This is a genomic window from Methylobacterium sp. 174MFSha1.1, assembly GCF_900116815.1.
GTDB lineage: Bacteria > Pseudomonadota > Alphaproteobacteria > Rhizobiales > Beijerinckiaceae > Methylobacterium.
The window spans coordinates 287,273-343,821 of record NZ_FPCB01000006.1; the positions used below are offsets into that span (position 1 = coordinate 287,273).

At 71.3% G+C, this 56,549-nt stretch carries 52 protein-coding genes (2 of these 52 running past the window's edge); 26 read left to right on the plus strand and 26 right to left on the minus strand.

From position 1 onward, the window contains the following. From BM430_RS04705 to BM430_RS04715, 3 genes are all read left to right on the plus strand, one after another. On the plus strand, positions 1-650 hold the 3' portion of the coding sequence (locus BM430_RS04705; protein WP_093565876.1) for an amino acid ABC transporter ATP-binding protein. Its footprint begins 115 nt before the window's first position; the window shows 650 of its 765 coding nt (coding positions 116-765); its start codon lies off the left edge, out of view; the stop codon is at positions 648-650. Positions 651-688: 38 nt separating this feature from the next. Next, positions 689-1,141, plus strand: coding sequence for a type II 3-dehydroquinate dehydratase (locus tag BM430_RS04710; protein ID WP_093565878.1), 453 nt, complete (start codon positions 689-691; stop codon positions 1,139-1,141). A 430-nt stretch (positions 1,142-1,571) separates the two neighbouring features. Next, a complete protein-coding gene (locus tag BM430_RS04715; protein ID WP_093565880.1) occupies positions 1,572-1,946 on the plus strand; it encodes a VOC family protein in 375 nt (124 codons plus the stop codon). Between the two features lie 30 nt (positions 1,947-1,976). Here BM430_RS04715 and BM430_RS04720 read toward each other — a convergent pair whose 3' ends face one another. Further along, positions 1,977-3,209 carry an ABC transporter substrate-binding protein gene (locus BM430_RS04720; RefSeq protein ID WP_093565882.1) on the minus strand — a complete coding sequence of 411 codons (1,233 nt, stop codon included), beginning with the start codon at positions 3,207-3,209 and terminating at the stop codon, positions 1,977-1,979. Between the two features lie 69 nt (positions 3,210-3,278). Continuing rightward, positions 3,279-4,178, minus strand: coding sequence for an NAD(P)-dependent oxidoreductase (locus BM430_RS04725; RefSeq protein WP_093565884.1), 900 nt, complete (start codon positions 4,176-4,178; stop codon positions 3,279-3,281). 227 nt (positions 4,179-4,405) lie between these two features. Here BM430_RS04725 and BM430_RS04730 point away from each other — a divergent pair, with 227 nt between their 5' ends. Beyond that, complete coding sequence (locus BM430_RS04730) at positions 4,406-4,954, plus strand: thiamine pyrophosphate-binding protein (protein WP_093565886.1); 549 nt, start codon at positions 4,406-4,408, stop codon at positions 4,952-4,954. 17 nt (positions 4,955-4,971) lie between these two features. Next, positions 4,972-5,580 (plus strand): thiamine pyrophosphate-dependent enzyme, encoded by a 609-nt coding sequence (locus BM430_RS04735; protein WP_093565887.1) that lies wholly within the window; start codon positions 4,972-4,974, stop codon positions 5,578-5,580. Here BM430_RS04735 and BM430_RS04740 read toward each other — a convergent pair. Further along, entirely contained in the window at positions 5,567-6,526 is a 960-nt protein-coding gene (locus tag BM430_RS04740) for a LysR family transcriptional regulator (RefSeq protein WP_093565889.1), read from the minus strand. The genes BM430_RS04735 and BM430_RS04740 overlap by 14 nt on opposite strands. 219 nt (positions 6,527-6,745) lie before the next feature. Then, positions 6,746-7,630 carry a LysR family transcriptional regulator gene (locus BM430_RS04745; protein WP_093566012.1) on the minus strand — a complete coding sequence of 295 codons (885 nt, stop codon included), beginning with the start codon at positions 7,628-7,630 and terminating at the stop codon, positions 6,746-6,748. A gap of 145 nt (positions 7,631-7,775) precedes the next feature. On the opposite strand from BM430_RS04745, the gene BM430_RS04750 reads away from it, so the two are divergent. The 7 genes from BM430_RS04750 to BM430_RS04780 all read left to right on the plus strand — a co-directional run bounded on the left by BM430_RS04750 (position 7,776) and on the right by BM430_RS04780 (position 14,759). Then, positions 7,776-8,732: an N-carbamoyl-D-amino-acid hydrolase gene (locus BM430_RS04750; RefSeq protein ID WP_093566013.1), complete on the plus strand. Its 957-nt coding sequence runs from the start codon at positions 7,776-7,778 to the stop codon at positions 8,730-8,732. A 101-nt stretch (positions 8,733-8,833) separates the two neighbouring features. Continuing rightward, positions 8,834-9,661, plus strand: coding sequence for an ABC transporter substrate-binding protein (locus tag BM430_RS04755; RefSeq protein WP_280142263.1), 828 nt, complete (start codon positions 8,834-8,836; stop codon positions 9,659-9,661). Next, the gene (locus BM430_RS04760; protein WP_093565893.1) at positions 9,658-10,515 is read left to right on the plus strand and encodes an amino acid ABC transporter permease; all 858 of its coding nucleotides are present in this window, start codon (positions 9,658-9,660) and stop codon (positions 10,513-10,515) included. Before BM430_RS04755 ends, BM430_RS04760 begins: the two co-directional genes overlap by 4 nt. Continuing rightward, positions 10,512-11,282, plus strand: a complete 771-nt coding sequence (locus BM430_RS04765) for an amino acid ABC transporter ATP-binding protein (RefSeq protein ID WP_093565895.1) — start codon at positions 10,512-10,514, stop codon at positions 11,280-11,282. The genes BM430_RS04760 and BM430_RS04765 overlap by 4 nt, the downstream gene beginning before the upstream one ends. 33 nt (positions 11,283-11,315) lie before the next feature. Next, positions 11,316-12,143 carry an ABC transporter substrate-binding protein gene (locus BM430_RS04770; protein WP_244539321.1) on the plus strand — a complete coding sequence of 276 codons (828 nt, stop codon included), beginning with the start codon at positions 11,316-11,318 and terminating at the stop codon, positions 12,141-12,143. A gap of 364 nt (positions 12,144-12,507) precedes the next feature. Further along, positions 12,508-13,386 (plus strand): polysaccharide deacetylase family protein, encoded by an 879-nt coding sequence (locus BM430_RS04775; RefSeq protein WP_093565897.1) that lies wholly within the window; start codon positions 12,508-12,510, stop codon positions 13,384-13,386. Further along, the gene (locus BM430_RS04780; protein WP_093565899.1) at positions 13,383-14,759 is read left to right on the plus strand and encodes an amidohydrolase family protein; all 1,377 of its coding nucleotides are present in this window, start codon (positions 13,383-13,385) and stop codon (positions 14,757-14,759) included. The genes BM430_RS04775 and BM430_RS04780 overlap by 4 nt, the downstream gene beginning before the upstream one ends. 394 nt (positions 14,760-15,153) lie before the next feature. On the opposite strand, the gene BM430_RS04785 is transcribed toward BM430_RS04780, so the two are convergent. The 6 genes from BM430_RS04785 to BM430_RS04810 all read right to left on the minus strand — a co-directional run bounded on the left by BM430_RS04785 (position 15,154) and on the right by BM430_RS04810 (position 21,200). After that, positions 15,154-15,870 (minus strand): TetR/AcrR family transcriptional regulator, encoded by a 717-nt coding sequence (locus BM430_RS04785; protein WP_093565900.1) that lies wholly within the window; start codon positions 15,868-15,870, stop codon positions 15,154-15,156. A gap of 55 nt (positions 15,871-15,925) precedes the next feature. Continuing rightward, the gene (locus BM430_RS04790; protein WP_093565905.1) at positions 15,926-17,173 is read right to left on the minus strand and encodes a four-carbon acid sugar kinase family protein; all 1,248 of its coding nucleotides are present in this window, start codon (positions 17,171-17,173) and stop codon (positions 15,926-15,928) included. 40 nt (positions 17,174-17,213) lie between these two features. Then, positions 17,214-18,302 (minus strand): extracellular solute-binding protein, encoded by a 1,089-nt coding sequence (locus tag BM430_RS04795; RefSeq protein ID WP_093565907.1) that lies wholly within the window; start codon positions 18,300-18,302, stop codon positions 17,214-17,216. A gap of 98 nt (positions 18,303-18,400) precedes the next feature. Then, positions 18,401-19,183 (minus strand): ABC transporter permease, encoded by a 783-nt coding sequence (locus BM430_RS04800; protein ID WP_244539322.1) that lies wholly within the window; start codon positions 19,181-19,183, stop codon positions 18,401-18,403. After that, positions 19,180-20,010 (minus strand): ABC transporter permease, encoded by an 831-nt coding sequence (locus BM430_RS04805; RefSeq protein ID WP_244539332.1) that lies wholly within the window; start codon positions 20,008-20,010, stop codon positions 19,180-19,182. The genes BM430_RS04800 and BM430_RS04805 overlap by 4 nt, the downstream gene beginning before the upstream one ends. Positions 20,011-20,069: 59 nt before the next feature. Then, on the minus strand, positions 20,070-21,200 hold the full coding sequence (locus tag BM430_RS04810; RefSeq protein WP_093565913.1) for an ABC transporter ATP-binding protein: 1,131 nt from the start codon (positions 21,198-21,200) through the stop codon (positions 20,070-20,072). 430 nt (positions 21,201-21,630) lie between these two features. Between BM430_RS04810 and BM430_RS04815 the strand changes: the two genes are divergently transcribed. The 12 genes from BM430_RS04815 to BM430_RS04870 all read left to right on the plus strand — a co-directional run bounded on the left by BM430_RS04815 (position 21,631) and on the right by BM430_RS04870 (position 37,766). Further along, positions 21,631-22,872: an aminotransferase class III-fold pyridoxal phosphate-dependent enzyme gene (locus BM430_RS04815; protein ID WP_093565915.1), complete on the plus strand. Its 1,242-nt coding sequence runs from the start codon at positions 21,631-21,633 to the stop codon at positions 22,870-22,872. Continuing rightward, a complete protein-coding gene (locus BM430_RS04820; protein ID WP_093565917.1) occupies positions 22,869-23,570 on the plus strand; it encodes a GntR family transcriptional regulator in 702 nt (233 codons plus the stop codon). The genes BM430_RS04815 and BM430_RS04820 overlap by 4 nt, the downstream gene beginning before the upstream one ends. After that, positions 23,567-25,252, plus strand: a complete 1,686-nt coding sequence (locus BM430_RS04825; RefSeq protein ID WP_093565919.1) for a N,N-dimethylformamidase beta subunit family domain-containing protein — start codon at positions 23,567-23,569, stop codon at positions 25,250-25,252. The genes BM430_RS04820 and BM430_RS04825 overlap by 4 nt, the downstream gene beginning before the upstream one ends. A 5-nt stretch (positions 25,253-25,257) precedes the next feature. Continuing rightward, positions 25,258-27,066 (plus strand): flavin-containing monooxygenase, encoded by a 1,809-nt coding sequence (locus BM430_RS04830; RefSeq protein WP_093566017.1) that lies wholly within the window; start codon positions 25,258-25,260, stop codon positions 27,064-27,066. 541 nt (positions 27,067-27,607) lie between these two features. Then, positions 27,608-28,552 carry an ABC transporter permease gene (locus tag BM430_RS04835; RefSeq protein ID WP_093565921.1) on the plus strand — a complete coding sequence of 315 codons (945 nt, stop codon included), beginning with the start codon at positions 27,608-27,610 and terminating at the stop codon, positions 28,550-28,552. Continuing rightward, on the plus strand, positions 28,549-29,439 hold the full coding sequence (locus tag BM430_RS04840; protein WP_093565922.1) for an ABC transporter permease: 891 nt from the start codon (positions 28,549-28,551) through the stop codon (positions 29,437-29,439). The genes BM430_RS04835 and BM430_RS04840 overlap by 4 nt, the downstream gene beginning before the upstream one ends. A gap of 23 nt (positions 29,440-29,462) precedes the next feature. Beyond that, positions 29,463-31,049 carry an ABC transporter substrate-binding protein gene (locus BM430_RS04845; RefSeq protein ID WP_210188408.1) on the plus strand — a complete coding sequence of 529 codons (1,587 nt, stop codon included), beginning with the start codon at positions 29,463-29,465 and terminating at the stop codon, positions 31,047-31,049. A gap of 99 nt (positions 31,050-31,148) precedes the next feature. Continuing rightward, a complete protein-coding gene (locus BM430_RS04850; protein ID WP_244539333.1) occupies positions 31,149-32,117 on the plus strand; it encodes an ABC transporter ATP-binding protein in 969 nt (322 codons plus the stop codon). Next, positions 32,114-33,199 carry an ABC transporter ATP-binding protein gene (locus tag BM430_RS04855; protein WP_093565925.1) on the plus strand — a complete coding sequence of 362 codons (1,086 nt, stop codon included), beginning with the start codon at positions 32,114-32,116 and terminating at the stop codon, positions 33,197-33,199. The genes BM430_RS04850 and BM430_RS04855 overlap by 4 nt, the downstream gene beginning before the upstream one ends. A gap of 246 nt (positions 33,200-33,445) precedes the next feature. Then, complete coding sequence (locus BM430_RS04860) at positions 33,446-35,080, plus strand: amidohydrolase (RefSeq protein WP_093565927.1); 1,635 nt, start codon at positions 33,446-33,448, stop codon at positions 35,078-35,080. A gap of 31 nt (positions 35,081-35,111) precedes the next feature. After that, on the plus strand, positions 35,112-36,581 hold the full coding sequence (locus BM430_RS04865; protein WP_093565929.1) for an amidohydrolase family protein: 1,470 nt from the start codon (positions 35,112-35,114) through the stop codon (positions 36,579-36,581). A gap of 393 nt (positions 36,582-36,974) precedes the next feature. After that, positions 36,975-37,766, plus strand: coding sequence for an IclR family transcriptional regulator (locus tag BM430_RS04870; protein WP_093566022.1), 792 nt, complete (start codon positions 36,975-36,977; stop codon positions 37,764-37,766). A 258-nt stretch (positions 37,767-38,024) separates the two neighbouring features. Here the strand turns inward: BM430_RS04870 and BM430_RS04875 are convergent, their stop codons facing one another. The 5 genes from BM430_RS04875 to BM430_RS04895 all read right to left on the minus strand — a co-directional run bounded on the left by BM430_RS04875 (position 38,025) and on the right by BM430_RS04895 (position 43,937). Further along, positions 38,025-38,447 carry an RbsD/FucU family protein gene (locus BM430_RS04875; protein WP_093565930.1) on the minus strand — a complete coding sequence of 141 codons (423 nt, stop codon included), beginning with the start codon at positions 38,445-38,447 and terminating at the stop codon, positions 38,025-38,027. A 125-nt stretch (positions 38,448-38,572) separates the two neighbouring features. Further along, complete coding sequence (locus tag BM430_RS04880) at positions 38,573-40,930, minus strand: penicillin acylase family protein (protein WP_093565932.1); 2,358 nt, start codon at positions 40,928-40,930, stop codon at positions 38,573-38,575. Between the two features lie 166 nt (positions 40,931-41,096). Beyond that, entirely contained in the window at positions 41,097-41,420 is a 324-nt protein-coding gene (locus BM430_RS04885; RefSeq protein ID WP_093565934.1) for a putative quinol monooxygenase, read from the minus strand. A gap of 63 nt (positions 41,421-41,483) precedes the next feature. Continuing rightward, positions 41,484-42,845 (minus strand): NAD(P)H-dependent oxidoreductase, encoded by a 1,362-nt coding sequence (locus BM430_RS04890; protein WP_093565936.1) that lies wholly within the window; start codon positions 42,843-42,845, stop codon positions 41,484-41,486. Between the two features lie 186 nt (positions 42,846-43,031). Next, a complete protein-coding gene (locus tag BM430_RS04895) occupies positions 43,032-43,937 on the minus strand; it encodes a LysR substrate-binding domain-containing protein (RefSeq protein ID WP_093565938.1) in 906 nt (301 codons plus the stop codon). Between the two features lie 441 nt (positions 43,938-44,378). Between BM430_RS04895 and BM430_RS04900 the strand changes: the two genes are divergently transcribed. Together BM430_RS04900 and BM430_RS04905 are read left to right on the plus strand one after the other, a co-directional pair. After that, positions 44,379-45,404 (plus strand): TRAP transporter substrate-binding protein, encoded by a 1,026-nt coding sequence (locus tag BM430_RS04900; protein WP_093565940.1) that lies wholly within the window; start codon positions 44,379-44,381, stop codon positions 45,402-45,404. Next, positions 45,401-47,269 carry a TRAP transporter large permease gene (locus BM430_RS04905; protein WP_093565942.1) on the plus strand — a complete coding sequence of 623 codons (1,869 nt, stop codon included), beginning with the start codon at positions 45,401-45,403 and terminating at the stop codon, positions 47,267-47,269. Before BM430_RS04900 ends, BM430_RS04905 begins: the two co-directional genes overlap by 4 nt. A gap of 478 nt (positions 47,270-47,747) precedes the next feature. Here the strand turns inward: BM430_RS04905 and BM430_RS04910 are convergent, their stop codons facing one another. The 11 genes from BM430_RS04910 to BM430_RS04960 form a co-directional block, all read right to left on the minus strand. Further along, the gene (locus tag BM430_RS04910; protein ID WP_093565944.1) at positions 47,748-48,086 is read right to left on the minus strand and encodes a hypothetical protein; all 339 of its coding nucleotides are present in this window, start codon (positions 48,084-48,086) and stop codon (positions 47,748-47,750) included. A 66-nt stretch (positions 48,087-48,152) separates the two neighbouring features. After that, complete coding sequence (locus BM430_RS04915) at positions 48,153-50,018, minus strand: CHASE2 domain-containing protein (RefSeq protein ID WP_093565946.1); 1,866 nt, start codon at positions 50,016-50,018, stop codon at positions 48,153-48,155. Then, positions 50,019-50,540, minus strand: a complete 522-nt coding sequence (locus BM430_RS04920) for a FecR domain-containing protein (protein ID WP_093565951.1) — start codon at positions 50,538-50,540, stop codon at positions 50,019-50,021. It abuts the gene before it with no gap. Between the two features lie 26 nt (positions 50,541-50,566). Further along, a complete protein-coding gene (locus BM430_RS04925; RefSeq protein ID WP_093565952.1) occupies positions 50,567-51,247 on the minus strand; it encodes a Crp/Fnr family transcriptional regulator in 681 nt (226 codons plus the stop codon). Positions 51,248-51,380: 133 nt separating this feature from the next. After that, the gene (locus tag BM430_RS04930; RefSeq protein ID WP_244539323.1) at positions 51,381-51,848 is read right to left on the minus strand and encodes a c-type cytochrome; all 468 of its coding nucleotides are present in this window, start codon (positions 51,846-51,848) and stop codon (positions 51,381-51,383) included. A gap of 204 nt (positions 51,849-52,052) precedes the next feature. Continuing rightward, positions 52,053-53,468 (minus strand): hypothetical protein, encoded by a 1,416-nt coding sequence (locus BM430_RS04935; RefSeq protein ID WP_244539324.1) that lies wholly within the window; start codon positions 53,466-53,468, stop codon positions 52,053-52,055. Between the two features lie 32 nt (positions 53,469-53,500). Continuing rightward, the gene (locus tag BM430_RS04940; RefSeq protein WP_244539325.1) at positions 53,501-54,097 is read right to left on the minus strand and encodes a hypothetical protein; all 597 of its coding nucleotides are present in this window, start codon (positions 54,095-54,097) and stop codon (positions 53,501-53,503) included. After that, positions 54,094-54,357 carry a hypothetical protein gene (locus tag BM430_RS04945; protein WP_093565955.1) on the minus strand — a complete coding sequence of 88 codons (264 nt, stop codon included), beginning with the start codon at positions 54,355-54,357 and terminating at the stop codon, positions 54,094-54,096. Before BM430_RS04945 ends, BM430_RS04940 begins: the two co-directional genes overlap by 4 nt. Positions 54,358-54,419: 62 nt before the next feature. Then, positions 54,420-54,689 carry a hypothetical protein gene (locus BM430_RS04950; RefSeq protein WP_093565956.1) on the minus strand — a complete coding sequence of 90 codons (270 nt, stop codon included), beginning with the start codon at positions 54,687-54,689 and terminating at the stop codon, positions 54,420-54,422. Between the two features lie 8 nt (positions 54,690-54,697). After that, a complete protein-coding gene (locus tag BM430_RS04955; protein ID WP_177302944.1) occupies positions 54,698-55,663 on the minus strand; it encodes a hypothetical protein in 966 nt (321 codons plus the stop codon). A 17-nt stretch (positions 55,664-55,680) separates the two neighbouring features. Next, positions 55,681-56,549: the 3' portion of a hypothetical protein gene (locus BM430_RS04960; RefSeq protein WP_093565958.1), read on the minus strand. 76 nt of this gene lie beyond the right edge of the window; 869 of the gene's 945 nt are visible here — the last part of the coding sequence; its start codon lies off the right edge, out of view; its stop codon occupies positions 55,681-55,683.

Below are 56,549 nucleotides of genomic sequence, written 5' to 3' on the forward strand. Positions count from 1 at the left end.
AGAAGATCGTCCTGTGCGGACCCTCCGGCTCGGGCAAGTCGACGCTCATCCGCTGCATCAACCACCTCGAGACGATCCAGAAGGGGCGGATCGTGGTCGACGGCATCGCCCTCGACGATTCGGCCCGGGCCGTCGACGCGGTGCGCCGCGAGGTCGGCATGGTGTTCCAGAGCTTCAATCTCTTCCCGCACATGACGGTGCTGGAGAACTGCACGCTGGCGCCGATGCGGGTGCGCGGCACGAAGAAGGCGGAGGCCGAGGCGATCGCGCGCCGCTACCTGGAGCGGGTCCGCATCGGCGAGCAGGCGCTGAAATACCCGGCCCAGCTCTCGGGCGGCCAGCAGCAGCGCGTCGCCATCGCCCGGGCCCTGTGCATGGAGCCCAAGGTCATGCTGTTCGACGAGCCGACCTCGGCCCTCGACCCGGAGATGGTCAAGGAGGTGCTCGACACCATGATCGGGCTCGCCCGCGACGGCATGACGATGGTGTGCGTCACCCACGAGATGGGGTTCGCCCGGCAGGTCGCCGACCGGGTGATCTTCATGGCCGACGGCGCGATCCTCGAAGAGGCCGATCCCGAGACCTTCTTCCGCACCCCGCAACATCCGCGGGCCCGCACGTTCCTCGGCGAGATCCTGGCGCATCACTGACCCGCATGCGGGCCGGTGCGAGACGAAAAAGGTGTGTCATGAGCGAGCCGATCATCTTCGTCCTGAACGGGCCGAACCTCAACCTTCTGGGCGAGCGCGAGCCCGCGATCTACGGCAGCACCACGCTCGCAGAGATCGAGACCGCTTGCCGCGCGCGTGCCGGGACGCACGGCCTCGGTATCGACTTCCGCCAGACCAACCTCGAGGGCACGCTCATCGAGAGCGTGCACGAGGCCCGCAGGCAGGCGGCGGGCATCATCATCAACCCGGCCGGCTACAGCTTCACCTCGATCGCGCTCCTCGACTCGCTCAAGATGTTCGATGGCCCGAAGATCGAGCTGCACATCTCCAACATCCACCGGCGCGAGGAGATCTACCACCGCTCGCTGGTCTCACGGACCGCCACCGCCGTCATCGCCGGCCTCGGCCCGAGCGGCTACGGGCTGGCGCTCGACGCGATGCGCCTGCTCCTCGACGAGCGCAGGGTCTGATAGACTGTCCGACTGATCGGTTGGTTCTATCCCACCCGCGACCTCATCCTGAGAGCCTGTTTGAGCGGTTTCGCCGAACGATCTGCATACAGGCCGACATCTCTCTCCGTCATCCCGGGGCTCGCCGAAGGCGAGAACCCGGGATCCATAGCCGCTGACGGTGCAGGGTGCAGCGGAACGCGTTCCGACGTCTTCTGCATCGTCGGCGGTTATGGATCCCGGGTTCCGCTCCGCGGCCCCGGGATGACATTGAGGGGTTCAATGCGGTCGGCCAACTCAAACAGGCTCTCAGGATGAGGTCGTGGGTGGGATAGAGAAGAGCCTGGCAGCGCCGTCCGCACACATCAAAAAGGCCTGAGATCGCGGGCGCCTTGCGGCGACGGAAGCGTGCCGTAGGCTCTCCCCCGCGGTCCACGCCCGGAGAGACAGCATGTTCACGCACGTCATGATCGGCAGCAACGATCTCGCGCGGTCCCGGCGCTTCTACGACGCGACCTTCGCCGCGCTCGGGGGCGGCCCCGGCAAGACGGATGAGAGGGGCCGGCTGATCTACGCCCACGATGGCGGCCGCCTGATGATCACGACGCCGATCGACGGCAAGCCGGCGACCGCGGCCAATGGCGGGACCATCGGGATCGCGGCGGCGAGCCCCGATCAGGTTCGCGCCTGGCACGCGGCCGGCACCGCCCATGGTGGGACCGCGATCGAGAGCCCGCCCACCGAGCGCCCGAACGGATCCGTCGTCGCCTACCTGCGCGATCCGGACGGCAACAAGCTCACCGCCCGGACCCGGGCGACGCGGTAGAGCAAGGACGCGCCATCGCCGGCGCGGCCCTCACGTCCGCACGAGCGGGCATCCGCCCTGCGCCAGGGGCTTGGCCGCATCGGGGCCGGGGATCTCGGTCACCACCTTGCAGTAGTCCCAGCGCGCCCGGCTCTCCGCGGGCGTCTTCACCTGCAGCAGGAAGGCCGGCACCAGGGCGCGGCCGTCCTGGCGGACCACCGTCCGGCCGAAGGCGTCGTCGTCGGCCGGCATCGCCTTCATCCGGGCGATGGTCGCGGCGCCGCTCGCCTTGGCGGCACTGGCCCCGAGGGCGGCGACCGCCTTCAGGTAGTGGAGCGCCCCGGCGTAGCAGCCGGCATGGACCATGCCCGGATAGGCGCCCTGCATCCGCGGCAGCACGCGCTGCGTGAAGGCGCGCGTGCGGTCATTGGCGTCCCAGTAGAAGCTGTTGGTGTGCAGGAGCCCCTGCGTCAGGGCTAAGCCCAGCGCGTTGATGTCGTTGAGGAACATCACCGGTGCGGCGACCCGCATGCGGTCGCGCAGGCCGAACTCGCTCGCCTGCTTGAGGCAGTTGACCATGTCGGTGCCGCCGAGCGCGAGACCCAGCACGTCGGCGCCGCTGCCCTGCGCGGCGACCAGGAAGGACGAGTAGTCGGTCGCGCCGATCGGGTAGCGGGAATTGCCGAGAACCGTGCCGCCGGCCTGCTGCACGAAGCTCGCGGTCTCGCCCTGGATCGCGTTGCCGAAGGCGTTGTCGGTGGTGATGAAGTACCACTTGCGCCCGCCGGCCTTCACGGTCTCGGTGCCGAGCGCCTTCGCCAGCATGTAGGCGTCGTAGGTCCAGTTGATGGTGTTCGGCGTGCATTGGGCGCCGGTGAAGTCCATCGAGGTGACCGCGGTGCCGATGCAGGCCTTGTTGCGCTCGGCCGTCACGAAGGCGGTCGCCAGGGCGACCGAGGAATTGGGCAGGCCGATCACCATGTCGACGCCCTCGGAATCGTACCAGCGCCGGGCGATCCCTGAGCCGACATCCGGCTTGTTCTGGTGGTCGGCGAACACGACCTCGACGGAGAAGCCGTGTCGCTCGGGGCCGAAATCCGCCACCGCCTGCTGCACGCAGGCGACGCCGCCGGGCCCGAGGAGATCGGTGTAGATGCCGGAGAAATCCGACAGGACGCCGATCTTGATCCTCGGGATGCCCGTCGCTTGGGCGCGGGCGCCGCCGCTCCAGGCGGCCGCGAGCGCGGTGGCGCCGCCCATCAGGGCTCGCCGCGAGATTGCCATGGCGTCGTCCTCCCGGATCGACCGTGCGGCGTCGAGGCCGCCGGCGTCCCTTGCTCGTGTGTCGTCCACTCAGCGCCGCAGGCGCGGCTTCTCGATCCCGGCGAGGTCGCACAGGGCATCGACCATCGCGGAGAAATCCTTGGAGCCGAAGCCGCGGGCGCGGGCGGTCGAGAATGCCTCGCGGGCGGCGGCCAGGATCGGCATCGGCACCCGCGCGGCGTGGGCAGCCTCGCTGACGAGCGTCAGGTCCTTGTGGGCGAGGTCGATGGTGAAGCCCGGCTCGATGTCGCCGGCGAGCACCTTGCTCGGCCAGGCGATCTTCAGCTGCCCGTTGACCGCCGTGGTGCCGTACAGGACCTCCAGCGTGCGCTCCAGGTCGAGGCCGAGGCGCTGCGACAGTCCCAGCGCCTCGGCGTTGAGCTGGCAGGAGGTCACCGCGAGGTAGTTGTTGACGAGCTTCGTGCGCGTGCCCGTGCCGACCGGGCCGCAATGATAGATCGTCGAGCCCATGCCTTCGAGGAGCGGCTTGACCCGGGCGAAATCGGCGTCCGACGCCCCGACCATGAACAGCGATTCGCCGCGATCGGCGTGGCTGGCGAGGCGCCCGACCGGCGCGTCGACGAAGCCGATGCCGCGGCTCTTCGCGAGCGCGGCGAGTTCGTCCGTGGTCTCGGGCGAGACCGTGCTCATGTCCATGACGAGGGAGCCGGGCGCGGCATGCGCCAGCACGCCGCCGGGCCCGGCCACCACCTCGCGCACCACCGCCGAGTTCGGCAGCATCGTGACGATGATCCCGGCCTGTCCCGCCACCTCGGCGGCGCTCGCCGCGGCGCGGGCCTGCAGGCTCTCGAGCTCCTGCACGGCCGCCGGGTTCACGTCGTTGACGACGAGCCGGACGCCCTTGCGGCAGAGGTTGGACGCCATGGGCCGGCCCATGCGGCCGAGCCCGATGAACCCCACCATCTCCATGCCTGTCCTCCCGTATTGCCGGCCCGTTCGTCGCGGGCGTCTTGGGGAGGATCTTAGGCCGCCGCGTTCTCAAGCGAATTCGAATTCCGTGAGACCGGATATGCCGAGAATGAAAGTGCGCCGACGACGCTGCCGCGCGCACATCTCGCCCGGTGAACACGAAGCCGCCCGTCGCCCGGGACAGGGCGAAGCGCCCCGCCGGACGTCCGGCGAGGGGCCGGCCGGAGATGACGATGACCGTTTCCTCACACGATGCCGCGGCGGAGTGGCCGCTCGCGATCTACCGCGCCTTGCGTGAGGCCGGGGTGACGCAGGCCTCCTACGTGCCGGATGCCGGGCATGCCCGGTTGATCCGCGCGCTGCACGACGACGCCGCGGTGCGCACCACCGTCCTGACCACCGAGGAGGAGGGGATCGCGCTCGCGGCCGGCGCCTGGCTCGGCGGGGACCGCGCGGTGCTGCTGATGCAGTCGAGCGGGGTCGGCAACTGCATCAACATGCTGTCGCTGCCCGCGACCTGCCGGTTCCCGTTCCTGACCCTGGTGACGATGCGCGGCGAGTGGGCCGAGTTCAACCCGTGGCAGATCCCGATGGGGCTCGGCACGCCCGCCGCCCTCGAGACGATGGGCGTCACGCTCCTGCGCCTCGACCGGCCGGAGGAGGCGGGCGAGGTGGTGGAGGCCGCGGCGAACCTCGCCTTCGACGGCGACCGGCAGGTCGCCGTGCTGATCTCCCAGCGCATGCTGGGGCGCAAGAAGTGGGTCGAGGGCAAATGAGCCGGGGAGATCACCGCATGTCGGACACGAGCAAGTCGGACGATTCCGGGACGCTCGATCGCCGCCGGGCCGTCAAGGTCCTCCTCGCCGAGCGCCGCGACCTCCTGGTCGTGACCGGCCTCGGCTCGCCGTCCTACGACGTCTTCGACGCCGGCGACCACGACGGCAACTTCTACCTCTGGGGTGCGATGGGCGGCGCGGCCCTGGTCGGTCTCGGACTCGCGCTCGCGCAGCCGGCGCGGCCGGTCGCGGTCGTGACCGGCGACGGCGAGCAGATCATGGGGGCGGGCGGCCTGATGACGGTCGCGGTGGCGGCTCCCGGCAACCTCACGATCGTCGTCCTCGACAACGGCCACTACGGCGAGACCGGCATGCAGCGGAGCCACGCGGGTCTCGGCGTCCGGCTCGACCGGGTCGCGCAGGCGAGCGGGATCGAGGACGCGGTCGAGATCGCCGACGAGGCCGGGCTCGCGGCCTACCGGCCGAAGCTTCTCGCCACCTCCGGCGGACCCCGCTTCCTGCGGGTGCGGATCGCCTCCGGGCACGTGGAGCGGGCCCTGCCGCCGCGGGACGGCGTCTACCTCAAGCACCGGATGCGCGGGCATCTCGGCTTCACGGTCTCGTAGACCCCGGTCGGGGCCCGGCCTGGAACTCGGTCGCGAGGCGCCAGCGGCCCTCGCGCACGAGCGCGGCGATCTCCGTCCGCACGAGGCCGGCCACGGCGGCGCTGGCGATCGAGGCCGGCTTCCCGGTGGCCGAGGCCAGCACGACCTCGCGGGCGATGCCCGGCGCCGCGAAGGCCGCGCTCTCGAGGCGGCCCTGCTGCAATTCCGCGTGGATCGCCGAGGGCGGCAGGATGGTGTAGCCGATCCCTTCCTCGACGATGTTGGTCAGGACCCGGAAGGAATCGGCCTCGACCACCACGTCGACCGCGAGCTTCCGGCGCGCCGCCGCCTTCTCGACGAGGCGGCGCAAGCCATGCGAGTGGCTCGGCAGCGCGAGCTTCTGGCCGATGAGCCAGGCGAGGTCGACGGGCGCACGCTCGGCCAGCCCCGATCCTTTCGGGCCGACCGCCACCAGCTCGTCGCGCCCGAGCGTCTCGACGTCGAGATGCAGGTCGACCGCCGGGCCGTAGAGGATCGACAAATCGACCCGGCCGCGATGCAGCCACTCGACGAGGTGCCCGCCATAGCTCTCGACGATCCGGAGCGCGACGTTCGGCAGTTCCGCGACGGCGCGGCGCGCGACCCGTGCCGACAGGACCGCGCTCACCGTCGGCACCACCCCGAGCACGACGCTGCCCGAGGGCATCCGGTCGAGCGACTGCAGGTCGTCGCGCACCTGCTCGATCTGGCGCACCAGGCTCAGGCTGCGCTCCAGGAGCAGTTGCCCCGCGCTCGTCAGCACCATGCCGCGCCCGTTGCGCACGAACAGCTCGGCCTTCAGCTCGTGCTCCAGCAGCTTCATCTGCCGGCTGAGCGCCGGCTGCCCGATGCGCAAGAGGTCCGCCGCCTTGCTCAGGCTGCCGAGCTCGGCGATGGCGTGGAACGTCCTGAGGGTGCGAAGGTCCATGGGCCGGGTTCCGTCGACCGGACGCGCCGTCGAGCCTCCGAACGATCCTTGCCGAGACCGATAGCATACGATGCCTGTCAGTGCCTCGCTCCGGCGACATCGGCGGCGGAGAGCCCCGTTTGCCGGATCGGCATCCTGCCTACACCTTCATCCCAAGATGTCGTACGAAATCCGACGGATTGCTTCGCAAGAGCCATAGCGAAGACGCGAGAGCCACCATCACGGCGAAGCCCGCGCGGCCCGCACCTCCGCCAGGAAGGCCTGCGCCAGGCGCGAGAGCGGCTCGGCCTCCGACCACAGCATGAAGGCCTCGACCGGCGTGCGCGGCTCGAACGGGCGCACCACCACCGGATGCGCGCCGCCCTGCGCGGGCGAGAACGGGTCGACCACCGCGACGCCGACGCCGGCGCCGGCCAGCACGCAGGCGGTGTTGCAGTAGCGAACCTCCACGGTCGCGTCGAACGGCACGCCGGCCCGTGCGAAGGCATCGCGCAGGGCCTCGCCGAGGCGGGTGCCGCGCTCCAGCCCGATGAAGGGGTGGCGGGCGAGGTCTGCCGGCGTGACGCTCGCCTTCAGGCTCAAGGGATGGTCGGGGGCCATGACGCAGACCATCTCGCCGCGGTGCACCACCTCGTGGGCGAGGCCGACATGGTTCGACAGACCGAGCGCGAAGCCGAGTTCCGCCACCCGGCCCGACACGCCCTCGATCACGCCCTCGTAGCGGCGCACGTCGAAGAACAGCCGCGTCTGCGGCCGCTGGCGCACGAAGGCGGCGAGCGCCCGGGGCAGCAGGCCGTAGGCGAGCGGCGGGGTCGCCATGATGGCGAGGTGGCCGTGCCGGTTCTCGCGCAGGTCGCGCAGGCGGTTCTCGAGCTTGGCGTGGAGCGCGAAGATCGCCTCGCTCTCCCGGTAGAGCGTCATCGCCTCGGCGGTCGGAAACAGCCGGTTGTTGATGCGGTCGAACAGCGGGAAGCCGGCTCGCGCCTCCATCGCCTTGAGGGCGTTGCTGACTGCCGGCTGCGACACCGCCAGCTCCTCGGCCGCCGCCAGGGTGGTGCGGTGCCGGACCACCGCCCGCAGGATCTCCAGCTGCCGCAGGTTCATCATCACTCCATATTATAGTCCGGCGGAATTTATCATAAGTAGCTGGATTGTGGGGGCGTAAGGAATATGCATGATCGGGGCATGGAAGTGGGCCGATACAGCGGAATGCTTACAATTCAAGCATGATGCCCACTCAGAGGTCATGATGTCCCGTATCGTCACCGTCGCGGCGGCCCAGATGGGTCCGACCCAGCGCGCCGATTCCCGCGCCCATACCCTCGACCGGCTGATCCGCCTGCTCGAAGAGGCGGCGGGACGCGGCGCGACGCTGGTGGTCTTCCCCGAGCTCGCCTTCACGACGTTCTTCCCGCGCTGGCTCCTCGAAGGCGACGAGCTCGACAATTACTTCGAGCGCGCGATGCCGAACCCGGCGGTCCAGCCGCTCTTCGACCGCGCAAGGGAACTCGGCGTCGGCTTCAACATAGGCTACGCCGAGCTGACGCCGTCGGGCGAGCGCTTCAACAGCACGATCCTGGTGCAGCCGGACGGTTCGATCCTCGGGCGCTACCGCAAGGTCCATCTGCCGGGCTCGGTCGAGCCGCGGCCGGGCGCCCGGTTCCAGCAGCTCGAGAAGCGCTACTTCTCCTACGGCAATACCGGCTTCCCGGCCTTCCGGGCGGGCGCGGAGTGGCAAGGCGCGATCGTCGGCATGATGATCTGCAACGACCGGCGCTGGCCCGAGGCCTGGCGGGTGCTGGGCCTGCAGGGCGTCGAGCTGGTCTGCGTCGGCTACAACTCGGCGGCCTACGACCCCAACGGCGGCACGAGCGAGGATGCCTCGCTGCGCACCTTCCACTCGACGCTGGTCGCCCAGGCCAACGCCTACATGAACGCCACCTGGGCGGTGGCGGTGGCGAAGGCCGGGGACGAGGACGGCTCGGGCCTGATCGGCGGCTCCTGCATCGTCGATCCCGACGGGCGCATCGTCGCCCAGGCCCAGACCCTCGGCGACGAGGTGGTGGTGGCCGCATGCGACCTCGACCGGTGCCGGCAGGGCAAGGAGAAGATGTTCAATTTCGGTCAGCACCGCCAGCCGGCGCAGTACGGGCCGATCACCGCGCGGGCCGGCGTGATCGAGCCGGCGCCGCTCGCGGCGGAGTGACGGTGATGCGGCGCGCCCTAAGCAGATTTCGCAAAAGTGGTGGCCGGTTTTGCGGTAAAAATCTGCGACAATACAAGAATCTAAGCGGGCGAAGCGTTGGCCTGCCAACGCAAGTCTGCTTAGTCCTCGCGATCCTGACCGCCCTCGCAGCGGGCCGCGCCGCCGCCGCCGGCCTGCCGGAAGAGATCCGCCAGCGCGGAACCTTGCGGCTCTCCGTCAACGCCACCTACGCGCCGATGGAGTACCGCGACCCCGAGACCAACACGTTGAAGGGCCTCGACATCGATCTGGCGACCGAGATGGCGAAGCGCCTCGGCGTCGCCATCGCCTGGAGCGAGGTGCCGTTCGCCGAGCTGATCCTGTCGCTGCAATCGGGCCGGGCCGACTTCGTCATCAGCGGCATCTCGGACCGCGCCTCGCGCCACGACAAGGCCGACTTCATCGACTACCTGACGACCGGCGCCCAGTTTTTCGTCCTCGCCGGCAGCCCGGCCGCGACCGAGGCGGATCTCTGCGGCAAGCGGATCGGCACCACCCGCAGCACCTCGTTCCCGGCCCAGATCGAGGACTGGAGCAAGGCGGCCTGCGTGGGAGCGGGCAAGCCGCCGGCGATCGTCGCGCCGGGCGAGAACAGTATCGACGTGCGCAACCAGCTCAAGCAGGGCCGCATCGACGCCGCGGTCCAGGGCAGCGAGACGCTGCCCTACGCGCAGGGGCTGGAGGCGGGCCGCTACCGCGTCCTCGGCTCGCCCTTCACCAAGGGCTATCAGGGGATCATGGTGCGCAAGGAGGACGCTGCCCTGCGCGAGACCTTGACCGCGACCCTGCGGGCGATGATCGCTGATGGCAGCTACGGCACCATCCTGGCGCGATACGGCCTGTCGGCCAATGCGGTCCCAGAGCCCCTCCTGAACGCGAGCGACCAATGAGCAGCGGACGCGCCCTCGCCGAGGGTTTTCCCGATCTCACCGGCCTGCCGACCGCAAGGCAGCCCCATTGGGGCCGCTGGCTCGCCGCTGGCCTGATCCTCTGCATCCTGGCGCTGGTCGGGCGCGCCTTCGCGCAAGGCCAGATCGAGTGGGCTTACGTCGGCCGCTTCCTCACCGTGCCGGTGATCCTGCACGGCATCGTCAACACCCTGACGATGGCGGTGCTGGCGATGAGCCTCGGCATCGCGCTCGGCCTCGTCGTCGCGGTGATGCGGCTCTCGCCCAACCCGGTGCTGAAGGGGGTGGCCGCCGGCTATACATGGCTGTTTCGCGGCACGCCGCTGATCCTCCAACTGCTCTTGTGGTTCAACCTGGCGCTGGTCTTTCCGGTGATCGGGATCCCGGGCCTGTGGTCGGCGAAGGCGGTCGAGGTGATGACGCCGTTCCTCGCCGCGCTCCTGGGCCTCGGCATCAACCAGGGCGCCTATACCTCGGAGGTGATGCGCGCCGGCCTGCTCTCGGTCGATGCCGGGCAGTACGAGGCCGCGCAGGCGATCGGCATGGGCCGGCTCAAGGCGCTCTATCGCATCATCCTGCCCCAGGCGATGCGGGTGGTGCTGCCGCCGCTCGGCAACGAGTTCATCGGCCTCGTCAAGGCGACCTCGCTCGCCAGCGTGATCCAGTACCCGGAGGTGCTGCACGCCGCCGAGAACATCTACTACGCCAATTCCCGGGTCATCGAACTCCTGATCGTCGCCGGATTGTGGTACCTGCTGGTGGTCTCGATCCTGACGCCCCTGCAGATGCTGCTCGAACGCCGCTTCGCCCGCGGCACCGCGAGGATCACCCGATGAGCGCTCGGCCCCTCGTCGCGTTCCGTCGCGTCTCGAAGAGCTTCGGCACCTTCAAGGCCCTCGACGACGTCTCCCTCGATGTCCGCTCCGGCGAGGTGATGTGCCTGATCGGCGCCTCGGGCTCGGGCAAGACGACGCTGCTCCGCTGCGTCAACCAGCTCACCCGGATCGATGCCGGCGGTATCTGGCTCGACGGCGAGCTTTTAGGCGTGCGCGAGGCCGGCGGGCGGCTGCACGCCTTGAGCGAGCGCGAGGTGGCGCGCCAGCGCCTCAAGACCGGCATGGTGTTTCAGCGCTTCAACCTCTTCCCGCACAAGACCGCGCTCGAGAACGTCACCGAGGGGCCCGTGCAGGTCCAGGGCCGCCGGCCGGCGGAGGTGCGGGACGAGGCGGTGGCGCTCCTCGCCCGGGTCGGCCTCGCCGCCAAGGCGGGCAACTATCCGGCCCAGCTCTCCGGCGGGCAGCAGCAGCGCGTCGCCATCGCCCGCGCGCTCGCCATGAAGCCGCAGCTGATGCTGTTCGACGAGCCGACCTCGGCCCTCGACCCGGAACTCGTCGGCGAGGTGCTGGCGGTGATGCGCGAGCTCGCCCGCTCGGGCATGACCATGATGGTCGTCACCCACGAGCTGGGCTTCGCCCGCGAGGTCGCCGACACCGTCGTCTACATGGACCAGGGCGGCATCGTCGAGGCGGGCACGCCGGCGGAGGTCCTGGGCGGGCCGCGCGAGGCTCGCACCCGCAGCTTCCTCTCGGCGGTAATCGGCTGAGAGTCGTTTTCGAGAGTGCACGAGGAGGTTTTGGTGAAGCGCCTGATCGCGACCGTTGTGATGAGCCTGTCGACCGCCGTGGCCGCGGCGCAGGACGCGCCGAAGGCCGCCCTGCCGCCGGACGTGGTCAAGAGCGGCACGCTCAAGGTCGCGATCGTCCCGAACTATCCGCCGATGGAGTTCAAGAACCCCGAGACCGGCCAGCTCACCGGCTTCGACGTCGATCTCGGCGACGCACTCGCCAAGAAGCTCGGGGTCAAGCTCGCCTGGCAGGAGACCAGCTTCGACCAGATGATGCCGGCGCTCGCGACTGGCCGGGTCGACGCGATCCTGTCCGGCATGACCGACCTTCCGACCCGACACGACACCGCGACCTTCGTCGACTACCTGCGCAGCGGCCCGCAATTCTTCGTCCGCAAGGCCCGCGCGCCTGAGTTCACCGGTATGGCCTCGCTCTGCGGCAAGAAGGCCGGGGCGAGCCGGCGCACCTCGTTCCCGCGCGAGATCGCGGCCTGGAGCGAACAGAACTGCAAGGACAACCCGGTGGTGTTCGTCGGCACCGAAGGCTCGGCCGATGCCCGCACCCAGCTCAAGCAGGGCCGCATCGACGCCGCCGTGCAGGGCAACGAGACGCTGCCCTACGTGATGGGCCTCGAGCCCGACACCTACCTCGCGCTCGGCACCCCGATCGCGCTCCAGTATACCGGCATCGCGATTCCCGTGAAGGAGACCAGCCTGCAGCAGGCCGTGGCCGGCGCCCTCGACGCGCTGATCGCCGACGGGACCTACAAGGCGCTCCTGGAGAAGTGGAAGCTCACCGAGAACGGCGTCGACAAGGCGCTGATCAACGGGGCGAAGTAGTCAGCCGGTAATCGGTGAATATTCATCGCAGGATAGAGCGCGGGTTTCCCCTCTCCCCGCGGGCGGGGAGAGGGCCGAGTTGCCGTCCAGGCGGCTCGGCGAGCCCGCAGGGCGAGGGTGAGGGGGTGTTTCCGGAGGAGCCTCACTCGTCGAGACCCCCTCACCCTCGCTCCGGCTGCGCCTTCGCTTCCTTCGCCCCCGGCAAGGGGGGCTCAGGCCTCTCCCCGCCCGCGGGGAGAGGAGAAATCCCGCGCCTTCTCTAGCCCCCGGAAGCCCTGCCATCCCGGAGAGCGTGAACGCGTCGAAGCAGTGTCCTGGACATCTCGCCCAAGGACCACACAGCCACCCCCACACAGAGCCCCCCATGAACCGCGCCGCCCTCGACAGCATCCCGCTCACCCCCGCCAACCTCGCCCCCCCGGCCCCGGACTACCCCTGGCCCGCCCCGTACCGCTCGGCGATGTTCCTCTCCTTCGACGTCGACGCGGAGAGCGCCTGGACCAGCAAGGATGCGGGCCACGCCGAGCGCCTGGTCACCATGAGCTACGGCGCCTACGAGGCCCGGGTCGGCACGCCGAAGCTCCTCGAACTCCTCGACCAGCTCGGCCTCAAGGGTACCTTCTTCATCACTGGCTGGGCGGTCGACGCCTATCCGGCGATGGCCGAGGCGATCGTCCGGGGCGGCCACGAGATCGGGCACCACGGCTACCACCACCTGATGCCCGATCCCGGCGCGCCCTTCATGGAGGAGGAGATCGAGCGCGGCTTCGAGACCCTGAAGCGCCGCCTCGGCGTGGTGCCGACGGGCTACCGCGCGCCCTACGGCGAGTTCACCGAATCCCTGCGCCAGACCCTCGTGAAGCACGGCATCGTCTACACCTCGTCGTTCCGCGACGACGTGCGGCCCTACCGCCACGTGCTGCGGGACGGCACCCCCGGCCCGATCGAGCTGCCGGTGACGGCGAGCTACGACGACTGGATGCACGGCCTCTCGACCCGGTTCAGCCCGCGCTCGATCTTCCCCAAGGAGCACGTCCTTTCGCTGTGGAAGGACGAGCTCGACGAGGTGCGCGACTGGGGCGCGATGGTGACGACGGTGCTGCATCCCCAGTGCAGCGGCCGGCCGATGCGGCTTCGCCTGCTGCGCGAGTTCCTGACCTACGCGCAATCCTGCCCCGACCTCTGGATCACCACCGGCGAAGCGATCGCCGAGAACTTCCTCACGCACGAGAGGGCGGCGTGACCTCGGTCGCGATCTTCGGCTCCTACGTCCTCATCCGCCGGGATGGCGCAGCCCGCATCGCGCGCGACCGCTGGGTCCTGGTCGAGGGCACCCGCATCGCCGCGGTCACGCCGGACCGGCCGGCGGCGGACGAGATTTACGACCGGCCGGGCCGCCTCGTGCTGCCGGGCCTCCTCAACCTGCACAATCACTGCTTCAGCGAGGCGATCGCCCGCTCGCACACCGAGGACGGAAGAGGGCGAAAGGGGGGCAAGAGCATCGTCTACACGGTGCTGCTGCCGCTCTCGAAGACCGCGCTCGCCATCCTGTCGCGGCAGGAGCGCCTGGCCGCCGCACGACTCGGCATCCTGCAGCTCCTCAAGGGCGGCGCGACCACCGTGATGGAGCCGTTCCGCAACGGCCTCCCCGAGATGTTCGAGGCCGCCGAGGAGATGGGCCTGCGCTTCTACGGCGCGCCCTACCTGTTCTCCACCGCCGACGCCAAGGCCGGCCCGGACGGGCGCGTGACCTATCGCGGCGACGACGGCGAGGCCGACCTCGCGGCGTGGAACGCGCTCCACGCCCGCTGGGAGGGGAGGGGGCAGGGCCGCATCCGCCTCGCCATGAGCCCGCACGCCACCGACACCTGCGGCCCGGACCTGCTCCGCGCCTGCGCCGTCCGGGCGCGGGAGCTCGGCGTGCCGATCACCACCCATCTCGCCCAGAGCGACGACGAGGTCGCGACCATCCGGTCGCGCCACGACGGGCGCAGCCCCGCCGAATACCTCGACTGGCTCGGCCTGCTGGCGCCCGACCTGCTCGCCGCCCACTGCATCGCCAGCAGCGACGACGACCTGCGCCTGATGGCGGCGCGGGGCGCCACGGTGCTGAACTGCCCACGGGTCTTCGCCCGGGCCGGCCGCACCGCCGCCTTCTCCCGCTTCGCCGCCCACGGCCTGCGCACCGTGGTGGGCACCGACGGCTACAACATGGATCTCCTGGGCGAATTGAACGCCGCCTCGCTGATCTCGAAGGTCGCCGCCGGCCGGGCCGAGGTCGCGGAGTCCGCTGCCCTGATCGATGCCGTGACGGGGGAGGCCGCCGCGGCGATCCGGCGCCCGGATCTCGGCGTGATCGCGCCCGGCGCCACCGCCGACCTGACGGTGGTGGACATGCTGCACCCGCATTTGCAGCCGCTGCACGATCCGTTGCGCGCCCTGATCGCGCTCGCCAACCGGGCCGACATCGCCCAGGTGATGGTCGACGGCCGGATCCTCGTCGACGAGGGCCGCTACCGGGGAGGCGACGAGGAGACGATCGTCCGCGAGGGTGCTGCCGCGATCGAGCGGATCTGGAACTTGCCCGAGGCCCGGGCGGCCTTCGAGGAGGCTTGAGAGGGGCGGTATCCGGCTCGCGGCGTCCAGGAGGAGAGGATCGCGAGGAGCCTGCACTTGTTTGGTTTCCCCACCCACGACCTCATCCTGAGAGCCTGTTTGAGTTGGCCGGCAGAATCGAAACCCTCGATGTCATCCCGGGGCCGCGGAGCGGAACCCGGGATCCATAACCGCTGACGATGCGGAAGACGTCGGAACGCGTTCCGCTTCACCCCTCACCGTCAGCGGTTATGGATCCCGGGTTCTCGCCTTTGGCGAGCCCCGGGATGACGTAGAGAGATGTCGGCCTGTGTGCAGATCGTTCGGCGAAACCGCTCAAACAGGTTCTCAGGACGAGGGCGCGGGTGGGATAGAAAAACGCTTCGCGGCCCCGTCCTCGACGTCGAACAGGCCCTCACGCCCCACCCTCCTGCAACACCTGCGAGACCTCTTCCGGCGACACCGCGATTCGGGCGAGCATCGCCGGATCCAGCGGCCGCCGGGGCAGGATTTCGGGCAGGATCCGGCGCAGGTAGGCGATGGTCGCCGCCGTCGCCTCGCGCCGGTACGCCTCGGTGACGAGTCCGTGGCGGCCGTAGGATAGGGACCAGACGCCGTCCATCGCTGCGGCGGCGATCTCGAGATGCGCGACGAAGTCCGGGATGACCGGCATCCGGAAATAGGCTTCGAACATCCGGGCGCGGCTCACCGCGATGCGGGCATTGCCGGTGAGGTCGGCCTTGCGCACCGCGACGCTGACGCCGGCCCCGAGGAACAGCCGGAGCGCGGCCGGTCGCCCGTTCTGGAACTCGGCCGCGCGGCAGTGCTTGCGGTCGATGAGCTCCTGCCAGGTCTGCGGCTCGGGATCGGCCAGCACCTCGATCGAGCGGCGGTAGATCTCCTCGTTGAAGCGGAGCGCCAGCGCCACGAAGGCCGCGTTGCGGTTGGGGAAGAAGTGGTAGACCGAAGGCAGCGGCACCCCGGCCGCCGCCGCGATGTCGGCAAGGCTGATGTCGCCGGCGCCGTTTTCGGCGAGCAGGGATTCGGTCGCGTCCAGGATCAGGTTGAGGCGCGCGACGCCCCGCCGGCGCAGTGGCCGGGCCGGTCTCTCGGGCGTCGTGTCCTGGTCCATCCTGGCGGGGCGCTTCCTTGCACCGGCCGCGTCCGGCCGATCGGTCCTCGATTGCTCACCGATCCCGCATCGACGCAAGAGCCTCGCCGAGGATCGCGTCGGTGCCGAGCTTGCCGGGCTTGAGGAACAGGGAGAGCGGAATCGGTGCCTCGGCGACGCAGAAGCCGGCGCCGAGCGTGCTTTCCGGCAGCGCCCGCACCCGGGCGATCCCCAGCGCGGCGGCGACGGCGCCCGAGGTCTCCCCGCCCGAGACGACGAGGCGGCGCACGCCGCGGTCGACGAGCCCGGCGGCGATCCCTGCGAGAATCCGCTCGGCCCGCCGCGCCGCCCCCATCGCGCCGTGCCGATCTTGCGCCCGCGCGACGTCCTCGGGACTGCTCCGCGTCGCGATGGCGAGGGGATGCGCGCCGATCCGCGGGGCGGCCCAGTCGAGCGCCTCCGCGACGAGCGCCGCTTCGGGCCGTTCGTCGGCGACGTCGAGGGTGAAGACCGTGGCCTTTTCCGCGAAGGCGGCGACCTGTGCCTGCGCCACCGGCCCGACGCTGCCGACGAGCACCGCCCCGGGCCCGTCGACCAAGTGGACGGGGACCGGCGCCTCCGCCCGGATCCCGCGCCGGAGCGCCAGGGCGACGATGTGGGCGTCGCTGCCGAGGGTGGCGCGATCGGCCTCCGCGAGCCGCGCGCCCGTCGCCGCGTCGGCGTCGTCGCTGCAATCCATCAGCACCAGCTCGGCTCCCGCGGCGACGAGACGCTGCAACTCGGTGCCGGCGGCCTCGAATCCCGCCGCGAGCCAGCGATGCGCCAGCAGCGCGACGCGCGCGCGGGTCTGCCGGCCGAGGCTCCGGACGAGGTCGGGGTCGCTCATCGGCGTCACCGGATCGAGGCGCTTGATCGATTCCGAGACCAGCCGGCCGCGATAGAACAGGTAGCCCTGGTGCACCGTGATCCCGAGGCGCGGCAACCCGGCGCTCATCAGCAGCGGCCGCTGGCCGTAGCGGGCGGCGAGCCAGTCGGCGACCGGCCCGATATTGCCGGCATCGGTCGAATCGAAGGTGGCGCCGACCTTGTAGGCGACCTGGGCGCAGCCCGCCGCGTCGAGCCGGCGGGCGAGGCGGGCCACCTCGGCGACCGCCTCGGCCGCGGGCGCGAGCCGCGCGCGGGTCGCGTAGATCGCGATGCCGGACCCGGAGGGCTCAGGGGGGCCGCCGTCGAGCACCACCGGCGCCGCGAGACCTTCCGCCTCGATGGCGCCGGCGATCATCACCGCGCCGGTGAGGTCGTCCGCGATGATCCCGAGCTGCATGGCATCGTGCCCGCTTCGTGCGTCGTCAGAGGGAAAAAGCCTACTTCGTCAGCCAGGCCGTCCAGCGCGCGCGCAGCCGGTCGCGGTTGTCGCCGATCCACTTGAAGTCCGGGTCGACGAGGCCGGCATAGTTCGCCGGATAGGTCGCGAAGAGCTTCTGCTCGTCCTCGGGCAGGCCGGCGAGGCCCTTCGACGACGAGGTGGCGTAGCCGACGGCCCGCATGAAGTCGGGGTGACTCGCCGAGGTCTGGTAGAAGTAGTCGATGAACTTCAGCGCGCCCTTCGGGTTCGGCGCGCCCTTGAGGATCGCGAAGTAGCCGGTGTCCCGCAGCGCCCCGTCCCAGGCCATGGCGAAGGGCGCGCCGTCCTTGATCGTGGCGAGCGACCGGCCCGAATAGGACATGGTCATCACCACCTCGCCGTCGCGCATGATCTGCTGGACCTGGTTGCCGGTCTTCCACCACACGGCGATCTGGGGCCGGATCTCGTCGAGCTTCCTGTAGGCGCGGTCGAGGTCGAGGGGAAACAGCTTGTCCTTCGGGACGCCGTCGGCGATGAGCGCGACCGTCGGCACCCACCAGTCGCGGTCGCCGGTATCCGGCAGGCCGCGCGGTCCCGGAAAATCCTTCACGTTCCAGAAATCCGCCCAGGTCTTCGGGGCGCGGCCGCCGAAGGCGGTCTTGTTGTAGGTCAGCACCATGCCGCCGGTGGTGCGCGCCACGCCCTTCGGCTGGCAGGCGCCCGGCAGGGCGTAGTCCTTGACGTGGGCGAGCTCGCCGCAGGGGATGTCCATCAGCATCTCGGCGCGGCTGACGAGGTCCGGCCCGGTCGCCGTGACGATGTCGAACTCGACGCGCTTCGTGCGCACCATGCCCTCGGCGCGGGCCCACTGGTCCGGCACCTCGATGTCGAAGGGCACGATCTCGGTGCCGGTCGCCTTGGCGAAGGGCCGGTACATCAGCTTCTCGAGGGTGTTGCGCATCAGCCCGCCGGTCGTGGCGATCACCACCTCGTCGGCGGCGGCGGGCGCGGTGGCCACCACCATGGTGGCGAGCGCGGCAACGATCGTTCGTCTCAGCGTCACGGTGACCTCCTCTCGGTGCCCGGTGCGGGCCGGCGGTTCGAGCATTCTCCGACGAAGTGGAAACCGGTTCGTCGCAGAAAATGCGGCAAAATCAAAAAGCTGGAGCACCGCCTGATCGCAGCGCGATCGGGCGGTGCTCTCGCTCACGCCGCCTTCCTCTGGCCGGCGCGGCGCAGGAGCGCGGCGCTGACCAGGATCGTGACCGACAGGCCGGTCAGCAGCACGGCGATGGCCGGGATGATCGGCGTCAGGTTCTGCTCGATGTCGTCGAACATCATCCGCGGCAGGGTCTTGTCGCGGATGCCGGCGAGGAAGAACGACACCACCGGCTCGTCGAACGAGATGATGAAGGCGAAGAGCGCCCCCGACACGACGTTCGGCAGGATCAGCGGCAGCGTCACCAGGCGGAAGGCGGTGAAGCGCGGGGCGCCGCAGATCATCGCCGCGTCCTCCAGCGCCGGATCGACGCTCGCCAGGGCCGCGGTCACCGTGAACACCACGAAGGGCATCGCGATCACCGCATGCGCCAGCACGTAGCCGAGGCGGGTGCCGCCGAGCCCGGTGCGCTGGAAGAACAGGTAGAGCGCCACGGCGAGCGCGATGTGCGGCACGACGATCGGCCCGATGAGCAAAGCCCGGAACACCGCCCCGATCGCGCCGGCGCCGCGCAGGGTGGCGTAGGCCGCCATGGTGCCGATGGTGGTGGCGACGAGCGCGGTCGCGGCGGCGATCTCCAGGCTGAACCGGAACGCCCCCATCCAGCGCCGGTCGTCGAAGAATTCGGCGAACCACTGCGTGGTGAAGCCCTTCGGCGGGAAGGTCAGGTAGGTCGTCTCGCTGAACGCCATCGGCAGGACGACGAGGATCGGGACCAGCACGAAGGCGAGGATCGCGGCCACCACCGCATCGAGGACCCGGGGCCTCACGCGCGCGCTCCCATCAGGCGGTCGAACCCGAACAGGCGGCCGAAGGCGAGGGTGATGCCGGTCACGAACAGCGTCAGCACGCCGACGAGCGCCGCGGCGAACGGCCAGTCGAGGTTCTCGCGGATCTGCTGCGAGATCAGCGTCGCGATCATCATCTCCTGCGGCGAGCCGAGGAGCGAGGGGGTGATGAAGTAGCCGAGCGCCGACAGGAAGACGAGGATGAAGCCGCCGGTCACCCCGGGCAGGGCCAGCGGCAGCGTCACCTCCCGGAAGGCCCGGGCCGGGCCCGCGCCGCAGATCGCTGCGGCCCGCGCCAGGTCGGGCGGGATGTTGCGTAAGGCGCCGTAGATCGGCAGCACCATGAACGGCATCAGCACGTGGGTCATCGCCACCACCACCGCTCCTTGCGTGTAGAGCAGCTTGACCGGCGCGTCGGTGAGCCCGAGCCCGACGAGAGTGGTGTTTACCAGCCCGTTGCGCTGCAAGAGCACCGCCCAGGCGGCGGTGCGCACCAGCACCGAGGACCAGAACGGCAGCAGGATGCAGGCGGTGACGAGGGCGAGCTTCGGGCCCTTCGAGCGGGCCATCACGGCGGCGACCGGGAAGGCGAGGATCAGCGACAGGAGGCTGACGAGGAGCGCGATGCGCAGCGTCCGCAGCAGCACCGTGGCGTAGACCGGGTTCTGGAAGACCCGGGCGTAGTTCGTCAGGCCCGGCTGCGGCTCGGTCACCGAGATCGCCAGCAGGCTCAGCAGCGGGTACAGGAAGGCGAGGAACAGGAGCGAGAAGAACGGCAGCAGCAGGCCGACGATCGCCGCCCTGGACATCCGCCGCCCGCGCGCCGCCAAAAATCCCTTCGCGAAGAATCCTGGCTTCGAGAGGCCCGTCATGGCTCCTCCGCCGGGTAGAGCAGGGCCGCGCCGGCCGGGACGACGAGGCCGATCCGCGCGCCGGGTTCGAGCGGCGGCAGGCCGGCGCTCGGCGCCCGAGCCCGGACCGGCGCGCCGTCCTGAAGCGTCGCGATGACGAGGGTGCCGGCGCCGCCATAGACGATGTCGGTGACGGTCGCCGGCAGGGCGCCCGCGCGGTCGGGCGCCGCGATCTCGATCCGCTCGGGCCGCACGGCGAGGATCGCGGGACCGGGCGGCACGGCCGTGATCGCGGCGTCCGGCCCCAAGGGTACCGCCTGCCCGGCGATGCGCGCCGCGCGCCCGTCCCAGGCGACGGCGATCCGGTTCATGTCGCCGATGAAGCCGGCGGCGAACAGGTTGGCGGGCCGCTCGTAGAGTGTCCGCGCCGGAGCGATCTGCTGCACGCGGCCCTGGCGCAGGATCGCGACCCGGTCGGCCATCGTCAGCGCCTCGCCCTGGTCGTGGGTGACGAACACGATGGTGATGCCGAGTTCGGAATGCAGCCGCTTGATCTCGATCTGCATCTCCTCGCGCAGGTTCTTGTCCAGCGCCGAGAGCGGCTCGTCCATCAGCAGCACGCGCGGCTGGTAGACGATGGCGCGGGCGAGCGCGACGCGCTGCTGCTGCCCGCCCGAGAGCTGGCGCGGCATGCGCGTCCCGAAACCCGAGAGCCGTACCACGTCGAGCGCCGCCTCGGCGCGGGCCCGCCGCTCGGCCCGGCCGATGCCGCGCATCTTGAGCGGGAAGGCGACGTTGTCGGCGACGCTCAGGTGCGGGAACAGCGTGTAGTGCTGGAAGACCATCCCGATGTTGCGCCGGTGCGGCGGCAGCCGGGTGCAATCCTCGCCCCCGATGAGAATGGTCCCCTCGTCCGGTAGGTCGAAGCCCGCGAGGCTCATCAGCACGGTCGACTTGCCCGAGCCGGACGGGCCCAGCAGCGCGACGAACTCGCCGGCCGCGATCTCCAGCGAGACGGCGTCGACGGCGGTGACCGAGCCGAACCGGCGGGTCAGGCCGCGCACGCTGATCGCCGCGCCCTTCGTCGCCCCGGTCCTCGCCGACTCGGTCGCACGCGGCTCTCCGGTGATGGCTCCGACTGCGCGCATCCCGTCTCCTCTCGGCTGAGGTGATATATCCATTGAAGCGGAACATGGCCGAATTTCAAAGCGCAAATTTCGGGAGGAGGGCGCTCGTTGGGTGGGCAGCGAGCCTCGATCGAGTCGGAGGGCGTTCGACGTGACGGACCGCGCTTCCACATCTCAGCGTCATTCCGGGGCCGTGCAGCGGCGCCGGAATGACGCGGAGGGTGTCTCTGCCGTCACGCAGATCAGCCTCACGATGGAGAGTCACGGCCGCAGAAACATTCTCGATCAGCTGTGCCGCTCAATCCGTCAGCTGCCGAGATACCCGATTTTTCGATGGCTTTCTCGCCGTCTCCCGCTTGACATCCCCTGCGCTGAGCGGAAGCTTGATATATCCGTTTTCGGTCCGCGCCGCGTCCCAGCGAGCGGGCCCGAGCGCGAAGGATCCTGTCTGATGCGAAGTGGGGTCGAGCGGCCGGACGGGGGCGATGCGGGTCTTCGGGCGCGCGCTGCTTCCGTGATCCCGGGCGGGATGTGGGGGCACCAGCGCGCGGCAGCAGTGCCGCGGGGCTACCCGCAATTCTTCGTCGGCGGCGACGGTGCCCGGGTCGAGGACGCCGACGGGCGCCACTACATCGATTTCATGTGTTCCTGGGGGCCGATCATCCTCGGCCATCGGCATCCGGCGGTGGCCGAGGCGGTCCGGCGCCAGCTCGACCGGGGGGACTGCCTCGACGGCCCGACGCCGCACGCGGTGGAGCTGGCCGAGACCCTGGTCGGGATGATTCCGCACGCCGACTGGGCTTTGTTCCAGAAGAACGGCTCGGACGCGATGACGACCTGCGTGACGCTGGCGCGGGCCGGGACCGGGCGCCGGAAGGTGCTGGTGGCACGCGGCGCCTATCACGGCGCCGTGCCGTGGTGCTCGCCCTCGCTCCTCGGCGTCACCACGGAGGACCGCGCCCACCTGCTGCACTTCCGCTACAACGACGTCGCGAGCCTGGACGAGGCCGTGGCGCAAGCGGGTGACGATCTCGCGGCGATCGTCGTGTCGGCCTTCCGCCACGATCTCGGCCAGGCGCAGGAATTGCCGACCCGGGACTTCGCCGCGGCGGCGCGGGCGGCCTGCGACCGGGTCGGCGCGGCGCTCGTCGTCGACGACGTGCGGGCCGGGTTCCGGCTCGATCTCGGCGGCAGCTGGGAGCGGGTCGGCGTGCGGCCCGACCTCGCCGGCTACTCGAAGGCGATCGCCAACGGCCAGCCGCTCGCCGCCGTCACCGGCAGCGAGCGGTTCCGCGATGCCGCCTCCCGCGTCTTCACCACCGGCTCGTTCTGGTATGCCGGCGCCCCGATGGCGGCGGCGGTCGCGACGCTGGCCGAATTGCGGGGGGTCGATGCACCCCGGGTGCTGGAGGAGGCGGGCCTGCGATTCCGGGCCGGGCTCGAGGAGCAGGCGGCCCGCCACGGCTTCGCCCTCGAGATCACCGGCCCGCCGGCGATGCCGATGGTGCTGTTCCGCGACGACCCGGAGGCGGCGCTGGGCGAGGTCTTCTGCCTCGAGGCGCTACAGCGCGGCGTCTACCTCCACCACCGCCACAACATGTTCCTGTCGCTCGCCCACACGCCGGAGGTCATCGACGTGGCGCTGGAGGCGACGGAGGGCGCTTTCGCGGCGCTCCGCCAATCACGAGCATGAGCCGCGAGGACGAGGCCGAGGTCCTGTCGGGCAGCGTCTACGCGCGGCTGCGTACGGCCCTGATCCGGGCCGAGTTGCGGCCGCATCACCGCCTCAAGGTCCGCGATCTGGCGCGCCAGATGGGCACCTCCGAGACGCCGGTGCGCGAGGCGCTGGTGCAGCTCGCCCATGACGGCGCGATCGAGATCAAGCCCCGGGCGCTCATCCGGGTGCGCCGCCTCTCGCTCGCCGAGTACCTGGAGATCCGCGACATCCGGCTCGAACTCGAACCGATGGCCGCCGAGCGGGCGCTGCCCCGGGTCGGCGAGGCCGAGATCGCCGAGCTCGCGGCGGCCCATGACCGCCTCGTCGCCGCCGAGGAGGGCGGCGACTGGCCTGTCGCGCTCGAGGCCAATGTCGACTTCCATTTCGGCCTCTACCGCCGCTCCGGCATGACGACCCTGACCGAGGTGCTGCACGGCCTGTGGACGCGCCTCGGCCCGATGCTGTCGGAGCTCTATCCGGGCGCGCGGCCGACCTATGCCGAGGAGCACCAGCACCTCGCGGTGCTCGACGCCCTGCGCCGCCGCGACGCGCCGGCCCTGCGCATGGCGATCCGCCAGGACCTGATCGAAGGCGGACGCCGCCTCGTGCGCCACCTCGCGAGCCTGGAGGCGGCGCCCGCCGCCGAACCGTCCCACCGGAGCCGACGGACATGAAGACGCCCTCCGCCACCAAGCCTCCCTTCGCCCATCCGGAGAACGGATCCCACGCGATCAAGCCCTGGGCGGTGCGCAAGGGCTACGCCGACGAGCATTTCCTGTCGGATTACCGCTTCCAGTTCCCGCGCGAGGACCCCGACCTCGCCGAGGTCTTCGTCTGCACCGACCGGATGTCGTTCGATCCGGGCGAGACGGTGGAGTTCTATGGCTCGACCACCGCCGAGACCTGGTCGATCCAGATCTACCGCGACGGGTTCGCGCCCGAGATGATGCACGAGGCCTTCGACCTGCCGGGGAGTTTCACCAAGACCTCCGAGACCGCCTACCAGGACGGCGTCGACTGGCCGGTGGTCCATTCCTGGCGCATCCCCGACGGTGCCCGGTCCGGCCTCTACCGGGTGGTCTCGACCTGCAAGCGCCGGGACGGCGAGCGGTTCGTCCAGCACCATTTCGTGGTCGTGCGGCCGACGAAGGCGACGCGGTCGGGCCGCATCCTCCTGATGCTCGCCACCGGCACCTGGACCGCCTACAACGACTGGGGCGGCGCCAACCATTATTTCGGCACCTGGGGTCCGAACCGGAACGAGGGCTCGCCGATCTTGAGCCTCAAGCGGCCCTGGACCCGAGGCATGCTCTGGCTGCCCAAGGGCGCGGCCCGCATCACCGTCTCGCCCCTGCCGGACATGAACGACGTCACCCGCTATCCCTCGAAGGAGTGGGGCTATTCCGGCGGCTGGGGCCAGTACTACGCCGCCGCCGGCTGGGCCCAGTTCGACCGCCACTTCGCCGTCTGGGCCGAGCGCGAGGGCTACGCCTTCGACGTCGTGACCCAGACCGACCTGCACATGCGGCCCGAGATCCTCGACGACTATAGCTGTCTCGTGACCTGCGGCCACGACGAGTACTGGTCGTGGGAGATGCGCAAGACGGTGGAGGCGTTCGTCGAGCGGGGCGGGGGCTTTGCCCGCTTCGGCGGCAACTTCCTGTGGCAGATCCGGCTCGAGGACGGGGGCAGCCGGCAGGTCTGCTGGAAGTTCAAGGCGCCGACGATGGACCCGGTCCGCGACGACCCCGCCCGCAAGCACCTGCTGACGGCATCCTGGGAGAGCGGCGGCGTGGCGTGGCCCGGGGCGTCGACGGTTGGCGTCAACGGCTGCCACGGGATGTACGGCAGCTGGGGCGGGTTCGCGCCCCGCGGCTCGCGCGGCTTCACGGTCTACCGGCCGGAGCACTGGGCCTTCCGGGGCACCGACCTGCGCTACGCCGACGTGTTCGGGGCCGAGGCCGGCATCTTCGGCTACGAGGTCGACGGGCTCGACTACACCTTCCGCCAGGGCCTGCCCTATCCGGTGCCGGCCCCCGGCGTTCCGGACAACATCGACATCCTGGCGATGAGCCCGGCGGTCCTGTTCGAGTACGAGCACGAGGGCGAGGGCACGCGCTACTACGTGCGCGACGGCGACCTGCACGGCCTCGCCGAGCTCGCGGCCGACGAGTATCCGGTCGCAAGGCGCAAGTTCCAGTACGGGTCCGGCATGCTGGTCGGCATGCCGCGCGGCAAGGGCGAGGTGCTGACCGCCGGCTCCTGCGAGTGGGTGATGGGTCTCACCCGCCACGACGCCTTCACGCAGGCCATCACCCGCAACGCCCTCGACCGGTTCTCGGGACAAGCGGAGTGACGGCGATGGTCGAGGACGCCCCGATGCAGCACGACATTGACCCGGACGCGACCGCGCGGGGCTGGCTCGACCGTTTCGCCCAGTCACTGTCCGCCGGCGACGCCCCCGCGGTCGCGGCACTCTTTGCCCCCGATTGCTGGTGGCGCGACTTCGTCGCCTTCACCTGGACCATCGCCACGGTCGAGGGCCGCCCGGCGATCGAGGCCCGGGCGGCCGCCACCGCGGCGGCCACGCAGGCGGGGGGCTTCGCCCTCGAACGCCCGGCGGTCCGGACCGGCGGCACGGTCGAGGCGTGGTTCCGCTTCGAGACCGCCCTCGGGCGCGGCCTCGGCCAGGTCCGGCTGGTCGACGGCCTCGCCCGCACGCTGTTCACCACCTTGCGCGAGCTGAAGGGGTTCGAGGAGCGGCAGGGGCCGACCCGCGAGGCGGGGACGCAGCACGGCGCGATCCGCGGCCGCCGGACCTGGGCCGACCGCCGCGCCGAGGAGGCGCGCCTCGGCCTCGACCGTCAGCCCTACTGCCTGATCGTCGGTGGCGGCCAGGGTGGGCTCGGCCTCGCCGCCCGGCTCAAGCGCCTCGGCGTGCCGACGCTGGTCGTCGATGCCTTGCCCCGGCCGGGCGATGCCTGGCGGCGGCGCTACCGCTCGCTCTGCCTGCACGATCCGGTCTGGTACGACCACATGCCGTACCTGCCCTTCCCGGAGCATTGGCCGATCTACACGCCCAAGGACAAGATGGGCGACTGGCTCGAAGCCTACGCGTCGATCATGGAGCTCGACCTCTGGAGTTCCACCACCTGCCGGTCGGCCGCCTACGACGAGGCCGAGGGCCGGTGGACCGTGACCGTCGCGCGCGACGGCGAGACCCACGTGCTGACCCCCCAGCACCTCGTCCTCGCCACCGGCCTGTCGGGTGTGCCGAACGAGCCGGCCTATCCGGGGGCGGGGCGCTTCCGCGGCGCCCACCACCATTCGAGCCGTCATCCCGGCGGCGCCGGGTTCGCCGGGAAACGCTGCGTCGTGGTGGGGGCGAACAACTCGGCCCACGACATCGCCGCCGACCTGTGGGAGCACGGGGCCGAGGTCACGATGGTGCAGCGCTCGCCCACCCTGGTGGTGCGCGCCGAGAGCCTGCAGCGCCACGGCCGCCCGCTCTACTCGGAGGAGGCGGTCGCCGCCGGGATCGACGCCGACCGTGCGGATCTCATCGCCGCCTCGACCCCCTACGCGCTGCTCCCCGACCTGCTGAAGCCGGTCATGCGCCGCATCCGCGACGAGGACGCCGCCTTCTACGCGTCCCTGGAGAAAGCGGGATTCCTCCTCACCTTCGGCGAGGACGAGACCGGCATCGGCTTGATGTATCCCCGCCGGGCCTCGGGCTACTACATCGACGTCGGCGCCTCCGGGCTCATCGCCTCGGGCGAGATCCGGCTTAAGAGCGGCCGGGGCGTGAGCCACCTGACCGAGGACGCCGTGGTGCTCGACGACGGCACCGTCCTGCCCGCCGACCTCGTCGTCTCCGCTACCGGCTACGGCCCGATGACCGACTGGGCGGCGCGGCTGATCTCGCCCGGGGTGGCCGCGCGGGTCGGCCCGTGCTGGGGCATCGGCTCGGGCACCGCGCGCGATCCCGGCCCCTGGCACGGCGAGTTGCGCAACATGTGGACGCCGACCGCCCAGCCGGGCTTGTGGTTCCACGGTGGCAACCTCCAGCAGTCGCGCCACTTCTCGCGTTACCTCGCCTTGCAGTTGAAGGCTCGGTTCGAGAGATTGCCGGTGGTGGTCGGCGGGGTGCCGGGTCCGGCGGTGGGGTGATCCGTGGCGGTCATCGTTTGGACGATGAAGCATCGTCAGGTTAGGCGGCTGATTGGGGCTATAATTCGCTCAGATCGAATATCTCAGGCTCCCCTTTCCCGGACGACTGTAGCGAAGCGGAAGGAGATCCGGGAAAGGGGGCACGAAACGGAGTCGCCCGCCCGTCTCGAATGGCTTTGTGACAATGCCGAAGGCTGTCCATCCAAGCCTGCCTGACCCCGCTCGGTTCATCACGATCATCGGTGCCGCACCGATCAGCGCCCACGCCCACCCGGCCTCCGGCACGACGCGCAACCCACTTTAATTCGTATCGCCCAACAATACGACCGAACCGCCCATCGCAACGAACGGGTTGAACCGGGGCCATTCCCTGCTATCCTGGCCTAGACCTTGCAGGTCCCTTGACGGATTAGGCCACTTGCGGGAGGGCTCACGTGACCGGGCTCAGGGACGACACGGCATCGACCGGTTCACGGACCGCCGACGCTCCGCCGCGGGGCGGCTGGCCCCGGCCGGTCCGGGCACGGGGAGTCTAGCGCCGATGCTCCGCACCGTTCTGCAACGGCTGCTGCTCGCCGTCCCGGTCCTCCTCGGCGTGCTGCTCGTCGGCTTCCTGTTGATGCAGGTCGTGCCCAACGATCCGGCGGTGGTCCGGGCCGGGCCGACGGCGACGCAGGACGTCATCGAGGCGATCCGGCGCGATCTCGGCCTCGACCAGCCGCTCTGGATCCAGTTCCTGATCTATCTCGGGCGCCTGCTGCGGGGCGATCTCGGCGTCTCGATCATCAACAACATGCCGGTGATCGAGGAACTCGGGAACACGATCGGGCCGACGCTCGAACTGATGCTCGCCTCGCTGATCTGGTCGGTGCCGCTCGGCATCGGGCTCGGCACGGTCGGCGCCTACTGGCGCGGCCGCTGGCCCGACCGGCTGGTCGTGGCGGCCTCGGTCGCCGGCGTGTCGGTGCCGGTCTTCCTGCTCGGGCTCGGCCTCGTCTGGCTGCTGGGCTTCCACTGGCAGATCCTGCCCTTCACCGGCCGCACCGGGCCGCTCTGGACGTGGGAGGGGCTCCAGGGCGTGATCCTGCCGGCGGTGACGCTCGGCGGCGTCTTCGTCGGGCCGGTCGCCCGCATGACCCGCAGCTCCGTCCTCGACGTGCTGGGCGCCGACCACGTCCGCACCGCCCGGGCGAAGGGCCTGACCGAGCGCGCCGTCGTCCTGCGGCACGCGTTGCGCAACGCCCTGATCCCGGTCGTCACCCTGATCGGGCTGCAGATCGGCTTCCTCCTCGGCGGCGCGGTGGTGGTCGAGACGATCTTCAGCTGGCCCGGCATCGGGCGGCTCGCGGTCGGCGCGATCCTGTCGAGCGACGCGCCGATGGCGCAGGGCACCATCATCGTGCTCTCGGCCGGCTTCATCCTGATCAACCTGATCGTCGACGTGCTCTACGCCTTCCTCGATCCCCGCATCCGCGAGGCCCGATGAGCAATCCGATCGCCCTCACGCCCGAGGCGAGCCCGCACGCCGCCTTCGCGGTCACCGCCCGTCCCTCCGTCCTGCGCTTCCTCCTGCGCGAGCCGGCGAGCGCCGTGGCGCTCGTCGCCGTCGCGCTGCTCGTGCTGGCGGCGCTCCTCGCGCCCTGGCTCGCGCCGACCGACCCCTATGCCGGCGACCTCGCCAACACCCTCAAAGTCCCGGGCGACGGCTTTCTGCTGGGCACCGACGGGCAGGGGCGCGACATGGTCACCCGCCTGCTGTTCGGCCTGCGGATGACGCTCGCGATGAGCGGTGTGGCCGTCGTCATCGGCTGCGGGATCGGCGGACTCGTCGGGTTCGCCGCAGCCTATTACCCGCGGGTCTCCGGGCTCCTGATGCGCCTGATGGACGTGCTTTTGTCGTTCCCGGCGATCCTCTTCGGTCTTGCGCTGACGGCGATCGTCGGGCCCGGCCTCACGGCGGTGCTCGCCGCGCTCTCGATCGCCACCATCCCGCTGATGGCGCGGGTGGTGCGCGGGGCCGCGATCGTGGTGCTGCAGCAGGACTACATCGAGGCCGCCCGGGCGATCGGCATGGGCGACGGCCGTATCCTGACGAAGTACGTCCTGCTCAACTGCCTCTCGCCGATCTTCGTCTTCGTCACCCTGCGCTTCGGTCAGGTGATCCTGCTCGGCTCGCTCCTGTCCTTCATCGGGCTGGGCGCCCAGCCGCCGATGGCCGAACTCGGGGCCATGGCGTCGGACGGGCGCAACTTCCTGTTCTTCGCCCCCCACGTCTCGGTCCTGCCGAGCCTGCTGATCTTCATCGTCGTGCTCGCCTTCAACGTGCTCGGCGACGGCCTGCGCGACGCCCTCGACCCCCGGATGCGCCGCTGACCCCTTCGAGAGGATTTTTTTCGATGAAGACGCTCGCCATGGCCGCTTGGGCGGCCGGCCTCTCGCTGCTCGGCCTCGCCCCGGCGCTCGCCCAGACGAAGGCGCCGCTCACCATCCTGCGGGTCATCGACGCCGATCGCTACGATCCCGTGCGGTCGACCGCGACCGCCGCCTCCGAGATCATCTTCATGCTGGCCGACACCCTGGTCAGCCTCGACTTCGACATGAAGACGGTGAAGCCGTTCCTGGCGAAATCCTGGACGGCGTCCGAGGACGGCCGGACCTACACCTTCGACCTGCGCCAGGACGTGAAGTTCTGCGACGGCCGGCCGATGACCGCCGAGGACGTGGTCTACTCGCTCAAGCGCTGGATCGACCCGGCCACCCGCTCGCCGGTCGCGAGCCGCGCCGGCAAGGTGAAGGACATTCGCGCCACCGACGACCACACGGTCGTCTACGAGTTGCAGGAGCCGTTCAGCGACCTCCTGTACCAGCTCACGCAATCCTTCGGCTCGATCGTCGACAAGAACACGGTCGAGAAGCTGGGGCAGAATTTCGGGGTCCAGGGCTTCAACGCCACCGGGCCGTATTGCTGGGTCAGCTGGACGCCCCGCCAGGACCTCGTGATGAAGAAGAACCCCCATTACACCTGGGGTCCGCCGATCTACAAGAACCCGAAGCCGGAGATCGACCAGATCGTCTGGAAGGTTGTGCCCGAGGCCAACACCCTGATGGCCGCCATGCAGGCGCGCCAGGCCGACATCACCTATTACCCGCCGCTGTTCTCGATCGACACGATGCAGCGCGTGCCGGGCCTCAAGGTCCAGCAGCAGAAGGACTACATCTACGACGTCTTCTTCGCCTTCCGGGTCAACAAGCCGGTCGCGAGCGATCCGGCGATCCGGCGCGCCGCCAGCATGGCGGTCAACAAGGATGCGATCGCCAAGGCGGTCTATTTCGGCCACGGCACGCCGCTGCACTCGCTCTTGAGCCCGACCGTGCTCGACTATGACGCCAAGGCGGCGACGCTGATGCCGACATTCGATCCGGCCGGCGCCGCCAAGGTCCTCGACGAGGCCGGCTGGACGCCCGGGCCGGACGGCATCCGCGTGAAGGACGGCCAGAAGGCCAGCTTCCTGGTCTACGGCATCCGCGACGACCAGAACCCGCGCATCTCCGAGGCGATGCAGGCCGACCTGCGCAAGGTCGGCATCGAGATGCGGATCCAGCTCTGGGACGCGACCGTCGCCTGGGGCAAGCTCGCGACGCAGGAATTCGACGCCTTCATGCTGTCCTACCCTTACGGGACCGCGACCGAGGCGCTGAACCTCTACTTCAAGAGCACGCAGGCGCCGACGCCGAACCGCATGAACTGGAAGGACGAGAAGACCGACCAGCTCATCGACGCCGCCGCCACCGCGACCGATCCGGCCAAGCGCAAGGAGGCGAATGCCGAGACGCAGCGCCTGCTCACCGCCGCCAACGTCTGGATCCCCCTCGTCACGCGCCAGCTCTGGGTCGTGTCGGGCGACCGCGTCGAGGGCGTGCGGCCGCACGGGCTCTACGGCGCCGGCCTCTACAAGGGCCTCGATTTGAGCCTGAAGCGGTAGGGGGCCGATCCTTTGCCCCTCGCCGCCGCCCGCCCGAATCCTAGCCCGGACCATCCGACGGTCACGCCGCGCGGCGCCCCCGCGCCGGCGCCGGCGCCGATCCTCGACATCCGCGACCTCACCACCACCTTCGCGACGCCGCGGGGCGCGATCCGCCCGGTGGACGGCGTCTCGCTCTCGGTGCCCGCGGGGCGCACCCTCGGCATCGTCGGCGAGAGCGGCTGCGGCAAGAGCATGCTGTCGCTCTCGCTGATGGGGCTCGTGCCGGCCCCCGGCCGGATCACGGGCGGCTCGATCCGGCTCGAGGGGCGCGAGCTCGTCGGGCTGGCGCCGGCCGAGTTCCGGCGTCTGCGCGGCAGCCGCATCGCGATGATCTTCCAGGAGCCGATGACGAGCCTGAACCCGGTCCACACGATCGGCACGCAGATCGTCGAGGCGCTGCGGGAGCATGAAGACCTGCCCGCGCGGGCGCTCAAGGAGGCGGCGGTCGCCGCGCTGCGCCAGGTGCGCATCCCGGCGCCCGAGCGGCGCTTCGACGAGTATCCCCACCAGCTCTCCGGCGGCATGCGCCAGCGGGTGATGCTCGCGATGGCGCTCGCCTGCCGCCCGGCGCTCCTCATCGCCGACGAGCCGACGACGGCGCTCGACGTGACGATCCAGGCGCAGATCCTCGACCTCCTGCGCGAGCTGCAGGCCGAGACCGGGATGTCGATCATCCTGATCACGCACGATCTCGGCGTGGTCGCCCAGGTCGCCGACGAGGTGGCGGTGATGTATGCCGGCCGCATCGTCGAGCGCGCGCCGGTCGCGGCGATCTTCGACGATCCCCAGCACCCCTACACGATCGGCCTCATGGGCTCGATGCCGCGGATGGAGGACGAGCGCGACCGGCTCGTCGTGATCGGCGGCACCGTGCCGCCGCCCTTCGCCCTGCCGGCGGGGTGCCGGTTCAACCCGCGCTGCCCCTTCGCCGGGGAGGAATGCCGCGGAGGCTATCCGCCGCTCTCGGACATCGCCGCCGGCCATGACGTGGCCTGCTGGAAGGCCCCCGTGGAGGCGAACGGATGACGCCGCTCCTCGAACTCGACGACGTGCGCAAGCACTACCCGGTGCATCAGGGCCTGATCCTGCGCCGGCAGGTCGGCGCCGTCCGGGCGGTCGACGGCGTGTCGCTGCGCCTCGCCGCCGGGGAGACCCTGGCGGTGGTGGGCGAGAGCGGCTGCGGCAAGTCCACCCTGGCGCGGCTCGCGCTGCGGCTGATCGAGCCGAGCGGCGGCGCGATCCGCGTCAACGGGCGGGACGTCACCCGCGACGGCCGGGCGGCGTTGCGGCCCCTGCGCCGGCAGATGCAGGTGATCTTCCAGGACCCGTTCGCGAGCCTCAACCCGCGCATGTCGGTGGAGGAGATCCTGGCCGAGCCGATGCTGGTCCACGGCATCGGCGACGCCGCCTCCCGGGCGGCGAGGGTGCGCGAGCTCCTCGGCCTCGTCGGCCTCGCGAGCTACCACGCCGACCGCTTCCCGCACGAATTCTCCGGCGGCCAGCGCCAGCGCATCGGCATCGCCCGGGCGCTGGCGTTGAAGCCCCGGCTGATCGTCTGCGACGAGCCGGTCTCGGCCCTCGACGTCTCGATCCAGGCGCAGGTGGTGAACCTGCTCAAGGACCTGCAGGCTGAGTTCGGCCTCGCCTACCTGTTCATCTCGCACGGGCTGGCGGTGGTGAAGCACATGGCCGACCGGGTGGCGGTGATGTATCTCGGCCAGATCGTCGAGACCGCCCCGGCGAAGGCCCTCTACGCCGCGCCGCGCCATCCCTACACGCAGGCCCTGCTCGCGGCCGCCCCGGTGCCGGACCCGGCCCACCGCAACCAGCGCCCGACGCTCGGCGGCGACGTGCCGAGTCCGATGAACCCGCCCGCCGGCTGCCGCTTCCACACCCGCTGTCCCTTCGCGCAGGCCCGCTGCCGCGAGGAGGTGCCGCCTTTGCGCGGAATCGGACCGGCGCACGAGGCGGCCTGCCACTTCGCCGAGACGATTCCCGCCTTCACCCGCGTCGGTGGCGGCGAGCGCCATCCGCGTCTCCAGGCCCGGCTGGCGCTCTACGAGCGCAAGCGCGCCGCCATGATGGCGGCCGGGACGAATGCGGCGTGACGGGATCTGCTTCGATGGGCTGTGGACGATTTCACCCCCTCAGGGTCATTCCGGGGCCGCGCAGCGGAGCCCGGAATCCAGAACCGCTGATGGCGAAGAAAGAGGCGGGTTGCGTTCCGCCCTGTTCTGAAAGTCCTGCGCGTCTGGATTCCGGGCTTCGCTGCGCGGCCCCGGAATGACGCGGAGGGTTTCAAGACTGGTGGGCGACCCTGATCGGCTCCGACACGATAGAAAGCAGAGAAATCAATGGCGGCGTTCCCGAAAGCCGACACGATCCTGACCAACGGCCGCGTCTTCTGCGGCCTTAAGGAGGGCATGACCGAGGCCGTCGCACTCTGGGCCGGCAAAGTGCTGGCGACGGGCTCCGCGGCCGAGCTCGAACCGCTGATCGGGCCGGGGACGCGGGTGATCGACCTCAACGGCCGGCTCGCGACGCCGGGTCTCTACGACGCCCACATGCACCTTCTGCCCTACGGGCTCGGCATGCTCGACGTCGACGTGACGCCGGCCGCCGCCCGCACCCTCGACGATCTCCTCGGCAAGATCCGCGAGCGGGCGAGGACGCTGCCGCCGGGCCGCTGGATCCTGGCGCGGGGCTACGATCAGTTCGAGCTCGACGTGAAGCGGCATCCCTTCCGCGAGGAACTCGACGCCGTCGCGCCCGACCACCCGGTCTCCCTCGTGCGCGCCTGCGGGCACGTGACGATCGCCAACTCGATGGCGCTCAGGCTCGCCGGCATCGACGAATCGACGTCGGTGCCGCAGGGCGGCGCGATCGAGCAGCAGAACGGCCGCCTGACCGGGCTCCTCGCCGAGACCGGCCGCGACCGGTTGAAGGCCGTGCTGCCGCCGCCGACCGACGAGGACCTCGTCGCAGGCATCGAGCGGGCGGGCAAGGCGTGCCTGTCCTACGGCATCACCAGCGTGATGGATGCCGGCGTCGGCATGCGGGCGGGCTACCGCGAGGTCGCCGCCTACCGCAACGCCCAGCGCAGCGGCCGCCTGCCGGTGCGGGTGAACCAATGCCTGCTCGGCGGGCCCGGCGGCATCGTCGAGCAGGCATTCAAGGACGGCGTGATCACCGGCACCGGCGACGACATGCTCCGCGTCGGCCCGGTCAAGATCTTCACCGACGGCAGCGCCGGCGGGCGCACCGCCGCCATGTCCCGGGCCTATCTCGGCGAGCCGGAGACCCACGGGTTGTCGCTCCTGACCGACCCGGAGATGGACGCCTTCGTGGCGGACTATCACGCCAAGGGCTACCAGCTCGCCGTCCACGCGATCGGCGACGCGGCGATCGAGCAGACGCTCAACGCCTTCGACAAGGCGCTCACGGCCATGCCCGACCCGGCGCGGCGCCACCGCATCGAGCATTGCGGCTTCAACAGCTCAGGCCAGATCGACCGCATGGTGCGGCTCGGCGTCGAGCCGGTGCCGCAACCGGTCTTCATCTACGACTTCGGCGACCTCTACGTTTCGGTGCTGGGCGAGGCCCGGGCCGCCGCCTCCTACCCGATGAAGACCTGGCTCGACCGCGGCTTGGCTGCCGCCGCCTCCAGCGACGCGCCGGTCTGCGACATCAATCCGTTCCCGAACCTCTACACGATGACGACCCGCAAGACCTCGCGCGGCACGGTCATCGGCTGGGACGAGCGGCTGTCGATGCCCGAGGCCTTGCACGCCTACACGGCGCTCGGCGCCTTCGTGAACAAGGCCGAGGGCCATCGCGGCCGTCTCGTGCCGGGGCTGGCCGCCGACATCGCGGTGTTCTCGCGCGACCTGACGAAGGCGGCGCCGGACGAGATCCTGTCCGGCACGCGCTGCGACCTCGCCCTCCGCGGCGGCACGGTCGTCTACGACCGCGGCGGCGAAGCGGCCTGATCAGACAAGACGAGAGAAGGGGAGGGGACCCGTGACCGAAGCCACAGGCGCGACGCTCTACCGGAACTGCGACTGGATCGTCGCCTGGGACGCCGAGTCCGGCTCTCACAGCTATCTCCGGAACGCCGACCTCGCCTTCGTGGGCAAGGACGTCGTCTTCGTCGGGAAAGACTATGACGGCCCGGTCGCCCGAGAGATCGACGGCGCCGGCCTGATGCTGATCCCGGGCTTCGTCGACATCCACTCCCATCCCGGCCACGAGCCCGGCTGGAAGGGCATGCTGGAAGAGCTCGGCAGCGCCAAGCTCGGCCAGAGCTCGCTCTACGAGTTCATGCCGGTCTTCAACATCGGGCCCGGTTACGCGAAGCACGCCCGCCGCGTCGCCGTCTCGGAACTCTTGAAGAGTGGCGTCACGACGATCTGCGACCTCGGTCAGCCGACCCCCGACTGGCCGGAGCACTACGCCGAGACCGGCATCCGGGCCGTGCTCTGGGCGATGTTCCGCTCCGGCCCGTGGAAGACCACGAACGGCCACTCGGTCGAGTACGACCTCGATCCGGCCCGCGGCGACCGCCTGTTGCGCGAGGCGATCGACCTGATGGACGAGGCCGGCCGCCACCCGAGCGGGCGCATCTCGGGGCTCCTCTGCCCGGCCCAGATCGACACGGTGACGGAGGGCCAGATCCTCGAGGCGCTCGCCGCCGCCCGCGACCGAGGCCAGCCGATCCAGATCCACGCCGCGCAGAGCATCGTCGAATTCCAGGAGATCCTGCGCCGCACCGGCGAGACCCCGATCGGCTGGCTGGACAAGATCGGCGCCCTCGGCCCCGACCTCGTCATCGGCCACGGCATCTTCCTCAACGACCATCCCTGGCTGCACTTCCCCCACGCCAACGACTTTGAGCGCCTGCGCGACAGCGGCGCCGGCGTCGCCCACTGCCCGGTGGTGTTCGCGCGCCGCGGTATCGCGCTGAACTCGCTGGGCCGCTACGTCGAGGCCGGCATCCCCTGCGGGATCGGTACCGACAGCTTCCCGCACAACATGCTCGATGAGCTGCGCATGGCCTGCTACGCCAGCCGCATCCGCGCCGGCAGCTATACCGGCGCCACCACCGCCCAGGCCTTCACCGCCGCGACCAGCGCCGGCGCCGACCTGATCCGGCGGCCCGATCTCGGCCGGCTGGCCCCCGGCTGCAAGGCCGACTTCGCGGTGATCGACATGAGCAACCCGTACATGCGGCCCGATTACGAGCCGTTGCGCAGCCTGATCTACTCGGCCAACGATCGGGCGGTGCGCGACGTCTACGTCGACGGCGCCCAGGTGGTGCGCAATGGTGAGGTGACGACCTTCGAAATCGCCGAGGACATCGCGATGCTGCGACGCGGCCAGGCCGAGGTGATCGCCGGCGCGCCGGGCCGCGACTGGGCCGGGCGCAGCCTGGAGGAACTGTCGCCGCGGGTGTTTCCGGTGCGTACGGGACTGTCCGGGAAAAACTCCTGAACGAGACCGGCGCGGGTGCCCCTCTCCCCGTGGGCGACAGGGCTGTCCGAGGAAAGAAACGGCGTATGCCATTTCCCTCCCCCCTCTGCGGGGGAGGGTGGTCCCCGGAGGGGGCCGGGAGAGGGGGCGACGCCTCCGGAGAAGTCGCGACCTTGGTGACGGACGCCATCTGGAGCAGCGTCGCGCTGCCCCTCTCCCGCCCGGCTGCGCCGGGCACCCTCCCCCGCAGAGGGGGGAGGGAGAAAGCCCGCGCGATTTCGTTTCCCCTGACGGCCATACGCCACGTGGCCTGACGCAGCGTGACATCGCCTGGCGATACGACCGTCTTGCTCACGCAAGCGACCGGTGGTGTAGAACCGCCCTCGACGTAAGGAAACGACCGGACGCATGCGGATGGACGACGAGGGTGACGCAGGAGGGGACTCGCGCGGCGGTGTCGACGACCGGCTTTTTCTGCAATCGGTGGCCCGCGCCCTCGACGTGCTCGAAGCCTTCGCCGCCAGTCCGCACCCGATGTCGCTCGGCGAGCTCGCCCAGGCGGCGGGGACGAACAAGAGCGCCGCCCAGCGGATCGCGCAGACGCTGCTCAGCCGCGGGTACCTCGAGCGCGGCCGCGACGGCGGGCTCGTCCCGGGGCGGCGCATCCTCGACCGCTCCTTCGACTACCTGCGCGCCAACCCGCTGATCGAGCGGGCGATGCCGGTCCTCGTCGATCTGCGCAAGGCCGCCAACGAGCGCGTCGACCTCAGCCTGTTCGATGACCTCACCACGCTCTACGCGGTGCGGCTGCAGAGCAAGCGCGAGACCTTCTACGCCACGCTGGCCGGCCGCCGCGTGCCGACCTTCGCCTCCTCCGGCGGTCGCGCCTGCCTGGCGCAACTCCCGGACGAGGCGGTCGACGATATCCTCGCCCGCTCGGACCGCAGGCCGCTGACGCAGAAGACCCTGCTCGAACCGGCCAGGATCTGGCGCAAGGTGAAGGAGGCGCGCCGCGACGGCTACGCCTTCGCCACCGAAGAGGCGCTGATCGGCGAGGTCGTGCTCAGCGCCGCCGTGGTCGCGGGGCCCGGACGCCCCCTCGGCGCGGTCCACATCGCCGGCTCGCTGAGCGAATGGTCGCTGGAGGAGTTCCGCAAGCGGTTCGCGCCGCTGGCGATCGAGGCGGCGCGGGCGCTGAGCGGGTAGAGGGTCGTCCGATTGCGGCGCCGCGGTCCACGACGCCCTTTCCCGGACGACTGAAACGAAGTGGAAGGAGATCCGGGATCCAGCGCAAAAAGTCGCGAAGCGTCTCTATGTCTGCAACGTTGCAGCATGTAGAGCCGCTTCGCGGCACTTCCCGTGCTGGATCCCGGATCTCCTTCCGCTATCGCTTCAGTCCTCCGGGAAAGGAGCGGCTTATGACCGATCCTCGGGCAGCGTTCCACCGACTGCCACCACCCAGGCTCACGGGTAGATCACGCCCTTGCGCAGGAGGATGTTGGCGTAGAGGCGCCGCTCGCCGCTGCGGATCACCGCGAAGGCCTTGGCGGTGCGGGCGTAGAAATCGGGGATCGGGATCTCGCTGATGACGATCTTGCGGCCCTCGGCGCTGTCGGCGCTGGCCTGGTAGCCGTCATAGAGCGGCCGGGTCTCGGGCGGGGCGACCATCACCGCCACCGGGCTCTCGACGAAATCGTCGAGGGGCAGGAGCGACAGGACCGCGTCGAGGAGCGCCGGCGCCGTCGTGCCCGGCATGTCGACGAGCCGCCGGGCGTTGCTGGCGGAGGGGAAGTTGGCGTCGGCGATGACGATCTCGTCGCCGTGGCCCATCTCGTCGAGGAGGGCGAGGAGCTGCCCGTTGAGCAGCGGATCGATGGTCTTCAGCATGGCGTTCCCTCGTGCCCTTCTCACCGCCGCCGGCGCGCAGCGTGACGCGGCCGCCCCGGCAGGATTGTTGGCGCCGGGACGATAGGTTTGGCGCCCGGACCGGGCAACTCTCTTGTCCTGCCCACTCACGGATGATCCGGCACCAGCCGGATCGTCGCGACGCTCGCGGCGTCGACCGCCGCCCGGCTGTAGAGCATCGGCACGTACTCGCCCCGGGCCCAGAGGGGCGCGAGGTCGCGGTAATGCGGCGAGCGCGGGTCGCCGGACTGGCCGGGGGCGTTGATGCAGACGCTCCGGTCCCAGTCGCCGACGTCGACGACGAAGCGGACCGAGGCGCCGTTGGTCACGCGGAAATCGCCGCCGCGATAGGCCGCGTGCATCACCGTCGAGGCGCTGCCGGGCTTCTCCAGCGGCCCGACATCGAGCGCTTCCCGCAAGACCGCGTCGGCGGCCGCGCTCGCCGCGTGGGCGAAGAAGCCGTGATGCAGCGCGCCCCAGCGCCAGTGGGCGGGATCGGCGCCGAAGCGGGTGGCGGCGTCCGCGAAGGCCGCCGCCAGGGTCTCGGCGAGGAGTTGGTCGCGGCCCGCTCGCGGATCGTCGCCGAGGCGGGAATCGGGCGTCTCCAGCGCCTGCAGGATGCCCTCGACGTCGCCCGGCTGCATCAGGGCGCGCAACGCGGGATCGTCGATCAGGCGGGCGAACAGGGCGGGCTTCAGGTGGCGCGTCCACCACAACTCGGAGAGGAGGCCGGCGCCCGACCCGACCGTCAGCCGCTCGTCCCAGGCGAGCAGCAGCGCGCGCGCCGGCCCGGCCGGACCTTCGGCCGGGAGCCGCTCCACCAGCGGGCGCAGCCGGCGCGCCGGCATCGAGACGACGTCCGTCTGCAAGGCGGTGGAATCGGTCACATCGTGGCCGCCGGCCTCCGACAGCGCCGCGCGGATGCGGCGGGCTCGGCTGGCCTCCAGCCACTCGTAGCCGACCGGCCGCTCGGCATGCGGCCAGTCGGCCGGCAGGTTCGCCTCGTTGGCGCTGGCGACGAAGCCCTCCGGCGGGTTCTCCAGCCGCGGCATCGCGTCGAGGTCGTGGAAGCCCGCCCATTCGAAGCGGCCGTCGCCCGGGACCGGAAGCAGCCCGTCCCAGTTCGGCCGGTTCGGGGTGTAGCCGGCCGGGAACCAGGCGATCGTGCCGCCCGCGTCGGCATAGACGTGGTTGAGCGAGGGCGCCCCCCAGCGCCGCGCCGCCGCGCGGTAATCGGGCAGCGTCGTCGCCCGCATGGTCGACAGGCTGGCGAGGTAGGCGGCCGAGCCCGGCTCGAACCACACCGAGCGCAACGCGAAGGCGCGGGTCCCGTCGGCGTGCAGGACCGGACCGTGGCGGGTGAAGCGCAGGCGCAGCGCCTGGTCCGGCGCGCCCTTCACGGCGACCGTCTCCTCGACGATCCGCATCGGCTCCCACTCGCCCTGATACAGGTAGCGGTCGGGATCGCCCGGCTTCGTCTCGTAGACGTAGACGTCCTCCTGGTCGGCGCCGAAGATCGTGATGGCGAAGGCGGCCTCGCCGTTATGTCCCATGCAGATCCCCGGCACCGCGGGCTCGCCGGCGCCGATCGCGTCGAAGCCCGGCGCGCTCAGGTGCACGAGGTAGCGCAGCGACGGCACGGCATGGGCGCGGTGGGGATCGCCCGCCAGGATCGGGCGGCCGGTCGCGGTGCGGCTGCCGGCGACCGCCCAGTTGTTCGACCCTTCCCAGGATGCGTCGCGCACGACCTCGCCGAGATCGGTGACGCTCGTCCACGCCTCGGCCTCGCCGAGGGTGGCGGCGAGGCGCTCGGGCGTGAACAGCACGCCGGCCGTGCCGAGCTTGAACAGGTCGAGCACCGCGAGGGGGATCGCCGACAGGTCGAGGTCGCCGGGATTGCCCGGCGCGATCCGCGGCTCGAGGTTCTTGCGCAGGAGGTCGGTCGCGTCGCCGCAGCGGGGGGCCACCTGGGCGCGCAGCACCTCCGATAGGGCGTTGCGCGTCAGGCCGTGGCTGCGGATGCGCACGACGTCCTCGGGCGCCCAGAATGCGGGCTCCGTGCCGAAGAGCCGGAACTCCTCCGGCAGCCGCTCCGGCTCGCGCCGGGTCAGCGCCACGTAGGCGTTGACGCCGCGGGTGAAGGCCTCGACGATCGCGCGGGCGTCCGGGGCGTAGCTCGTCCACTCGGCGGCCATGTCGCCGCGATAGAGGAAGGCGCGGGAGGCGCGGTCCTGTGCCAGGTAGCCGGGCCCGAAATCCGCCGCCAGCAACCCGAGCCCGCGCTTGCGCCACAGGTCGATCTGCCAGAGCCGGTCGCGGGCGGCGTTGAACCCCTGCAGGAAGAACAGGTCGTCGAGGCTCTCCGCCCGCAGGTGGCAGAGGCCCCAGGGATCGATCCGGATCTCGGCCGGCCGCGCCAGGCCCGCGGTCGCGATGACCTCCGGTGTCGTGTCGGTGTCGCTCATCGGGGCCCTCGTGGCGGCCGGGTGACTCGGCCGGGGAGGGATCCTACAGGCGGTAGCCCGATGGGATCACCCCCGGCCGAGCCGGATCCGCGCCGATCCGACGGCGGGCTGCCGCCGCAGGTCGCCAGCCGCCGCCCGGTCACCGCCGCGGCATCCGGGCCGGCCGTCAGCCGGCCTCCGCCCCGCCGACGGTCCGGGCGAGGAAGCGCACCGGGCGCTCCTCGGCGATCAGGGCGGGGAAGCCGGCCCGGAACCGTGCGAGGTGCGGGGTCTCGAGATGGGCGTCGAAGGCGGCGCGGTCGTCGTAGACCTCGTAGAACACCACCGCGAGCGGGTCGCTCTCGCTCACCGCGACGTCGAAGGCGCGGCAGCCGGGCTCGTGCGCCACCGAGGCGCGGGCGTCGTCGTGAGCGAGGTCGAGGAACGCGTCGAGGCAGCCGGGCCGCACCCGGAACTCGGCGATGACCACGAAGGGCCGGGAGGGGGACATGATGGACCCTGTCGAAGGGGAGCGCGCGGCGCCGGACGATCCGGCGCCGCCGGTGATCGGAGATCAGGCTGCCTTCGGGGTCGTCGCTTGCCGGGTCGTGTCCTCCATCTGGCGGCGCAGGGCCACCACGTCGAGGTCGTTGACGAGCTCGACGTCGTCGACGCTCACGATCTGGTCGCGGGCGACCGGGCGCTTGAGCTTGACGTTGTGGGCGAGACCGATCGGCAGGGCGCCGAGCGCGAGGCTCTTCGAGGCCGGAATCGCGTTTGCCCACACCGCATAGCCGCCCTCGCCGTCGAGCATCTCGCCGGGCTCGAGGTCGCGCTTGGCGGTGGCGACGGCGTCGCCGCGGAACTCCTTCGAGCAGCCGGTCGGCTCGTTGCGCAGCACCGCCGAGAGCACGCTGACGCTGGTCTCGAGCCCGATCATGTGGAAGGGCCGCCACATCGAGCCGTACCAGCCCGACGGATCGGTGAGCAGGCCGTACTGCTTGAAGCAGGCCCTGGTGTACTCGCTCGTCGCCTTGAAGGTGACGAACACGCCGTAGCGGATGTTGTTGAACACCTCGCGCCCGTCCGGCTCCTGGCTCGCCGCGATGTCGACGAGGCCCGAGCGCGGCAGCCTTCCGCCGTCGCTCACCGGGCGGAAGACCCGGGCGAGATCATGCAGGCCGGTCGGCGGAAAGGCGAGGCCGTCATCGGGGCAGTCGAGCCCGGTGCCGTTGGCGACCGCCGCCATCTCGATCGCCGCCTTGGTGCCGTCGGTGAAGGAGTTGTACATCTTCGGGTTGAAGTCGCCCTTCCGCACCTCCTCCTCGGTCCAGCCGAAGAAGCCCCAGACGGTGTCGGGGGTGGAGTAGCGGTAGCGCGGCTCGAAGTTCATGCCCTTGCCGGCCGAGGTCAGCTCGAAGCCGCAGGAGCGGGCCCAGTCGACCAGCTCGCAGATGATCGCCGGCTGGTCGCCATAGGCCATCGAGTAGACGACGCCCTGGCGCCGTGCCCGCTCGGCGAGCAGCGGGCCGCACAGCACGTCGGCCTCGACGTTGACCATCACGACGTGCTTGCGGGCGTCGATCGCCTGGATGGCGTGGCGGATGCCGGCGATCGGGTGGCCGGTCGCCTCAATGATGCACTCGATCTCGTCGCAGGCACTGAGCGCCCCGGCATCCTCGGTGATGAAGGTGCGGCCGCTCTTGACCGCGTCGCCCATCGAGGTCGCGCTGGTGCGCTCCTCCGGCCAGCCGACCCGGGCGAGGGAGGCGCGGGCGCGGCCGGCATCGAGGTCGGCGACGGCGACGACGTGCATCCCCTCGATGCGCTGGGCCTGGGCTAGCACCATCGAGCCGAACTTGCCGGCGCCGATCAGGCCGACGCGGACCGGGCGGCCGGACGAAGCGCGGGCGAGGAGCAGGGTGGAGAGGTTCATCGGTTTCCTCCAGCGGTCTTTCTTGCCGACCGGTCTCTCGCCGCCTGTCCTCGAGGGAAGGCGGGGCCGGTCTCGGCGCGACCCCGGCGGCGCGTGCGAGCGGCCCGGCGGGATCTGACGGCCGGAACGCTAGAAGCCGGCTCCGTGAAGGACAATCCAGATTTCCGAGGCGACCGTGAAGCTCCGCTAAAGGCTCGCGGCGTCGCGTTCCGCCGCCCACGCGTCGCGCTCGTGGCGAATCCAGTCGAGGAAGGCGCGGACCTTGCGGTGGCGCAGGTGGTCGGGCGGGCACGTCACCCACTGGGTGACGAGGGTGATCCGCGGGGGGGAGGCGAGCGGGCAGGTCAAGCGCCCGGCCCGCAGGTCGCCCCACATCATCAGGTCGCTCTCGAGCGCGATGCCGAGGCCGCCGGCGGCGGCGTCGATCGCCATGTGGGTGCGGTCGAACAGGAGCCGGCGCCAGCGCGCGGCCGGCCGGATCCCGGCGCGGGTGAACCAGTGCGGCCACTGCACCTGCGACTTCACCGAGTGGATCAGCAGGTGGCGGGAGAGATCCTCCGCCGCGAGGCTGCCGGGCGCGGCGAGGTCGGGGGCGCAGACCGGCCGGAAGCTCTCCTCCACCAGCCCCTCGGCGAACAGGCCGGGCCAGCCGCCGGTGCCGTGGCGGATCTCGATGTCGACGTTCTCCTTCTGGAACGCCGTCGGCTCGTTGGTGCCGTCGAGGCGCAGCTCGATGTCGGGATGGGCGGTGATGAAGCCGGAGAGCCGCGGCAGCAGCCACTTCGTCGACAGGCTCGGGGTCGCCCGCACGGTCAGCGTCGTCACCGAACGGAAGCCCTGGATGCGCTCGGTCGCCTCCGTGATCCGGTCGATCTCGGGCCCGATCATCTCGAAGTAGCGCTCGCCGGCCTCGGTCAGCACGATGGCGCGGCCGGCCTTGCCGATCAGCGCCGTGCCGAGGGCGAGTTCGAGGGACTGGACCTGCTGGCTCACCGCCGAGGGCGTGACGCCGAGATCCTCCGCCGCCCGGGTGATGCTGCCGGAGCGGGCGACGGCGTGGAAGACCGTGATGGCGCGGAGCGGGACCGACATGCAGACACTTTAGCCGCGCTACACGAAACCGCAAATAATCTGGATTGTCCTACATCGACGCGGTTCCTACTCTCGGCGACCAAGCGAGACGAGCCGCCCGGATGAAGCCGGGCTGTCCGATAAGGAAATGGCGCGGGATCCCCTCTCCCGTGTGGGAGAGGGGTAGGGGTGAGGGTGCTACGGTTCCGCAGAAGACGCGAACCGTGCCGCTGCCAGCACCACGCTCAGCGTTTCACACTGAAGCGTGTCACCCTCACCCCCGGCCCCTCTCCCACACGGGAGAGGGGAGACGCGCCTCTTCCTTCACCCGGACAGACCCTGCGGACAGAAACGGGCGCCGACCGGGAGGATGACGAGCGCCAAGACTCGCGCCTCCTCCGTCTCGACCCAAACGATGCCGCACCGCGGGTCCCGCGGATGACGGCGCGCCGGAGGAAACCCATGACGTCCACGCCCCAATCAGGACCGTCGCGCCGCCTGTTCCTGGCCGGCGCCGCCGCGATGCCGCTCGTCGCGATCCGCACGCAGCCGGCGCGCGCCGCCGAGTTCACCTACAAGCTCGCCACCGGCCAGTCCCTGACGCAGCCGATCAATGCCCGGCTCGACCAGGCCTGCCAGCGCATCCGCGAGGCCTCCGGCGGGCGGATGGAGCTGAAGTTCTTCCCCGCGAGCCAGCTCGGCTCCGACACCGACCTGATCACCCAGGTGCGCTCGGGCGGGATCGAGTTCCTCAACATCGCCGGTTCGGTGATCTCGACCGTGGCCTCGGGCGCGGCGATCACCAATGTCGGCTTCGCCTTCTCCGACTACGACCACGTCTGGCGCGGGGTCGACGGGCCGGTGGGCGAGTATGTCCGCACCCAGATCGAGAAGGCCGGCCTCATCGTCGCGGCGAAGGCCGCCGATAACGGCTTTCGCCAGATCACCTCGAACGCCAAGCCGATCAAGACGCCCGACGACCTCAAGGGCTACCGCATCCGCGTGCCGGTGGCGCCGATCTTCACCTCGCTGTTCTCCAGTCTCGGGGCGAGCCCGACCTCGATCAACTTCAACGAGCTCTACACCGCGCTGCAGACCCGGCTGGTCGACGGCGAGGAGAACGGGCTGGTGACGATCGAGGCCGGCAAGCTCTACGAGGTCCAGAAATATCTCACCGAGACCAACCACATCTGGGACCCCTTCTGGATCGTCGCCAACCGGCGCGCCTTCGGCAAGCTGCCCGGCCCGCTCCAGGAGATCGTCCGGCGCGAGCTCGACCGGGCGGCGATGGAGGAGCGCGAGGACGTCCAGCGCCTGACCGCCACGCTGAAAGGGCAGCTCACCGCCCGCGGCCTCACCTTCGAGACCGCCGACCGGCCGGCCTTCCGCAAGGGCCTGACCCAGGCCGGCTTCTACCGCGACTGGCGCGAGAAGTTCGGCCCAGAGGCGTGGAAGGCCCTCGAAGCCGTGACGGGGGATCTGGCATGAGCGCGGTGGCCGACCTCCACGCCCGGCCCGCGGCCCTTCCCGCCGACTGGCTCTCCTCGGCCGAGCGGGCCTTGCGCCTCGCCGTCGAGGTGCCGGCGGCGATCCTCGTCGCCGCCGAGGCGGTGATCCTGTTCGCCGGCATCGTCTCGCGGGCGATCGGCCACTCGATCATCTGGAGCGACGAGCTCGCCTCGATCCTGTTCCTGTGGCTCGCGATGCTCGGCAGCGTCGTGGCGGTGCAACGGGGCGAGCACATGCGGCTGACCTTCGTGGTCGGCGCGCTCTCGCCCCGGGCGCGAGCCTGGTGCGAGGCGCTGGCCATCGGGGCGGTCTTCGCCTTCCTGGCGCTCCTGATGCACGCGGCCTACGACTACACCGAGGACCAGTCCTTCGTGGAGACGCCGGCGCTCGGCTGGTCGGGCACGGTGCGGGCGCTCGCCGTGCCGGTCGGCTTCGTGCTGGCGCTGCTCTCCTGCGCCTTGCGCCTCGCCCGCCACCGCCCGGCCGACCTGATCGGGGTCGGCGCCGTGCTCCTCGGGATCGTCGCGCTCCTCGCCCTCGGGGCGCCCTGGCTCACGGCGATGGGCAACTGGGCGCTCCTCGTTTTCTTCGTCGGGCTGCTCGGGATCGGGATCCTGGCCGGCGTGCCGATCGCGTTCTCGTTCGCGCTCGCCACCTCCGCCTACCTGCTCACCACCACCTCGACGCCGCTCACCATCGTGGTCGGGCGGATGGACGAGGGGATGAGCAGCCTGATCCTGCTCGCCATCCCGCTCTTCGTGCTGCTCGGCCAGCTCGTCGACGCGACCGGGATGGCCCGGGTGATGGTGGCGTTCCTCGCCTCGCTGCTCGGCCACGTGCGGGCCGGCATGTCCTACGTGCTGCTCGGCGCGATGCTGCTGGTCTCGGGCATCTCCGGCTCGAAGACCGCCGACATGGCGGCGGTGGCCCCCGTCCTGTTTCCCGAGATGCGCAAGCGCGGGATGAAGGACGGCGAATTGCTCTCGATCCTCGCCGCCTCGGGGGCGATGAGCGAGACGATCCCGCCCTCGATCGTGCTGATCGCCATCGCCTCGGCGACCGGCGTGTCGATCGCCGCGCTGTTCACCGCCGGGATCCTGCCGGCCCTGGTCCTCGCCCTCGTGCTGGCGGCGGTGGCCCGCTACCGCGCCGGCAAGGAAGAGGACGCGGTCGTCATCCCGCGCGCGCCGGTCTCGGTGGTGAAGAAGACGCTGCTGATCGCCTTGCCGGCCCTGCTGCTGCCGTTCCTGATCCGCACCGCGGTGGTCGAGGGCATCGCGACGGCGACGGAGGTCTCGACCATCGGCATCGTCTACTCGCTGGTGCTCGGACTCGTGATCTATCGCGGCGGGTTGAAGCGGCGGGAGATCCTGCCGATGCTGGCGCGGACCGCCTCGCTGTCGGGGGCGATCCTGTTCATCGTCGGGGCGGCGAGCGCGATGGCCTGGGCGCTGACCCAATCGGGCTTCTCGCACGACCTCGCCCGGGCGATGGCGGCGGTGCCGGGCGGCAAGACCGGCTTCCTCCTGATCTCGGTCGTCGCCTTCATCGTGCTCGGCAGCCTGCTCGAAGGCATCCCGGCGATCGTGCTGTTCGGCCCGCTGCTCTTCCCGATCGCGCACCAGTTCGGGATCCACGAGGTGCATTACAGCATGATCGTGATCCTTGCGATGGGACTGGGGCTGTTCGCCCCGCCCTTCGGCCTCTGCTACTACGCCGCCTGCATCATCGGCGGGGTCGCACCGGAATCGGGGATGCGCCGGATCTGGATCTATCTCGGCGCGCTGTTCCTCGGGCTCCTGGTGCTCACCTTCGTGCCGTGGTTCTCGATCGGGTTCCTGTGATATCGTCTCCGCTTGTTCTGTTCCGGTTCAAATAGAGTGCGGGATCCCCTCTCCCGAGTGGGAGAGGGGTAGGGGCGATCGGAGATCGCGCGAGGGTGGCTCGGCTTCAGGACGATCCACTAAGCGTCGAGCTGCCAGCACGACGGTCCGAGTTTCTCACTGAAGCGTGTCACCCTCACCCCCGGCCCCTCTCCCACACGGGAGAGGGGAGGAGTGCTCAATCATTATCTGACCAGACTAAGCGAAAGTCGTATAAGGGAATGGTCTAGAAATTGTCTGACCGATCGGTGAAATCGGATGCTGCCGTGGGCAACCGTCGTTTGCCGAGCTGAGCCCGGCCGAGCCAGGTACACGACGGCGGCGTCAAGGCGCGGCCGGGTTCGCCGATCGACCGGTGAGGGAGCAGCCGGGCCGATCCGGCCGCTCCCCGGTGCCACGCCGCACCGTCCGGCCTCCGCAGCGCCGAAAGCGCGGTCGGTCAGCCGCAGATCCGGGTGTAGCCGCCCAACACCGCACTGAAGACCACGCGGCACTCGCCGTCATAGGCGCCGAGGCTCACGGGATAGCCGAAGCCCAGGCCGCCGAAGCGGTGCCGGTAGCCGCGGCCGTAGAAGCGTCCGCGGTAGCCGAACCCGCCATGCCCGAATCCGCGATGGCCGTAGCCGCCGCGATAGCCGAAGCCGCCGTGGTGGCCGAATCCGCCGCGCCCGAACCCACCATGCCCGAAGCCGCGGGCCTCGGCCTGGCCGGCACCGCCCACCACGGTCGCCAGGGCGAGGCCGGCCGCCATCATCATCGTCGTCGAGGTCGTCGTCATGGTCGTGTCTCCCTGTTGGGGTGACGCCACCCTGGATCAGTTTCCGCCGGCGATCCGTGATCCGGGTCACACAGGCTCGGCGCCGCGCCCGAGCCACACGTCGAGGGTCCGGGCGCGGCCGCGGATCGCGGTCGCCCGCCGCCGCTCGAACAGGGGGCCCGGCGTCGCGATCCCGGCGGCGGCCAGGAGGTCGGCGCTGACGGCGAGGCGGGCTCCCGCCTCGGAGGCGATCGCGAGCAGGCGGCTCGCGACGTTGACCGTGTCGCCCGTCGCGGTGACGTGCTGGTTGGTGTCGCTGCCGAGCCGCGAGAGGATCACCGGGCCGTAATGGGCGCCGATCCGCACGTCGAGGGTGCGCCCGGCACCGTCGAGCTCCGGGTCGGCCGCGATCCAGGCGGCGGTGCGCGCGACGAGGTCCGCGGCCGACGCGACGGCGCCAGCGGCCGCGGCGGGATCGGGATCGAGGGCGCCGAACACCACCATCGCCCCGTCGCCCATGAAGTTGACCACGAGGCCGCCGTGGCGGGCGGCGGTCTCGTCGACGAGGTCGTGGAACGATTTCAGCACCGCCCGGGTGCGGCCCGGCCCGAGGCGCTCGCTCTGGCGGGTGAAGCCGGAGAGGTCGATGAACAGGACCGGGATGTCCCGCGCGACCGGCTCGGCGAGGTAGCCCGGATCCCAGGCGAGGCGGTCGGCGAGCGCGGCGGGCTGCAGCCGGCGCAAGGTCGCCTCCGAGCGCGCCAGGCCGGCGGCCCGGCGGCGGTCGAGGAGCTGGCGCGCGACCGCCAGCGGCAGCACCGGGAGCCCGGCCGCCGCCAGCGGCAGGGCGGCGCTCCACCACGCACCGTGGGCGAAGGCGACGGCGCCGGCCGCGAGCCATCCTGCCAGGAGCAGGAGCGCGAGGAGGATGGCCGGGCCGGGCGGGGCGAGGGCGATCAGGAGCGCGGCGGCGGCAGCGACAACCACGCTTGCTGCAACATCGAGCCGGCGCACGCCGACGTCGCGCCGGAGCCCGTCGCCGGTCGTCAGCTGGCCGATCCCGGTCGCCAGGAGCTCGACGCCCGGCAGGACCGGATCGAAGGCGGTGGCGAAGGTGTCGCTCCCGCCGAGCGCGGTGACGCCGACCACGACGACGCGATCGGCGAGCGCGGAGGACGGCACCGTGCCGTCGAGGAGGCCGGCGGCGCTCATCGTCGGGATCGTGCGCCGCGGTCCGTAGGGGCGCAGGGGCAGGTGGCGGCCGAGGTCGAGCGGGCCGGTCCTGTCACCGATCCGGACGGCGTCCCGCTCGACGACCGGATCGTGCCCGGCCGCCAGGGCGGCGGCCCGCAGCACGAAGGCGGCGGCGACGCCCTCGCCCGTCCGCACGACGAGGGGCAGGTGGCGCGGCACGCCGGCGGCGTCCTCCGAGACGTTGACGACGCCCGACGCCGCCGCGCCGGCGATCACCTCGGTCGGCGCGTGCAGGGACGCGGCGACCGGGATGCCGTCCTCGCTCGAAACCCCCTCGAAGACGGCCGCCGCGGCCAGCACCGCCGGTACCCGGGCGAGGGCGGCGCCGAGCGCCCGGTCGGCATCCGGCTGGCGGCCGGCTTCCAGGAACAGGATGTCGACCGCCAGCACCCGCGGCCGGGCCGCCGCGATCCCGTCGATCAGCCGCGCCATCGTCGCGCGCGAGACCGGGAACCCGCCCTCGCGCCGCACGGTCTCGTCGTCGATGGCGACGATCACCACGCCGGGCGGCGGCGGGCGCGGGCCGGCGAGCCGCAGGCGCAGGTCGACGAGGGCCGATTCGACCCGGTCGAGGGGTGTCGCGCGGCCCGCGAGATGCAGCTGGGCGAGCCAGCCGCTCCAGGAGAGGGCGGCGGCGAGCGCGACGAGCGCGAAGAGCCGGTCCCTCCGGCGGCGCGGTCCCGGCCCGGCGGACGCCATCTAGCGCCCGAAGCGTTCCAGTAGCGCCCGGACGCGCTCCTGCGGCCAGCGCCGCACCGTGAGCGGGCCCTGCTCCGCGTCGACGTCGACGCCCTCGCCGGGGCCGAGCGTGACCGCGCTCTCCGGGGCCTGCCGCCGGGCGACGGCGACGCGTCCCCGCTCGACGAAGATCGAACTCCGTGCGGTGGTGACGTCGACGGCGTAGACCGTGCCGCGCACCGAGGCGATGGCGTGCGGCGTCAGGATCTGGAAGCCCTCCCGGCGCACGCGCCGGTTCGGCGGCAGGGTGACGAGGACCGCACGGCCGCCGAGCTCGGCGCCTTCCAGGTGTCCGTCGCCGTTGCGGTCGATCGGCCGCAGCCCGCTGCCCTGCTCGGTCTCGAGCACGAGCCCGTCGGCGCAGCGCAGCACGCGCAGGGGCGGATCGAACCGGGTCTCCTCGCGGCAGGGTGCCTGGGCCGCGGCGGCCCCGGCGACGAGGGTGAGGGCGAAGGCGCTCGCCGCGCGGGCGACGTGTCTCATGCGGTGAAACTCCTTCTCGCCATCCGTCAGACCCCCGACCGCGCGCCGAGGGCGGCCAGGCGCCGGGCGGTCTTCACGGTCACGCGCGAGCGGCCGAGATCGATGATGCCGGCGCGGCGCCAGTCCTGGAGGACGCGATTGACGCTCTCCCGGGCCGCGCCGACGAAGGCGGCGGGCTCGGTCTGCGTCACCTGGATCTCCGCGCCGTAATCCTCCGACAGCAGGGTGAGGCGCCGCGCCAACCGCGTGTCGAGCGGCAGCAGGGTGGCCTCCTCCATGCGCTCGCTCATCCAGCGCAGCCGTCCGCAGAGGAAACCGATGATCCGGACCGCCATCGCCGCGTCGCGGGTGAGGAGGCCGAGGAAGTCCCGCCGCTCGATGACGAACAGCTCGGTGGCGTCGAGCGCGACCGCCTCCGCCGTGCGCGGATGGCCGTCGAGGAGCGCGATCTCGCCGAACACGTCGCCCGGCCCCAGGAGGTTGAGCGTCACCGAGCGTCCGTCGGCGGTGCCGGTCGCGATGCGGACCTGGCCGCGGCGCAGGGCGTAGAGCGCGTCGCCCGGATCGCCCTTCTGGAACAGCACCTCGTGCCGCGCGAGGCTGCGCGTCCGGCAAAGGCCGGCGATGGCCGTGATCGCGTCCTCGCCCATCTCGGCGAAGAACGCGTTGGTGGCGAGCAGCCGGGCCAGCCCCTGCGGCGCGCTCATGACATCGCCTCCCGGCTCTCGGTCCAGCGCGCTTTATGGGCGTGCCGTCGATGTTAGTGCAAGCGGCGCCGCCAATGCCGGCGCCCGCCCTGTGCGACGTCGCACAGCGGCGGATCGCGCTCATCCGGGCTCGTCATCGCGTGGAGCGTCGTTCCGCCGGCTGCGATTGCAGGTAAGCGATGAGATCGGCCCGGTCCAACGGATCGGGGAGCCCCGCGATGGTCATGCGCGTGCCTGGGGCGACCTTCGCGGGGTCGGCGATCCAGCGGTCCATCGCCTCCGGCGTCCAGGTTCCCCCGACGGAGCGCAACGCCGCCGTGTAGCCGTAGCGCGGGCTGTTGCTCGCAACGGGCCGGCCCATCACGCCGAAGAGGTTGGGACCGTTGCGGTCGCCCGCGCCGGGGCCGATGGTGTGGCAGGCCGCGCACCGGGCGAAGAGGTGCCCGCCCCGGCGCGGATCCGCGACCCGCATCGCCGCCTCGAGGCTCGGACGCTCGCCGAGCGCGTGCCGCCGCTCCGCGCCGTCGTCGTCCGCACAGGCCGAGACCAGGAGCGGGACGAGCAGGACGACCCAGCGACGAACTCGTACTCCCCGACTCAACCGCGCCCCTCCGTCCCGCCATCCGCTCCGCGGACCGGCCATGCCCGAGTCGGGTGCGAATGGCGAGGCGTGATACGAAATCCGACTGGTTGCTTCAGGCGATCCTGCCGGATCGCTTTCGCAATGCGGATTTCGGCTTCGCTCAGGCGCCGCGCGGGCTTGTCATACCAAATCCGGAAGTGATCTTCCGGATTTGGTATGACCTCAATCCGGGTTCGAGAACACGCTGCCGCCGATGAAGGCCATCTCGCGGTCCGGGCGCGCCGGGTCGCCCTGCGAGCCGAAGGCGAAGAACAGGCGGCGGCTCCGTCCGTCCGGGCCGGCGAGGGTGAGCGTGTGGCGCTCCAGCGCGTAGCGCCCGCCCTCCGGTGCGCGCCGGCGGCCGATCGCCGAGCCGACCCCGGTGCTCGCCCCCGAATTCGTCGCCCCGAGCGAGCCGCCGCGGCCGTAGGTTCCGTCCTGGCGGAAGTCGTAGCGGTTCGAAACCGCGACCGTGACGTCGCCGCCCATCGCGCTGGTGCCGCCGCCCGACAGGCGCCGGTAGGCGCGCGCGATCGTCCGCTCGCCGGCCTCCGCCGGGAAGGCGCGGAAGAACGAGCCGTCCTGAAGCTTGTAATCCTGCGGCTTGCCGCCCTGGCCGGTCAGCCGGTAGGCGTCGCCCGCGCGGGTCCAGCGGCCGAACCGGCGCGGATGGGCCGCCCGCTCGGCCGCGAGATCGACGTCTTCGAGGGCGGCATCCGCGATCTCGTAGCTGGTGCCGTCGCGAAACAGGATCAGCGGCTCGTACTCGATCACCACCATGCCGCCGACCCCGACGCCGGTCGCGGCGCGGAAATACACCCCCTCGACCCCGGCCCAGTTCGCCGCGTGGCGCGGCTCGGCCGGCGGCTCCGGTTCGGCGGGTGCAGGAGTGGTGGGCGCAGGAGTGGTGGGAGACGCGGCCGCGGCGGCCGGTGCCTCCCGCGCCGGGCGCCGCGCGCCCTTGCCGACCAGCCCGTCGTCGGTGAGCACGACCGCCCGAAGCTTGGCCGGCGGAATGAAATCCTTCGACAGGCCGGCGAGGAAGGTCGGCAGCATCCCGAGCCGCTTCGCCGCCTGCCAGCCGGCATGGTGCAGCACGGCGCGCAGCTTCACCTGCTCGGCGAAGGCGGCGCGCGACGCGTCTTGCGACAGGGGGGGCTTGTCGGCGAGCGGCACCACCATCTGCCGCCGCACCGCCCGGAGCGCGGCGGCGCTCGGCTCGACCGTCGCGTCGTTGGCGACCATCCATTGCAGCGCGATGAAGGCGGTGAGCACGTCCCCGGCATCGCCCGCCCGAAGCTCAGTGCCGTCGAGGAAGCCCTGGAAGATCGCGTCGTAATCGTGACGGGCCATCTCCCGGGCGACCTCGGCGGCCGCGATCGGGTTCGTCGCGCGCAGCTCCCGGACGTGCCGCGCGACCGTCTCGGCGCGCAAGGCCGCCGAGGTGGCGAAGGGGAGGGCGGGGGCCTCGGCCGAGGGAGCGTCCGGCGCGTTGCCGCGGATCTGCGCCGGGAGCGGTGGGCCGCCAGCGTCCTGGGCGAGCGCTGCGGCGGACAGAAGCGTGATGAGGATGGCGACGAGCCGGGCGTTGAGGATCATGACGCGCTCCGCGCTCAGGCGACGAGGGATGGTCAGCGGCGCGGGCCCGCCGCGGCGCAGGTAGCGACCGGCAGCCGGTCGAGTCGGAAGAGCCGGTTCTGCGCATCGGGCGGCACGAAACGTCCGGCCCGGCCGCCCGGCGGGCATCCGGCATCCAGGCTGAAGCCCGCGCCTGCGGCCACGGCTCCGGGCTCCCGCGAGGCCGCATCGTCGTTGACGATCGCGAGGCGGCCGTCGGGCAGGGCTTGAAGCCCGAAATCGCCGGCGCAGCTCGCTGCCCGCCCGCAGCGCCGGATCCGGCCCCTTTCCTCCAGGCAGCCGATCTCGCCCTCGGACGAGGTGCCGTCGGAAAAGTCGATGCGCAGCGTCAGGGTCAGCTCGGGATCGATCCGGCCGGCGGCAGCGCGCATCCGGACCAGGTCGCGCGACGAGCCCGCGAGGCGAAGGCCGGTCACGACCTGGCCGGGATGGCGGGCGAGGTGGGCGGCGTCGTAGTGCCTCCCGTAGCAGGCCCCGGCCGGCGGGAAGGCGCGTTCGGCGACGACCTCGCCCGCCCGTGCGCCCATCGGCGCGAGGAGCGCGGCGAGACATCCCGCGGCGGCGAGCGCGAGACGACCCACCCGGCTCACGGCCACCACGCCCTGACGAGGGCCACGATCCCGGCGAGTGCCCCGCCGATCAGGGTGAGCGCCATGAACGGCAGGAGCGGGAGGACGAGCCAGCCCATCACCATCATGGCGTAGAGCGCGCCGCCGATGTCGATGCCGGCGACCCGGCAGGGAGTCGACCGTCCCTCGTTGACCTCGCACCCCGTCAGGCGGGCGATCGCCAGGGAGAGGAGAAGGAGCAGGAACGGCGTCCAGATGATCGCCACGCCGAGGAGGAGCATGAGCCGGGTCCCTCTGCGCCGGGGAAGAGGCCGGACGACGAGCCGGAGGAGAGGCCATGCGCTCACCGCCCTGTCCCGCCGCAGGTGCGCCAGGCTCGCTGATAGCCGGCATCGCCGGGCCGACCGTAGCACCAGCCCGCCGCGGTGAGCCGCCGATGGAGCGCCTCGCGCCGCTCGCAGGCCGCGAGCGTGGCGGGATCATCGCCGCGCCCGCCGCGGCAGGCGCCGTTGAGGGCGGTCCAGTCCCGCAGCACCGGCGCGACGCCGCCCGCCGGCCCCGCCGTCGCGGGGCCGAGCAGCATGACGGCGAGTAGGGGGAACCGGGGCACCACGCCCCGCCTCACCGCATCGCCACCGAGGTGGCGACCCGCTCGGCGCGGGCCAGCGCCTCCGCGCGGTCCGCCGGCGCGAGGCCCAGCACCCGCAGGTAGCCCGGCCCGTCGAAGCGGATCACCTGCGTGACCGCGACCGGGCGGCCGCTCTTCGCATCGGTGCCTGTCGCGCGCAGCCGCAGGAAGACGGCGCCGTCCCGGGTCGTCCGCTCCTCGTCGGTGATCGTCACGTCCTTGATCTCCCGGAAGGTGGCGAGCGCCTTGCGGGCGAAGGCACCCTCCTGGCCGGCGGGAATCGCGGCACGGCCCATCGCCGGGGCGACGACGACCAGCGGCTGCGCGCCGTCGGGATCGATGTCCTTCGGGCCTTCGGTGAGCATCAGGGCGTTGCCCATCAGCGTGCGCACCGGGCGGAAGCCCGCGAGGTCGCCGACGGTGTAGGGCAGGGCGGCCATCTGCTCGGTGAGGCTGCCGGGGGCCCGGAACGCGATCGTGGTCAGCGCCGCCTCGACCGCCGCGTCGGGCACCTGCGCCCGCGCAGCTTCCGGCACCTGCACGGTGACGAGGCCGGTGCCGGCCCCGCCCCGCACCACCGCGACCCACTTGGTGTAGCTCTGCCCGTTGGCGGCCTGGCGGCCGCGCAGCACCCGGCCCTCGCCGCCGGCGACGCTCAGGGCCGCGCCGGATCCCTGCGCCTCGAAGCCGGTGGCGCGCAGGGCGTCGGGCGTGAACTTCTCCACCAGCTGGCCGTAGGCTTCGGCCGGCATCTCGGTGATGAGGATCGAGGCGCCGGAGCGGTGCTCGAACCCGGCGAAGGCCTTCGATGGCGTCATGCCGGGCGGCGGCGCGAGGCCGACGGAGGCGGCGGGCGGGAAGACCGCCTCGGCGGCGAGGACCGGCGAGGCGCAGGCGAGCGGGCCGAGGACGGCCAGGGCCCGGGCGGCGGCGCGGAGGGCGGAGGTCATCGTGGTCATCGTGGATCTCCGGACGATCAGCGGGTCGCGACGCGGCTGAGCACGAAGGTGTTGCCGGAGAACTGGACCTGTCCCGGCGCGCTCATGTGCTCCAGCATCAGGCGCAGGTTGCGGCCGAGCCGGGCGGAATCGGAGCGGGTTTCGTACCAGTACTCGGCGGCGGATGCCCCGGCGCGCACCGGGCGGTGGTGCTCGTAGCAGCGGAAGGCCGCCATGTACTCCTCGGCCGCCTGGACCTCCTGGGCGGAGAAGCCGGTCATCCGCACCACGTAGGCCGTCGGCAGGCCGCCGCAGGCCTCGGCCCCGGGCGCGGCGGCCACCGCCGCGCCTGCGCCGGGCGCCGCGCCCGCTCCCGCGCCGGGCTCCGCCCCGCGGCGCGGCGCCACCACCCCGTCGAGCTTCGCGGTGAGCGCCGCCGCGACGTCGCCGGCGATGATTTTCGCCTCGCCGCCGACCCGCTCCAGCAGGCATTCACGGTCGCAGCCCTGCGGCAGCGGCGGCAATTGCACGCCCGCGACCTCGAAGGAGCCGAGGGACTGGCCGGTGCGCACGTTGAGGAGGCGGCCCGGAATCCTCACCTCCGGCCGCACGATGTCCGAATAGGCGGATTTCGAGGCCGAGGCGTAGATCTGGAACACCGCCACCACGTCGAGGGGCGGGTTCGAGACCGCCCTGGCGACCTCGATCAGCTCGGCGTCGCGCCGGCGCACCCGGTTGGGCTGGGTGAAGCCCATCGCCACCGCGGTCTCGTCGTAGACGTTGTAGCCGCGCAGGTTCATCGTCTCGGAGAGCTCGGCGATGACCCGCTGGAAGATGCGGTTGCCGCGCGGCACCGCATCCTCGTCGGCATCCTCGCCCATCACCACGACGTTGGGCTTGGGCTGGG

Excerpts from the sequence above, each read along its gene's own strand:
- BM430_RS04710 (WP_093565878.1), top strand. The coding sequence starts at position 689 with ATGAGCGAGCCGATCATCTTCGTCCTGAACGGGCCGAACCTCAACCTT.
- BM430_RS04815 (WP_093565915.1), top strand. The coding sequence starts at position 21,631 with ATGCGAAGTGGGGTCGAGCGGCCGGACGGGGGCGATGCGGGTCTTCGG.
- BM430_RS04925 (WP_093565952.1), bottom strand. The coding sequence starts at position 51,247 with ATGAGCGCGCCGCAGGGGCTGGCCCGGCTGCTCGCCACCAACGCGTTC.
- BM430_RS04750 (WP_093566013.1), top strand. The coding sequence starts at position 7,776 with ATGTCCCGTATCGTCACCGTCGCGGCGGCCCAGATGGGTCCGACCCAG.
- BM430_RS04935 (WP_244539324.1), bottom strand. The coding sequence starts at position 53,468 with ATGATCCTCAACGCCCGGCTCGTCGCCATCCTCATCACGCTTCTGTCC.
- BM430_RS04915 (WP_093565946.1), bottom strand. The coding sequence starts at position 50,018 with ATGGCGTCCGCCGGGCCGGGACCGCGCCGCCGGAGGGACCGGCTCTTC.
- BM430_RS04845 (WP_210188408.1), top strand. The coding sequence starts at position 29,463 with ATGAAGACGCTCGCCATGGCCGCTTGGGCGGCCGGCCTCTCGCTGCTC.
- BM430_RS04895 (WP_093565938.1), bottom strand. The coding sequence starts at position 43,937 with ATGTCGGTCCCGCTCCGCGCCATCACGGTCTTCCACGCCGTCGCCCGC.
- BM430_RS04765 (WP_093565895.1), top strand. The coding sequence starts at position 10,512 with ATGAGCGCTCGGCCCCTCGTCGCGTTCCGTCGCGTCTCGAAGAGCTTC.
- BM430_RS04810 (WP_093565913.1), bottom strand. The coding sequence starts at position 21,200 with ATGCGCGCAGTCGGAGCCATCACCGGAGAGCCGCGTGCGACCGAGTCG.
- BM430_RS04900 (WP_093565940.1), top strand. The coding sequence starts at position 44,379 with ATGACGTCCACGCCCCAATCAGGACCGTCGCGCCGCCTGTTCCTGGCC.
- BM430_RS04905 (WP_093565942.1), top strand. The coding sequence starts at position 45,401 with ATGAGCGCGGTGGCCGACCTCCACGCCCGGCCCGCGGCCCTTCCCGCC.
- BM430_RS04890 (WP_093565936.1), bottom strand. The coding sequence starts at position 42,845 with ATGAACCTCTCCACCCTGCTCCTCGCCCGCGCTTCGTCCGGCCGCCCG.
- BM430_RS04715 (WP_093565880.1), top strand. The coding sequence starts at position 1,572 with ATGTTCACGCACGTCATGATCGGCAGCAACGATCTCGCGCGGTCCCGG.
- BM430_RS04725 (WP_093565884.1), bottom strand. The coding sequence starts at position 4,178 with ATGGAGATGGTGGGGTTCATCGGGCTCGGCCGCATGGGCCGGCCCATG.
- BM430_RS04880 (WP_093565932.1), bottom strand. The coding sequence starts at position 40,930 with ATGAGCGACACCGACACGACACCGGAGGTCATCGCGACCGCGGGCCTG.
- BM430_RS04730 (WP_093565886.1), top strand. The coding sequence starts at position 4,406 with ATGACGATGACCGTTTCCTCACACGATGCCGCGGCGGAGTGGCCGCTC.
- BM430_RS04870 (WP_093566022.1), top strand. The coding sequence starts at position 36,975 with ATGGACGACGAGGGTGACGCAGGAGGGGACTCGCGCGGCGGTGTCGAC.
- BM430_RS04805 (WP_244539332.1), bottom strand. The coding sequence starts at position 20,010 with ATGTCCAGGGCGGCGATCGTCGGCCTGCTGCTGCCGTTCTTCTCGCTC.
- BM430_RS04920 (WP_093565951.1), bottom strand. The coding sequence starts at position 50,540 with ATGAGACACGTCGCCCGCGCGGCGAGCGCCTTCGCCCTCACCCTCGTC.
- BM430_RS04955 (WP_177302944.1), bottom strand. The coding sequence starts at position 55,663 with ATGACCACGATGACCTCCGCCCTCCGCGCCGCCGCCCGGGCCCTGGCC.
- BM430_RS04945 (WP_093565955.1), bottom strand. The coding sequence starts at position 54,357 with ATGCTCCTCCTCGGCGTGGCGATCATCTGGACGCCGTTCCTGCTCCTT.
- BM430_RS04910 (WP_093565944.1), bottom strand. The coding sequence starts at position 48,086 with ATGACGACGACCTCGACGACGATGATGATGGCGGCCGGCCTCGCCCTG.
- BM430_RS04825 (WP_093565919.1), top strand. The coding sequence starts at position 23,567 with ATGAAGACGCCCTCCGCCACCAAGCCTCCCTTCGCCCATCCGGAGAAC.
- BM430_RS04775 (WP_093565897.1), top strand. The coding sequence starts at position 12,508 with ATGAACCGCGCCGCCCTCGACAGCATCCCGCTCACCCCCGCCAACCTC.
- BM430_RS04745 (WP_093566012.1), bottom strand. The coding sequence starts at position 7,630 with ATGAACCTGCGGCAGCTGGAGATCCTGCGGGCGGTGGTCCGGCACCGC.
- BM430_RS04790 (WP_093565905.1), bottom strand. The coding sequence starts at position 17,173 with ATGCAGCTCGGGATCATCGCGGACGACCTCACCGGCGCGGTGATGATC.
- BM430_RS04820 (WP_093565917.1), top strand. The coding sequence starts at position 22,869 with ATGAGCCGCGAGGACGAGGCCGAGGTCCTGTCGGGCAGCGTCTACGCG.
- BM430_RS04860 (WP_093565927.1), top strand. The coding sequence starts at position 33,446 with ATGGCGGCGTTCCCGAAAGCCGACACGATCCTGACCAACGGCCGCGTC.
- BM430_RS04855 (WP_093565925.1), top strand. The coding sequence starts at position 32,114 with ATGACGCCGCTCCTCGAACTCGACGACGTGCGCAAGCACTACCCGGTG.
- BM430_RS04760 (WP_093565893.1), top strand. The coding sequence starts at position 9,658 with ATGAGCAGCGGACGCGCCCTCGCCGAGGGTTTTCCCGATCTCACCGGC.
- BM430_RS04785 (WP_093565900.1), bottom strand. The coding sequence starts at position 15,870 with ATGGACCAGGACACGACGCCCGAGAGACCGGCCCGGCCACTGCGCCGG.
- BM430_RS04885 (WP_093565934.1), bottom strand. The coding sequence starts at position 41,420 with ATGTCCCCCTCCCGGCCCTTCGTGGTCATCGCCGAGTTCCGGGTGCGG.
- BM430_RS04735 (WP_093565887.1), top strand. The coding sequence starts at position 4,972 with ATGTCGGACACGAGCAAGTCGGACGATTCCGGGACGCTCGATCGCCGC.
- BM430_RS04840 (WP_093565922.1), top strand. The coding sequence starts at position 28,549 with ATGAGCAATCCGATCGCCCTCACGCCCGAGGCGAGCCCGCACGCCGCC.
- BM430_RS04835 (WP_093565921.1), top strand. The coding sequence starts at position 27,608 with ATGCTCCGCACCGTTCTGCAACGGCTGCTGCTCGCCGTCCCGGTCCTC.
- BM430_RS04720 (WP_093565882.1), bottom strand. The coding sequence starts at position 3,209 with ATGGCAATCTCGCGGCGAGCCCTGATGGGCGGCGCCACCGCGCTCGCG.
- BM430_RS04830 (WP_093566017.1), top strand. The coding sequence starts at position 25,258 with ATGGTCGAGGACGCCCCGATGCAGCACGACATTGACCCGGACGCGACC.
- BM430_RS04875 (WP_093565930.1), bottom strand. The coding sequence starts at position 38,447 with ATGCTGAAGACCATCGATCCGCTGCTCAACGGGCAGCTCCTCGCCCTC.
- BM430_RS04740 (WP_093565889.1), bottom strand. The coding sequence starts at position 6,526 with ATGGACCTTCGCACCCTCAGGACGTTCCACGCCATCGCCGAGCTCGGC.
- BM430_RS04795 (WP_093565907.1), bottom strand. The coding sequence starts at position 18,302 with ATGCTCGAACCGCCGGCCCGCACCGGGCACCGAGAGGAGGTCACCGTG.